The sequence below is a fragment of the Streptomyces sp. NPDC057682 genome (assembly GCF_042799575.1).
Classification (GTDB): Bacteria; Actinomycetota; Actinomycetes; order Streptomycetales; family Streptomycetaceae; genus Streptomyces.
This window is the reverse complement of the sequence record NZ_JBHVIN010000004.1, coordinates 198252-253278: the sequence shown is the minus strand read 5'-3', so window position 1 is coordinate 253278 and position 55027 is coordinate 198252. Positions and strand designations below refer to the sequence as shown.

Below are 55027 nucleotides of genomic sequence, written 5' to 3'. Positions count from 1 at the left end.
TCCGCATCGAGGAGTGGTCCGGCTGTGTCACCGACGCCGTCGAGCGCGGCGAGCTGCCCGCCGGCACCGACCCCCACGAGGTGATCCGCGCCGTCTCGGCCCCGCTCTACTACCGCCTGCTGGCCAGCGGCGACCCGCTCGACGAGGCCGCCGCCGACCGGGCCGCCGCCGCGGCCGCCGCCGCCGCCGAAGCCGGTGCGTACGTACGGTGAGGCACCCGGCGGGGCGCGGTCAGCCCGCGGCCAGGGCGCGCAGCCGGTGCGCCCAGGGGTGGCCGGCCCCCTCGGCCAGCGTGATCGTCTCGGTCAGCCAGGAGCGGCGGTCCTCGTCCAGCACGGCGAGCGCCTCCTCGAAGTCCCGCTCGTCCTTGGGGCGGGGCGACCGGGACTTGTAGAGGAGCTGGACCTCGGGCGCGAGATGGGGGATCCCGTCGGCGGTGACCCGGCCGATCCGGTCCAGCGGGAGCCGGATGCGCGGATCACGGCGGTACACCCAGTCGCCGTCCACCACGTCGTCCAGCATGAACTGCACCCGCCACGGCTCGTCCGGGCCCGGCCTGCACCAGATGTCGTGGACCCCCGGCGGCAGGATCTCGCCGGGGAGCCAGGGCCGCAGCGTGCCGGGCGGATCGGCGGCCCACCACTGCGCTCCGGGCAGGATCCGCTGCACGGCGAGCTGGTCCCGCCGCGGCAGCAGGACGTCGAGATCGGCGTGGGCCCGGAAGGCCCGGCCCACGGCCAGCTCGATCGCGTACCCGCCGGCGATCCACCACGGCCCGCCGAGCGGGGCGAGCAGCCGCACCGCCTCGTCGAGCGCCATCGGCTCCCAGGGGCCCCAGGGGGTTTCCGTACGCATGGTGCTTCCCGTCCGGATCGCACGGCCGTGACGGCGGATCCCGTGGTGGGCGCGCCGTCCGGATCGCACGGCCGTGACGGCGGATCCCGTGGTGGGCGCGCCGTCCGGATCGCACGGACGCGACGGCGGATCCCGTGGTCGGTGCGGTCAGTCGTTCGTCAGCAGATGGCGGTAGCTCGCCGGGTGCTCGCGCAGATACGCGGCCAGGCTCGTCGCCGGACGGCCGGTCAGACGCGGCACGGCGTCGGAGACCGTGGCCATCTCCCCCGCCGCGATGGCCTCGTACGAGGTCACCCAGCCGGCCACCTCCCAGTCCGGCGCCCCGTAGCCGGCGCGCGAGGCGTACGCCTCCTCCCGGGTCTCGGGCACATAGGTGACGGTCCGTCCGCCGGCCCGGCTCAGTTCCGCCGCGGCCTCGGCGAGGGTGAACGCCTCGGGGCCGGTCAGGTCGTACGTCATGGCGTCGTGCGTCGGGCCGGTCGGGTCGGTGTCGGAGAGCAGGACCGCGGTCGCCGCGTCGGCGATGTCCTCGTGGGCCACCGCGGCCACCCGGCCGTCGCCGCCGGGCCCGCGCAGGACGCCGTCGGCCCCGGTCATCGCCGGCAGGCCGGCGAGGTACCAGCTGTCGCGCAGGAAGGTGTGCCGGACCCCGGAGGTCCGGATGTGGGCCTCGGTCTCCCAGTGGTCCCGGGCGAAGGTGAAGGTGGCGTCCGGCGCGGCGCCGACGAAGGAGACGTACACGATCCGTTCGACGCCGGCCGCGACCGCCGCGTCCACCGCCGTCGTGTGCTCGCGCACCCGGTCCGGGCTCTCGTGCGCCGAGACGAGGAACAGCGTGCGGGCCCCGGCCAGCGCGCGCCGCATCGCCTCGCCGTCGCCGTAGGAGGCGGGCGGCGCGGCGACGGCGCCCGGTAGTTCGGGCAGCCGGGACGGATCGCGGCCCAGCAGCCGCACCGGCACCCCGGCCCGCGCCAGCCGGGCGGCGACCCGGCCGCCGAGCGCACCGCTCGCTCCGGTGACGGCGGTCAACGGGCCCTCGGTGACGGGCTCGGACGGGTGAACGTCGTTCATACGGGATCACCTTCCTCGTACGGCCAGGGGCGCACCTCCACGACCGCCCCGACGGGAACCGGTCCGTAGATGTGCGGGAACTCCTCGCCCCCGGGCCGCAGCGCTTCGTGGCGCACGGGGGCGGACAGGCGCGCGGGGTCGATGACGAGGACCACCAGGTCCTCGCCGGTGTCCCCCGCGCCGTACAGCATGCGGGCCACCCCGGCGAGCTGATGGGGCAGCGAGCAGTGGATGAAGCCCTCGTCGCGCAGGGTGCGGCCGCGGGTGGACATCTCGTACGTCCCGGTCCCGCGGGCCGCCTCCCACAACGGGCGTTCCGTCAGGTGCAGCAGTTCGGCCATGGGCCCAAGCTAGCCGCGCCGGCGCGTCCTGCGGGCGATCACCGTGGCCGCCGCTCCGGCGGCCAGCAGGGCGGCGGCGATTCCGCCGATCACCCATTCACCGCCTCGCGCTCCCGTGTCGGGCAGTTCGCCGCCGGGGTGGGGCTGCGCGGGACGTGTCGGGGTGGGCCGAGGGACGGGGGTCGTCTGCGACGGGGACGGGCCGGGGGTGTCGGTGGGCGTCGGCGTCGGGGTGGGGGTCGGGGTGTCCGTGGGGGTGGGTGTCGGGGTCGGCGTCGGCGAGTCGGTGGGGGTCGGCGAGGGGGAGGGCTCCTCGCCGCAGTCCGGCAGATCGCCGTCGAAGGGGTAGGAGTGGAACTCCTGTCCGCCGGATTCCCCCTCCGAGGTGTGGGTGAGCGATCCGGCGCTGTAGAAGCGGCCGTTGACCCCGCTGACGGCGACGGTCGCCATGCTGGACGGCTGACCGATGAGCACGCTGCCCTGGAACTGCCCGGTGCCCTTCAGACCGATCTCGGTGGCGTCCGGGAAGTTCCACATCAGGCGCTCGCGCAGTCCGGCCTGGGGCAGCGAGCCCATGTACGTACTGACGCTGCGCGCGCTCCCGTACACGTTGACCAGCACCGTCGCCCCATCCGGGACGTCGCGGAAGACGATGCCCGTCTGGCCGCCGGAGGCCGAGGTCACATCGGCGTCCACGGCGAAGACCTGGAGGGCGGAGGTCCCGTCGCCGGTGAAGTACGTGTCCGAACCGTCCCGCTCCACCGTGCCGTTGGCCGGGCGACGGTGGTCGGCGTCGTCGTCGTACGCGTAGCAGTGGCTGGCCTCGGCCAGTTCCCCGCGGAGCGCGGTGTACGGCGCGGCGGCGTCCGGGTCGTGGACCGCGTCGGGGATCACGGTCCCGGAGAGGTCCCCGGCATGGCGCACCACCCCGTGGTTCTCCCCCTCCTCGGCGAGGAGCCGCTTCCCGCTCCGGACGGTCAGATCGCCGCCCACGGTCAGATAGTCGGAGCCGTTGGGCGGCGGCACCCGCGAGCCCACCCCGGCCACGCCGACGTTGTAGATCTGCGAGGCCCCCTCCCGCTTCGTCATGTCGAAGCGGCCGAGGGCGACGATCTTCCCCTCGGCCTCCGCGGCGGCCTCGCGCACCAGATAGTCGCCGCCCACATAGATGTTGATGTTGCTGTCGTGGTGGGTGACGGGACCGCTGTTGGGGTCCTGCCAGGACGAAGGGCAGTCGTCGCCGAGACAGGGGCCGAGCCCGCCCGGCAGCGGATCGGCGGCCGCCGTGGGGGCGAGAGCGCCCACGACGGCGGTCGCCGCCGCCACCGTCACCGCCACGCGGTATGTTTTGCCGCTTCTACTCTTCTTTGTTCCCATACAGCGCAATATGCAGGTTTATACGGCATTCGCGTGGCATGCCACGCCGGATGGCCTGGGGTCCGGCGCGCTCAATCCGCCAGCAGCTTCGCCTCCACCGCCGGATCGAGGCCCACCGGCGGGCGGTCGGGGCGGTGCGGAGCCGTGCCGCCGATGCCGCACAGCCACGTCCAGGTGTCCGCGACGGTCTCCTCCACCGGCCGGCAGCGCAGCCCCGCCGCGTACGCCTTGCCGACGTCGCCCCGGTGGATCGCGTCGTACACCTCCCCCGGCGGCAGCCAGACCGGCAGGTCCGTCCAGGGGGCGACGCCCGCCGCGAGGATCCGTCCGGCATCGGTCCAGCGCAGTTCGGCGTCCGAACCGGTGGCCCGCACACAGGCGTCCAGCAACTCGCCCAGGGTCGCGTGCCCGGAGCGGCTGGTCAGGTTGTACGGACCGTGCAGCCCGGCCTCCGCGGCGTCCAGGAGCCAGCTCGCGAGGTCGCGGACGTCGATGTACTGCACGGCCACGTCCGGTGTGCCGGGGGCGAGCACCGGGCCGCCGCGGGCGATCCGCGTCAGCCACCACGGCAGCCGGCCGATGTTCTCCCAGGGACCCAGGATCAGTCCCGCGCGGGCCAGCAGCGCCCGGTCGCCGAAGGCGTCCAGCACCGCCAGTTCGCCGCCGCGCTTGGCCTCGGCGTAGCCGACGTCGTCGCCCGCGTCGGGCGAGGCGTCCGCGACCACCGGGCCGTCCTCGGGCAGGCCCGCCGGTGCCGGATCGGCGTACACCGAACGGCTGGAGACGTACGTGTACCGCGCGGCGCGGCCGGACAGCAGCCGGGCGGCGTCCCGCACGGCCCGGGGCGCGCCGCTCCAGGTGTCGACGACCAGGTCCCAGGCCGGGCCGGTGCCGCCGGATTCCGCCGCGGCGGCCAGCGCGGCCAGTCCGTCCGGTTCCGTGCGATCTCCCAGGAGCTCGGCGGCCCCGGGCGGGGCCGGATGGCGGCCCCGGTGGAACAGCGTGGTCTCCCAGCCGCGCGCGAGCGCCGCCTCGGTGACCGCCCTGCCGACGAATTCCGTACCGCCCAGGATCAGAAGCCTCATGCGTCCGACTCTGCCCGGCCGCGCACCGCACCGGAACGGTCCTCGCTCTGGGCTGAATCGGGGCCCGGTCCTGCGGAGTTCAGGAGTGCGGAGTTCAGGAGTAGTGGGCGAGCGGGCTGCGGTGGCGCAGCAGCCAGGCGTGGTAGTCGTCGGCGCGGCGGGCCGCCTCGCGGTAGGCGGCCTCCAGTTCGCCGTACACGGCCGTCGTGTCGGTGCCCGGCCGGGCGACCAGCAGCAGGCGGACGGCGAGCGGGTCGTCGCGCAGCGGCCGGATCGCCATGTCGTCGCGCGGGCCGGAGGTGGGCTGGCAGGGGGCGACCGCCTCGCCGAGGACGATGAGCGAGGCGGCGGTGAGGTAGTCGCCGTGCAGGACGGTCGGGGCGAGACCGGCGGCTCCGAACACCCGGCGCAGTCCGTCCCATTCGCCGTCCACGGTCGGGTCGACCATCCACCGGTCGCCGGCCAGGTCGGCGAGGTCGACGACGGGCAGCGCGGCGGCCGGGTGGTCTCGGGCCATCGAGACGAACTGCGGTTCGCGCTCCAGGAGCACCCGTTGTTCCAGCCCCTCGGGCACGGGCAGCGGGCAGCCCTCCACCTCGTGCACGAAGGCGACGTCGAGCCGGCCGGCGTCGACCGCTCCCAGCAGCGCGCGGGCGGAGACGTCGACGCGGAGCGAGATGTCGGTGCCGGGCAGCCGGGTGCGGAGCCGGCGCAGCCAGCCGCCGATGACACGGCTCGCGGTGCAGCCGATGCGCAGCCGGGGACCGCCGGCGCGGGCGGCGTCGGCCTCGGCCCTGGCGTCGGTGACCAGCGCGCTCATGCCGTCGACGAGGGGGCGGGCCCGGCCGATGACGGCGCGGCCCAGGAGGGTGGGGCGGCAGCCGGTGCGTTCGCGGCTGAACAGTTCGGCGCCGAGCGCCTTCTCGATGCGGCGCAGCTGGGTGGTGAGCGAGGGCTGGCTGACCCCGAGCGTGCGGGCCGCCCGGTGCAGGCTGCCGGTGTCGGCGATGGCGCACAGCGCCCTGAGGTGTCTCACCTCAAGCTCCATGCCGTCGAGGGTAGGGCGGCTCCGCCACCGGCACCAGAGGGTGCTACGCCATCGAACACCCCGATTTCAGCAGGTGTTTGGCGTGATGTCGACCGGCCGCGGGTCCGGCTGGGAAGTGCTGTGCCGGGCCCGCGGAGTCGGGCGATAGGGCGGCGTTATCGGTGGTTGGCATCATCCGCACGGGCCCCGGTTCCCCGACACTCGCTGCGTACCGCCCCCGTCCTTGTCCGCTGACCGGACGGGGTCCCCCCAACCGGTAACCGGCAGGAGACACCCCCCATGAGACACCCCAGGACCGTCATGTCGGCCGTGCTCGGACTCGGCCTCGGCCTCGCCGCCGCGCTGGGCGGCGGCCCCGCGATCGCCTCCGCCTCCCCCGCCCCGGCCCCCGTGTCGGCCGGCGCCCCGACCGCCGCGTACGCCTCCTCCTCGGCGGCGCGGGAGAACGAGGCCGGGAACAAGGCGTTCTTCGAGGCGGTGGCCAAGTCCGTGGCCGAGAAGCGGGCGGCCAACCCCGGCGTCCAGGCCGTCACCATCGTCTACAGCGCCGCCAACGCCCCGAGCTTCCGTTCCCAGATAGCCGCGAGCGCCCAGATCTGGAACAGCTCGGTCTCCAGCGTGCGTCTCCAGGAGGGCTCGAACGCGGACTTCGCGTACTACGAGGGCAGCGACCCGCGCGGTTCGTACGCGAGCACCGACGGCCACGGCAACGGCTACATCCTGCTGGACTACGCGCAGAACCAGCAGTACAACTCGACCCGCGTCACGGCCCACGAGACCGGGCACGTCCTCGGGCTTCCCGACCACTACTCGGGCCCGTGCAGCGAGCTGATGTCCGGTGGCGGCCCCGGCACCTCGTGCACCAACCCGTACCCGAACGCCTCCGAGCGGAACCAGGTCAACTACCTCTGGCAGTGGGGCTTCGCGGCCGCGCTCGCGGGGGCCCGCTCCTGACCGTCCGGATCGTTCCGCGCCGACGCCGACGGGCCACCTCGCAGGACGGGGTGGCCCTTCGGCGTTCGGCCGCGCGGTTCAGCCGGAGGCGAGTTCGGTGCGGACCAGGGTCAGCAGTTCGTCCTCCGTCAGGCCCAGTTCACGGGCCTCGGCGATCGCCTCGCGCAGCCGGTCCAGCAGGCGGGCGCGGTGCGGGGAGGCACCGTCCGCGACGACGGCTCCCCGGCCCCGGCGCAGTTCGATCAGGCCCTCCTCGCGCAGCCGCTGGTAGCCGCGCAGGGCCGTGTGGACGTTCACCCCGAGGGATTCGGCGAGGACGCGGGCGGCGGGCAGCCGCTCGCCGGAGGTCACCGTGCCGTCGGCGACGGCACGGCGCACACAGGCCGCGATCTGGTCGCCGAGCGGCACGGTGGAGGTGGGATCGACCCGGAAGAGCATGGTCAGTGTCCTGTCCGGCGGCGGTCGATGAGGGTGTTGAGGAGTGCGGCGCCGGTGGCGGAGTCGTCGACGGTGACCGCGAAGTCCCGGCCGTTCGCCAGCCGCGCCACGATGCCCTCGCCGGAGCGGATCATCACCCCGGTGCGCCCGGGACGGATCCGGTAGCCCCAGCCCCCGTATTCGAGGGGGCTGATGTCACGGCTGGCCGCCGTCTCGATGCGGTCGAGCGGCACCCTGACACGCGGCCACGGGAGCAGCCCGGAGACGGTGATGCCGCGCCGGTCGACGGTGACGTACGGGCGGGAGAACGTCGCCAGGAGCAGCCCCACGACCAGCAGGGGAAGGCCGGAGACCCAGCCCGTGGTGGCGATCAGGGCGACCCCGCCGACGGCCGTCGCGGCCGCCACCGCCGGCAGCCAACGGGACCCGGCACTGCGCCCCCATCCGGCGACCTCGCCGTCGGCCAGCGCGATGCGTTCGGCGTCGGCCGTGAGGTCCTCCGAGGGTTCCTCGGGTACGGGGAACAGCCTGGCCGGCAGCAGTCCGACGGCGAAGCCGGCCGCACCGACGCCCAGTGCGGCGGCCAGGTGCCACATCGGGAACGAGACGTCCAGGGCGGCCCCTTCGGCGTCGACCGCGGCGTCCACGTTGATGTACAGGACCGCGGCCATGAGGTAGCCCAGGAACGCGGCGGTGCCGTATCCGCCCGCGAGCGTCAGGGCGTACGAGCGGCCGCGCACCTTTCCGTTGGCGGACATCGCCGCCCACAGCGCGGCCATGCCGACGAACAGCACGGCGGTGACGACGAGGTACGAGCCGCGGTCCGCGTAGTCGTCCGCCCGGCCGTTGCCCACGAAGTGGCTGGCCACCCGGGCGGGCAGCCGGTCGCGCCACGCGGCGTACAGGATCAGGTCGACGGCGAGCGCCAGCAGGAACGGCAGCGCGGCGAGAGCGGCGCGGCCGATGGTCTTCCGGTTCATTAAAACCTCCCTTGTTCGCATGTTAGTAGAACAATGAAGGTGTGGCAAAGGACCGGTCCGACGCGGGCGGACCGGTCCGTTGCCTGGTTCAGGCCGTTTCGAGCGGGAACGCCCCGCGGTGGCCGGTGCCCGCTCCCGTGTCCGGGCGGGGTTCGAACTCCCGGCAGCTCCAGACCTCCTGGACGAAACCGCTGCGCCGGTCCCACAGACCGAGCACATCGCCCTCGCCGGCCACCTCGCGGTACGCGTCCTTCGCGCCCCGGAAGCAGGCGAGTCCGCCCGACAGGCCCCGGCCCGGTGCCGGGAAGTAGTCGGAGAAGGCACAGGCGATGCACGTCTGGAGCCGGATCCCCGGCGGCAGGGCGCGCTGGATCGTGGCGAGCGCGGAAGCGAAGTCGCTCTCGGCCCGGTGGGACCGGAAGGCGGCGCCGCCGTAGCGCAGCTCCAGCGAGAGATACGGCTCCGGCCTGCGCAGCGACAACAGGCAGCTCAGCGTCGCCTGGTGCACCTCCCCCTCCGAGGTCACCGGGAACGGCAGGTCCCACTCCAGGAGGCAGTCGTCGAGCGCCCCGTCCGCGAGGGTGAACACCCCGCTCTCCCCGGCCACGCCCACGACGGGGCGCAGGGCGTCGAAGCTGCCGCCCTCGAAGTCGACGCCCCTGATGCGCAGGCGCAGTTGCTGTCCGTCGGTGGTGAGGATGACGGCATCGGATCCCTGTCGGTCCCGGTACCACCCGGCCCACGACTCATCTGTCATGGGCACGGACTGTAGCCCGTGGCACGGACATGCCCCCGGCCGCCCTCCGCTTACTCGGATCACCCCTGTGACCTCGGCCGATCCCGCTGCCCCGCATCTTCGCCGCACCCTCCCGTCCGGTCTCCGCCACGCCGCCGACGCCCTCTCCCCTGTTCCCGCCGCGCGCGCCCGCCGCGTACGGTCCGCGCCCGCGCGTCGCTCCCCGGCCGGGGCGGCCGGTTCCGCGCGTTCCCTTCCCCGCGCCCCCCGGTTCCCCGCAGGGCGCGGTCCGATCCGGTTCCGCCTCCCTCCTCCCCCGGCTCTCCGCCGCCTTCCGTCCCGCTCCCGGCCGGTGCCCGAGCGGGTTCCGGGCGCTCCCGGCCGCGCCCCGGCGCGCGGTCAGTGCGTCCGGCGCGTGACGAACTCCGCGAGGGCCAGCAGATCGCCCGCGGCCGAGAGGTCCGGCACCGCCCGGGACAGGTGGTGCACCGCGCGGGCCATCCGGTCGGCGGCGCAGACCTGCGCCCAGTCCCGGCCGCCGGCCCGGTCCACGGCCTCGGACGCCCGGCGCACCTCGGACGCCGTGTTCATCGGGCCGCGGTAGAGCGCGGCCAGTTCGGCCCCCGCCGGGGTGCCCGAGGTCAGCGCGGCGACGACCGGCAGCGACTTCTTGTGCGCGGCGAGATCGGCCCCGACGGGCTTTCCCGTCCGCGCGGTGTCGCCCCAGATGCCGATCAGGTCGTCGATGAGCTGGAAAGCCAGTCCGGCCTCCCGGCCGAAGCCGTCCATCGCGCCGACGGCCCGCTCGTCCCCGCCCGCGCAGAGCGCGCCCAGCGCGCAGGCGCAGCCGAGCAGCGCCCCCGTCTTGGCCGTGGCCATGGTCAGGCACTCGTCGAGCGAGACCTCCTCCGGCCCTCGTTCCTCGAAGGCGCAGTCGGCCTGCTGGCCCGCGCACAGCTCGATGACGCAGGTGGAGAGACGGGCCGAGGCACGGCCGGACACCGGCCGCGGGTCCTCGGCGAGGAGGCGCTGGGCCAGGGCGAGCATCGCGTCGCCCGCGATGACGGCGTCGGGGATCCCGAACACCGTCCAGGCCGTGGCCCGGTGACGGCGCGTGCGGTCCTCGTCGATGACGTCGTCGTGGAGCAGGGTGAAGTTGTGGGCCAGTTCGACGGCGACGGCGGCGCGCACGGCGTCGTCCGGGTCGCCGCCCAGCGCGCGGGTCGCGGCCAGCACGAGCGCGGGTCTGATGGCCTTGCCCCCACCGCCCTCGGCGGGGCTGCCGTCGGCGTTCTCCCAGCCGAAGTGGTACATGGCGACGCGGCGGATCGAACCGGGCAGGGAGGCGATCGCGGCCCGCAGATGCGGATCGACGAGGGTCCGGGTGTACTCCAGGAGCGCCGCGGCCTCGTTGCCCTCGGTCGCGGCGTCGGTACGGGTCATGGTCAATCGGTCACCCCGGTCGTTGCCGTCCCGGCCCCGGCGGCCCGCCCGGTGGACTGGCCGGGGCGCCGGCCGCCGGGCCGGGACGTGGTGGTTGCGTTGGGTGCGCCGGCGGCGGCCGGCGGGGCCCGGACCGGGTCCGGGCCCCGCGGACTCACCGCCAGCGGCTGACCTCGACGTTCTCCAGGACACCGAGGGCGTCCGGGACGAGGACGGCCGCGGAGTAGTACGCCGTCACGAGGTACGAGATGATCGCCTGCTCGTCGATGCCCATGAAGCGGACCGAGAGGCTGGGCTCGATCTCGTCCGGGATGCCGGACTGCTGGAGGCCGATGACGCCCTGCTCCTGCTCGCCGGTCCTCATGCAGATGATCGACGTGGTGCGGGCGTCGGAGACCGGGATCTTGTTGCACGGGAAGATCGGGACGCCGCGCCAGGCCGGCACGTGGTGGCCGCCGACGTCGACGCTCTCGGGCACCAGACCGCGCTTGTTGCACTCGCGGCCGAAGGCGGCGATGGCGCGGGGGTGGGCGAGGAAGAGCTTGGATCCCCGGCGGCGCGAGAGCAGTTCGTCCATGTCGTCGGGGCTGGGCGCCCCGTCGTGCGGCTGGAGCCGCTGGCCGTAGTCGCAGTTGTTGAGCAGGCCGAACTCGCGGTTGTTGATGAGCTCGTGCTCCTGGCGCTCGCGCAGCGCCTCGACCGTGAGCCGCAACTGCTGCTCGGTCTGGTTCATCGGCTGGTTGTAGAGGTCGGCCACCCTGCTGTGGACCTTCAGGACGGTCTGGGCGACGCTCAGTTCGTACTCGCGCGGCGCCGCCTCGTAGTCCACGAAGGTGTGCGGGACGACGGCCTCGCCGACATGGCCCGCGGAGAGGTCGATCTCCGCCTCGCCGTACTTGTTGGTGCGCTGCTGCGGAACGGCGAGCAGCCCGTCGAGGTGGGCGCGCAGCGTCGGGGCGCGCTCGGCGAGGTTGAGCACATCGGCCCGGGACAGGGTCAGGACCGTGCAGTCGGTGACGGCGCGTGCCGTGTACTCCCAGGTGGCGTCGCCGGCGATGAGGGAGTGGTCCCCGAAGTACGCCCCGTCGGCGAGGACGCCCAGCTTCGTCTCGTCGCCGTAGGGTCCGGTGCCGGTCTTCTCGACCTTGCCGTGCGCCAGCAGGAAGACCTGGTCCGCGTCGTCCCCGGCGGTGGCCAGGACCTGGCCGGCCGGGATCTCGCGCTGCTCGCACCGCCGGGCCAGCTCGGCCAGCGCCTCCTCGTCCGACAAGTCCCTCAGGGCCGGAAGCTCCCCCAGCTCCGCGGGGATGACCGCGACCCGGCCCCCGGTCTGCACGAACGTGACCCGGCCGTCGCCGACCGAGTAACTCAGTCGGCGGTTCACCCGGTAGGTGCCGCCCTGCACCTGCACCCACGGCAGCATCTTCAGCAGCCACCGCGAGGTGATCTCCTGCATCTGCGGAGCGGACTTGGTGGTCGTCGCGAGGTTCCGCGCCGCTGCCGTCCCCAGACTCTGCTGCGGGGGCAGCTGCGCGTTCTGAACCTCTTCACCAACGGACATCTGTCGTCCTCTCGAATCATCGGCTGACCTGCGAGAAGAAGCCTTTCAGCATGAGGACTCGGGACGCCATTACACAAAAGAGTGTGACTAATCGGCCTTTGGGATGGGCACAACGGCGCGCGATGCCGCGATCCTCCATTAATTTGCATCCGCCATGCAAATTCACCTACCGTGACCGGCATGCGGCTGACGAGATTCACGGACGTGGCACTGCGCGTACTGATGCGTCTCGCCGTCGTCACGGACACCGACGAGCACCCGCCGACCACCCGCGACGTGGCGGCGACGATGCGGGTGCCGTACTCGCACGCGGCGAAGGTGGTGGCCCGCCTCCAGCACCTCGGCCTGGTCGAGGCGCGGCGCGGCCGGGGCGGCGGTCTCGCCCTCACCGGAGCGGGCCGCACCGCCTCCATCGGCGCGCTGGTGCGCGAGCTGGAGGGCCCGGAGGACGTCGTCGAGTGCGAGGGCACCACCCCGTGCCCGCTGCGCTCGGACTGCCGGCTGCGCCACGCGCTGCGCGCGGCCACGGAGGCCTTCCACGCCTCGCTCGACCCGCTCACCGTCGCCGAACTGGTCGCCTCCCCCACCGGCCCCCTGCTGCTCGGCATCAGCCGGCGGCCGCCGCCGGACGCCTGAACCACCCCCGCCGCAGGGGCCCCGCGACCGGGCTCCTACACTGCCCTTAAATACGCATCTCAGATGCCAATTCAAAGAACCGAGGAGGATCCGATGCTCTCCGAGCAGTCGACCGCCACCGTCCGTGCCACCCTGCCCGCCGTCGGCGCGGCCATCGGGGACATCGCCGATCTCTTCTACACGAAGCTCTTCGACGCCCACCCGGAGCTGCTGCGCGACCTGTTCAACCGCGGCAACCAGGCCTCCGGCGCGCAGCGCCAGGCGCTCGCCGGCTCCATAGCCGCGTTCGCGACGCAGCTGGTCGAGCGCCCCGGCACCCGCCCGGACGTGATGCTCGACCGCATCGCGCACAAGCACGCCTCCCTCGGCGTTACCCCGGCCCAGTACGAGGTCGTGCACACCCACCTGTTCGCGGCCATCGCCGAGGTGCTGGGCGAGGCGGTGACCCCCGAGGTCGCGGCGGCCTGGGACGAGGTCTACTGGCTGATGGCCAACGCGCTCATCGCCATCGAGGAGCGGCTCTACGCACAGCAGGGCGTCGTCGCCGGGGACGTCTGGCGCGAGTGGGAGGTCGTCGGTCGCACCGAGGAGACCCCGGACGTCGCGAGCTTCCGTCTCCGCCCCGCCGACGGCTCGCCCGCCCCCGCGTTCCGCCCCGGCCAGTACGTGTCCGTCCAGGTCGAACTGGCCGACGGCGCCCACCAGATACGCCAGTACAGCCTCTCCTCCGCCCCCGGCTCCCCGTACCGCGCCATCACCGTCAAGCGCGTGCTCGGCGACAACGCCCCCGACGGCGAGGTCTCGCGCCATCTGCACGCCCACGTCCGCGAGGGCGACCGGCTCCGCGTCTCCGCGCCGTACGGCGACCTCGTCCTGAAGTCCGACGACGCCCCCCTCCTGCTGGCCTCCGCGGGCATCGGCTGCACCCCGATCCTCGCCATGCTGGAGCACCTGGCGGGAACCGGCCACAGCGCCCCGGTCACCGTGGTGCACGGCGACCGCTCCCCCGCCGACCACGCGCTGCGCGCCGACCACGCCCTGTTCACCGAGAAGCTGCCGGACTCCGCCGCGCACTTCTGGTACGAGAACCCGGAGCCGGGTCACCCCGCCGACCGCACCGGTCTGGTCGACCTGTCCTCGGTGGCGGTCGCCTCCGGCACCCACGCCTACCTCTGCGGCCCGCTGCCCTTCATGCGCGCCGTACGCACCCAACTGCTCGCCAAGGGCGTCCCGGCCGCCGACATCCACTACGAGGTCTTCGGCCCGGACCTCTGGCTCGCCCAGGACTGAAACACCGCGCCGCGCACCCGGAATTGACCGGATCGGCTCGCACAGCGTCCGAACAGGGCCCCGGAACACTCGCCCGAGTGGTCCGGGGCCCCACGCGTCGGGTAGAAGCGCTGTACGGACATACTCCCCCACGTACGAAGGAGTCGGTCATGTCCACACCCATGTCCGCGAGCACCTTCCTCGCCGCCCTGAAGAACGAGGGGCTCACCGTGGTCCAGGTCGGCGACTGGCGTACGCACAACCGCAACCACAAGGGCGCCTGGGGACCCGTCAACGGTGTGATGATCCATCACACCGTGACCCGGGGCACCGCGTCCACCGTCCGGATCTGCCGCGACGGCTACCCGGCCCTGCCGGGACCGCTCTGCCACGGGGTGATCGCCAAGGACGGCCGGGTCCACCTCGTGGGCTACGGCCGGGCCAACCACGCCGGTCTCGGCGACGACGACGTACTGCGCGCGGTGATCGCCGAGAAGGGCCTGCCGCCCGACAACGAGGCCAACACCGACGGCAACCGGCACTTCTACGGCTTCGAGTGCGAGAACCTCGGCGACGGCGAGGACCCCTGGCCCGCCGTCCAGCTCGACGCCATCGCGCGGGCCTCGGCCGCCGTCTGCCGCCACCACCGCTGGACGTCCCGCTCGGTCATCGGCCACCGCGAGTGGCAGCCCGGGAAGGTCGATCCGCGCGGCTTCTCCATGACGTCGATGCGCACGCGTATCCAGGAACGCCTGAAGTAGCCGGCGGCCCGCCCCGGCCGCCGCCGGGAAGCGGCGACAATGGAGGCATGCCCGCCACGCCTCCCGGAGTGCCGGACCGGGGCCCGGACCTCTCCGGGCTGCGGCCGGCGCTCCCCTCGCCCCTCCGGCCCGTCGACGACGAGCGGTTCGCCCGCCGCGGCGTCACGCTCCTCCTCAAGCGCGACGACCTGATCCACCCGGACCTGCCGGGCAACAAGTGGCGCAAGCTCGCCCCGAACATCGCCGCCGCGGCCGGCCGGCCCCTGCTGACCTTCGGCGGGGCCTACTCCAACCATCTGCGGGCCACGGCCGCCGCGGGCCGGCTGCTGGGCTTCGGCACCGTCGGGATCGTCCGGGGCGACGAACTGGCCGGCCGCCCCCTGAACCCCTCGCTCGCCCGGTGCGCGGCCGACGGCATGCGGCTGCGCTTCGTGGACCGCGGGACCTACCGCACGAAGGACGAACCCGGCGTCCTGGCGGAGCTGCTGAGGGGCCACGAGGACTGCGTGGTCGTCCCGGAGGGCGGCAGCAACGCCCCGGCCGCGCGCGGCTGTACGGAGCTGGGGCGCGAACTGCGCGGGGCGGCGGACGTGGTGGCGGTCGCCTGCGGAACCGGCGGCACCCTGGCCGGCCTCGCCGCCGGACTGGCCCCCGGGCAGCAAGCCCTCGGCGTCCCGGTGCTGCGCGGCGGCTTCCTCGGCGACACCGTGCGCGCCCTCCAGCACGAGGCGTTCGGCGGGCCGGCCGGTGACTGGCGGCTGGAGGAGCGCTTCCACTTCGGCGGCTACGCCCGGACCACCCCCGCGCTGCACGCCTTCGCCGACGCGTTCGAGGACCGCCACGGACTGCCGGTCGAACGGCTCTATGTGGCCAAACTCCTGTACGCCCTCACCGCGCTCGCCGAGGAGGGCGCCTTCCCGGCCGGCACGACGGTCGCGGCCGTCGTCACCGGGCGCCCGGAGCCGGCCGGTGACGCCCCGGCTCAGCCGGACTCCTCCCGGTAGGCCGCCGCCTCCTCCAGGTCCAGCCGCCTCAGCAGGGTGCGCATCATCTCGTCGTCGATGCTCCGCTCGTCCCGCAGCCGGACGAAGACCTCGCGCTCGGCCTCGATCATCTCGCCGGCCAGCCGGCGGTAGGTGTCGTCGGCGGACTCCCCGGTGACCGGGTTGGCCGCGCCCAGCCGTTCCCACACGGCGTTGCGGCGGCGCTCCAGCACGGTGCGCAGCCGGTCCGTGAGGGGCTGGGGCAGGTGGTTGCGCCGGTCGGCGAGCAGTTCCTCCAGACGCGCCTCGGCCGCCGCGGACGCCTGGCTCTGGGCCTGCGCCTCGGCCAGCGTCTCGGCCCGCGCGTCACGGCCGGGAAGCTTCAGCAGGCGTACGAGCACCGGCAGGGTGAGGCCCTGGATCACCAGGGTGCCGATGACCGTGGTGAAGGTGAGGAACAGCACCAGGTTGCGGGCCGGGAAGTCGTCGCCGGCGCTCGTCACCATCGGGATGGAGAAGGCGATGGCCAGCGAGACGACCCCGCGCATCCCGGCCCAGCCGACGATGAGCGGCGAGGTCCAGTTGGTCTCGGGCTCCCTTCTCCTGATGCGCGCGGACAGCATGCGCGGCAGATAGGTGGCGGGGTAGACCCAGAGGAACCGGACCACGACGACCGCCAGGAACACCGCGACCGCGTACCAGAGGGCCTCGTCGACGGCGTACGCGCCGAGCCCCTTCAGGACGACGGGCAGTTGGAGGCCGATCAGGGTGAAGACGGCCGACTCCAGGACGAACGCGACCATCTTCCAGACGGCCGCCTCCTGGAGCCGGGTGGCGAAGTCGACCTGCCAGGAGCGGTGGCCCAGATAGAGGGCGACGACGACCACGGCGAGCACGCCCGAGGCGTGCACGCGCTCGGCCGCCGCGTAGGCGACGAAGGGGATCAGCAGCGACAGGGTGTTCTGGAGGAGCGGTTCGGTGAGGTGGGTGCGCAGCCAGTGCAGCGGCACCATGAGGAGCAGGCCGACCCCGACGCCGCCGACCGAGGCCAGCAGGAACTCCCCGACGCCCTCGCCCCAGCTCATCCCCTCGCCCACGGCGGCGGCCAGCGCCACCTTGTAGGCGGTGATCGCGGTGGCGTCGTTCACCAGGGACTCGCCCTGGAGGATCGTGGTGACGCGGGCCGGGAGACCGACCCTGCGGGCGATGGCCGCGGCGGTCACGGCGTCCGGCGGGGCGATCACCGCGCCGAGCACCAGGGCCGCGGTGAGCGGCAGATCGGGCACCAGCCGGTACGCCAGCCACCCCACCGCCACCGTCGCGAACAGCACATAGCCGACCGAGAGCAGCGCGACGGGGCGGACGTTGGCCCGCAGGTCCAGGTACGAGCTGTCCACCGCGGCGGTGTAGAGCAGCGGCGGCAGCAGCAGCGGAAGCACGATGTGCGCGTCCAGGGTGTAGTCGGGCACCCCCGGCACGTACGCCCCGATCAGCCCCAGGGCCACCAGCAGCAGGGGGGCGGGCACCGGGGTCCGGCGGGCCAGTCCCGCCACCGCGGCGCTCGCCGCGACCAGTGCCACCAGGGGCAGAGCATCCATCTCGGAGGTCCTCACATCCGTCGTAACCTGGCCATCATGAGTGAGTGCCCGCACGTCTCGAATCTGCCGCGCCCCGAACCCACGCCCCTCACGGTGACCTGTCCCGGGTGCGAGGAGACCGGCACCCACCCCGTACAGCTGCGACTCTGCCTGATATGCGGCCATGTCGGCTGCTGCGATTCCTCGCCCGGACAGCATGCGACGGGGCACTTCAAGGAGACCGGTCACGCGGTGATGCGAAGCTTCGAACCCGGCGAGAACTGGCGCTGGTGCTTCGAGGACGGTTCGATCGTGTGACGTCTGGGTACGTCAAACCGGCGCCTGTTGTTCGTCATTGACCACCACACACCCCTAGGCACCGTGTGTACGCATGGGCTTACCATGAGTGACGGTCATGGGACGGGGTTTCGACGACACGGCATCATGGATCGCGATAGCGTCGCCGGACCAAGAACCGAAGACGTACCACATGGCTCCGGGTCGCCCTTCCCGGATCCTCGAACGAGTTTGTGCCACCTTGGAGGTGAGGGTGTCCCAGATCGCAGGCGAGCCCGGGAATCAGGACTTCGTAGAGGTCCGGCTGCCCGCTGCGGGTGCCTACCTGTCGGTGCTCAGAACGGCCACGGCCGGTCTCGCAGCCCGTTTGGATTTCACGCTCGACGAGATCGAGGACCTTCGCATCGCGGTCGACGAGGCCTGCGCGATCCTGCTCCAGCAGGCCGTGCCCGGTTCCGTCCTCAGCTGTGTGTTCCGGCTCGTCGACGATTCGCTCGAGGTCACGGTGGCGGCACCGACCACCGACGGCCGGGCGCCGGAGCGCGACACCTTCGCCTGGACGGTGCTCTCCGCACTGGCCGGAAAGGTCGACTCCTCGGTCGGCGACGACAACACGGTCAGCATCAGCCTGTACAAACAGCGCGGCGCGGGACCCGGGCCGGCGTGAGCGACGGGAACGGGGACGGTCCGGTGCGGGACGAGACGATCCGACCGGGGGTGGCGCGCCCAGCGGGCATCCCCGAGCAGCAGGCCCTGCCTCATCCGGTGGACGGGGCGGACCTCGTCCGTGCGGTGGACGGGGTGCAGAGGCCCTCGGGCCGTACGGTCGCGGTGGAGCAGTCGCAGGCGGAGCGGGCAGGCCAGATGAGCGAGCACGGACACCACGACCCACACGACCGCAGCGGGGCGCGGGCGTTGTTCATCGAGCTGGGCAAGCTGCCCGACGGCTCGCCGGAGAAGGCCGAGCTGCGCAACCGGCTGGTGCGGATGCATCTGCCGCTGGTGGAGCACCTGGCCCGGCGCTTCCGCAACCGCGGGGAGCCGCTGGACGACCTCACCCAGGTCGCCACGATCGGTCTGATCAAGTCGGTGGACCGCTTCGACCCGGAGCGCGGCGTCGAGTTCTCGACGTACGCGACGCCGACGGTCGTCGGCGAGATCAAGCGGCACTTCCGCGACAAGGGCTGGGCGGTGCGGGTGCCGCGCCGTCTCCAGGAACTGCGGCTCTCGCTGACCTCGGCGACCGCGGAACTCTCCCAGCTGCACGGCCGCTCGCCCACGGTGCACGAACTGGCGGAGCGGCTGGGCATCTCCGAGGAAGAGGTCCTGGAGGGGCTGGAATCGGCCAATGCGTACAGCACGCTCTCGCTGGACGTGCCGGACACGGACGACGAGTCCCCCGCGGTCGCGGACACCCTGGGCTCGGAGGACGAGGCGCTGGAGGGCGTCGAGTACCGGGAGTCGCTGAAACCGCTGCTGGAGGACCTGCCGCCGCGCGAGAAGCGGATCCTGCTGCTGCGGTTCTTCGGCAACATGACCCAGTCGCAGATCGCGCAGGAGGTCGGCATCTCGCAGATGCACGTCTCCCGGCTGCTGGCCCGCACCCTGGCCCAGCTGCGCGAGCGGCTGCTCGTCGAGGAGTAGGCCTCCGCGCGGGCAGACGCGACGGGAGGACCGGCGCAAGGGTTCAGGCCCCGGTGTCCGTGCCGGGGTCCGTTCCCGGCCTGCGGATGCCGAGGGCCTGGATGGTCGCCGGCCTGGCCAGCTGGAAGAGCGCGGTGAGCGCGACGGCGGCGAGCACGATCCCGGCGGGGATCAGCGCGCCGTGCGAGCGGAGGAGGGTCCAGGCCACCGGCAGCGCGATGATCTGCGTGATCAGCGCCGGTCCCCGGCTCCAGCTGCGGCGGCGGAGCAGTCCCCGGGCGGCGGCCAGCGGGATCACACCGAGGGCGATCAGCGTCAGCCCGCCCATCTCCGCCTGCTGCGGACTGTCCGGGCGGCCGAGCAGTCCCATGACGAGCATGTAGACGCCGCCGACGACGAGGGCGGCGCCCTCCAGGACGTTGAGTCCGGCCACGAGCGCGATCCTGGCCGGTTTGGGGGGCTCGGCCATCGGCAGCGGCGAGGGCGCGTTCTCCTGAGTACTCACCCCTGCAGGTTGGCATCCCGGGGCCGCGAAAGCGAAGCCGGGGTCGCCGTGCCGCCGGCCCGGCTCCGCCGCGTGGGCCCACCGCGCCCGCACCCTCACACAGCGTGATGCCCTGCGGGCAGGACTTCAGACCCGTGCGCCGCGATAGGTAGTCTGGCGGTCATGCGCGCACTTCTCGTGGTCAACCCAGCTGCTACCACCACCAGTGCGCGGACCCGTGACGTGCTCATCCACGCGCTGGCCAGCGAGATGAAGCTGGAGGCCGTGACCACGGAGTACCGCGGGCACGCGCGGGACCTGGGACGGCAGGCCGCCGAGAGCGACGACATCGATCTCGTGGTGGCCCTCGGCGGCGACGGCACGGTCAACGAGGTCGTGAACGGGCTGCTGCACAACGGCCCCGACATCGACCACCTGCCGAAGCTGGCCGTGGTCCCCGGCGGCTCCACCAATGTCTTCGCCCGCGCCCTCGGGCTGCCGAACGACGCGGTGGAGGCGACCGGCGCGATCCTGGACGCGCTGGCGAACCGTACGGAGCGCACGGTGGGGCTCGGCCTGGCGGCCGGCACCCCGGGCTCCGAGGACGAATCCGTGCCCGCGCGCTGGTTCACCTTCTGCGCCGGTCTCGGATTCGACGCGGGTGTGGTCGGCCGGGTCGAACAGCACCGGGAACGCGGCAAGCGTTCGACGCACGCGCTCTATGTGCGCCAGGTCGTCCGGCAATTCCTGGAGGAACCGAACCGGCGCAAGGGAGCGATCACGCTGGAGGTGCCCGGACAGGATCCGGTCACCGATCTGGCGCTCTCCATAATCTGCAACACGGCGCCCTGGACGTACCTGGGGAACAAGCCGATGTACGCCTCCCCCCGCGCCTCCTTCGACACCGGGCTCGACGTCCTCGGCCTGCGGAAACTCTCCACCCCGGCGGTCACCCGCTACGCGACCCAGCTGCTGACGTCGAGCCCCGAGAAGGGCCCGCGCGGCAAGCACGCCGTTTCCCTGCACGACCTCACGGACTTCACCTTGCATTCCAAGGCGCCGCTGCCCTTCCAGATGGACGGCGACCACTTGGGACTGCGTACAAGTGTGACGTTCACAGGCGTTCGCCGTGCACTGCGTGTGATTGTGTGAGTGGAAGGGACCAAAGTCCTTTAACTCGAACGTTTGGACTGGGCTCCACCCTCTAGAAGTACGGCTGTGACCTAGCCGACACCGAGGAATCAAAAAAAACTTTCCAGAAGGGGTTGTATCCGTCGCCGAGGTTTGCGAATCTCTACATGGCGATCGGGACGGCCCGCAACACCAGCCTCCACTGAGAGCCAGAACCCCTCCTCACCGCACAGGTCCACAACCAGTTCATCTGGGCGTCGGCCCGACTCGTGCGGAGGGATTCGTGAAAGCGTTCACATTCACAAGCAACAGTTACGTAATACCAAGGAGAGGTAGCAGCCATGGACTGGCGTCACAACGCCGTTTGTCGTGAGGAAGACCCCGAGCTGTTCTTCCCCATCGGCAACACCGGTCCTGCGCTGCTGCAGATCGAGGAAGCCAAGGCCGTCTGCCGTCGCTGCCCCGTCATGGAGCAGTGCCTGCAGTGGGCGCTCGAGTCCGGCCAGGACTCCGGCGTCTGGGGTGGCCTCAGCGAGGACGAGCGCCGCGCAATGAAGCGCCGCGCCGCTCGTAACCGGGCGCGCAACGCCAGCGCCTGACCGACGCCACCGCTACGAACCTCAGCCAGGCGGCGCGTACAGCGCGTACGCACCATCCCGCCCCCCGAGTCGCAGCGCGCAGTACCCCCGAAGCGCATGCTTGACCAGAGAGCCCGGACCGTCACCCACGGTCCGGGCTCTCTGCCGTGCGCGCCGCCGCCCGAGGGCGGCGGCGGAGGCTACTTCTCGGCGCGGACCGGAATGTCGAGGACCACCTGCGTCCCGCGCTCCGGAGCGGGGACCATGCCGAAGGTGCCGCCGAGCTCCCCCTCCACCAGGGTCCGCACGATCTGGAGTCCGAGGTTGCCGGCCCGCTGCGGGTCGAAGCCCTCGGGCAGTCCGCAGCCGTCGTCCTGCACGGTGATCAGCAGCCGCGCCTCGGCGGACGGGCCGCCGCGGACCGCGGAGACCTCGACGGTGCCCGACTCGGCGACGCCGAAGGCATGTTCCAGGGCGTTCTGCATCACCTCGGTGAGGACCATCGCCAGCGGAGTGGCCACCTCGGCGTCGAGGATGCCGAACCGTCCGGTGCGGCGGCAGGTGACCTTGCCGGGCGAGATCTCCGCGACCATCGCGATGACCCGGTCGGCGATCTCGTCGAACTCCACCCGCTCGTCCAGATTCTGGGACAGCGTCTCATGGACGATGGCGATCGAACCGACGCGCCTGACCGCCTCGTTGAGCGCCTCCCGGCCCTGCGGGGAGTCCATCCGGCGGGCCTGGAGCCTCAACAGGGCGGCCACCGTCTGGAGGTTGTTCTTCACCCGGTGGTGGATCTCCCGGATGGTGGCGTCCTTGGTGATCAACTCGCGTTCGCGGCGGCGCAGTTCCGTGACGTCGCGGAGCAGGACCAGGGAGCCGATGCGGACGCCCTTGGGCTTGAGCGGGATGGCGCGGAGCTGGATGACCCCGCCGGCGCACTCGACCTCGAACTCACGGGGCGCGTAGCCGCTGGCCATTTTGACCAGGGCCTCGTCCACCGGGCCCCGGGAGGGGGCCAGTTCGGCGGTGATGCCGCCGAGGTGCTGGCCGACCAGGTCGGAGGCGAGGCCGAGCCGGTGGTAGGCGGAGAGGCCGTTGGGGCTGGCGTACTGCACCACGCCGTCGGCGTCGAGCCGGATCAGCCCGTCGCCGACCCGGGGCGAGGCGTCCATGTCGACCTGCTGGCCGGGGAAGGGAAAGGATCCGGCCGCGATCATCTGCGCCAGATCGGAGGCGGACTGGAGGTAGGTGAGCTCCAGCCGCGAGGGGGTGCGGACGGTGAGGAGGTTGGTGTTGCGGGCGATGACGCCGAGCACCCGGCCCTCCCTGCGTACGGGGATCGACTCGACCCGTACGGGCACCTCCTCGCGCCACTCCGGGTCGCCCTCGCGCACGATCCGGCCCTCGTCCAGCGCGGCGTCCAGCAGCGGCCTGCGCCCGCGCGGCACCAGATGGCCGACCATGTCGTCCTGGTAGGAGGTGGGGCCGGTGTTGGGCCGCATCTGGGCGACGGACACATAGCGGGTGCCGTCGCGGGTGGGGACCCAGAGAACGAGGTCGGCGAAGGACAGGTCGGAGAGCAGCTGCCATTCCGAGACCAGCAGGTGGAGCCATTCCAGGTCGGAATCGCTCAGGGCGGTGTGCTGGCGTACGAGGTCGTTCATGGAGGGCACGGGTGCGAGCGTACCCGCGCACGCGCACCGCGCCGAACCGGGCGGCCCGCCCGTCCGTGCATACAGAAGGGCCGGAAATTGTCGTACCCCACAGATGGACAGGGGTTAATGGTCTAGTCCACAATGCTCAAGACAAGGCTCCGCTCTCCCCGCACAGGAGGGCGGAACGAGGCCGCCGCGCTCTCTGCCCTGACCGCGCAGGCGCCTCCCCCCCCGGCCGGGGGCACCGCACACCGCCGGCCGAGCCGACCGCCCGCGAGGGCGGTCCTCTCCGGGCTGCGGTGCCGGTCGGGCTGAGGGTCCCGGCCAGGCGCCGCGGCCCGCGGGTTTTTCCGGGCCCGGTCAGCGGGTCTCGGTGACCTTGGCGAGCGCGCGCGGCGCGTCGGGGTCCTGGCCCCGGGCGATCGTCACCTCGTAGGCGAGCAGTTGCAGCGGCAGGATCTCCAGCACCGGCTGGACCTCCTCGGCGACCCCGGCCGTCGGCAGCACGAAGCCCGCGGAGGCCTCCTCCACCCGCGGCCCCGCCCCGACCACGAAGAGATCGGCGCCCCGCCCGCGCAGCCGGTCGAGCACGGGCCGCAGGGCCTCGCCGCCCCGGCCCTCGGGGACCACGGCGATCACCGGGGAGACGTTGTCGACCATGGCCAGCGGGCCGTGCAGGAGGTCCGCGCCGGAGTAGGACAGCGCGGGGATGTAGCTGGTCTCCATGAGCTTGAGGGCGGCCTCCTTGGCCGTCGGGTAGCCGTAGCCGCGCGAGGTGATGACCATGCGCCCGGCGAAGCGGTAGCGGGACGCCAGCGCCCGCACCTCGTCCCGGCGGGCCAGGACCGCCTCCGCGAGGTCCGGCAGGACCTCGGCGGCCGCCCCGTCGCGGCCCCTGAGGCCCTCCGTGAAGAGGTAGAGGGAGAGCAGCGAGGCGGTGTACGTCTTGGTGGCCGGGAGGGCCTTCTCCGGGCCCGCCTGGATGTCGATGTGGTACTCGGAGACCGCGGCCAGCGGCGAGTCCGGGCTGTTGGTCACGGCGAGGGTGACGGCGCCCGACTCCCGGGCCGCGCGGGTGGAGGCCACCAGGTCGGGCGAGCCGCCGGACTGACTGACGGTGACGACCAGGACGTCCCTGAGGTCGGGCTTCGCGCCGTACGCGGTGGTGGTGGACATCGAGGCCAGTCCGCAGGGCAGCCCGAGGTTGATCTCCAGCAGGTACTTCGCGTACAGCGCGGCGTTGTCGGAGCTGCCGCGTGCGGTGAGCAGGACGAAGCGGGGGGCGCGGGCGGCGATCTCGGCGGCCACCGCGCGGATGGCGGGGGCCCCTCGGCCGAGGAGGCGGCGGAGCATCGCGGGCTGCTCGGCCATCTCTCCGGCCATGATCCGGCCGGGACGCTCGTTCTCGTCCGCCGGGTACGTGGCGGTCATGTCCGGTACCTCCCGCGCGGTGTCGCGATGCATGGGTCCAGGGCCTGTCCGACCATTCCCGTCGTCCGCCCGGGGGGCGGGAACGGTCGGACAGGCCCTAGTCGACCACGGGGGCCGGGGGGCCACCAGCGGACCGTGGCGGCGGCTCGCCCGAACGGCCTTCCGCCGTTCGCCCGACGGGCCCCCCGCAGCCGTGTCCGGGCGCGCGAGTTCTGCTAGATTATGCCTTTGATTGGTCTATACCACACGACGTCACTCTAGATCGGCAGGCCCCGCGTGGAAGTTGTCATCGTCCCGGACGCCAAGGCAGGCGGCGAACTGATCGCAGAGGCCATCGGCGCCCTGCTCGGCCGTAAGCCCGACGCACTTCTCGGCGTTGCCACCGGCTCGACCCCGCTGCCCATCTACCAGGCGCTGGCCGCCAAGGTCCGCTCCGGCGCCGTGGACGCCTCGCGCGCCCGGATCTGCCAGCTCGACGAGTACGTCGGGCTGCCGGCGGGCCACCCGGAGTCCTACCGCTCCGTGGTGCTGCGCGAGGTCGTCGAGCCGCTCGGCCTCTCCGAGTCCTCCTTCATGGGCCCCGACGGCAGCGCCGAGGACGTCCAGGCCGCCTGCGAGGCGTACGACAAGGCGCTCGCCGAGGCGGGCGGGGTCGACCTCCAGCTGCTCGGCATCGGCACCGACGGCCACATCGGCTTCAACGAGCCGTGCTCCTCGCTGGCCTCCCGCACCCGGATCAAGACGCTGACCGAGCAGACCCGGGTCGACAACGCGCGCTTCTTCGACGACGACATCGAGCAGGTGCCGCACCACGTCATCACCCAGGGCATCGGCACGATCCTGGAGGCCCGGCACCCGATCCTGCTCGCCACGGGCGAGGGCAAGGCGGACGCGGTGGCCCAGACGGTGGAGGGTCCGGTCGCCTCGATCGTGCCCGCCTCGGCGCTCCAGCTGCACCCGCACGCGACGGTCGTCGTCGACGAGGCGGCGGCCTCCAAGCTGAAGCTGGCCGACTACTTCCGCGCCACCTACGCGGCGAAGCCGGCCTGGCAGGGCATCTGAACCGGCGTACGCGAAAGGGCCGGGACACCGAACGGTGTCCCGGCCCTTTCGTCTGGGTGGCCCCGGGGCGTCAGGCGCCCGCGTGGCCGGCCACGATGATCTCGGCCGCCGCCGTGCCGCAGACCCGCGCGGCGCCGTGCGTGGCGATGTGCAGGGCGCCCCGGGGCTCGGCCTGGGGCACGCCCATCTCGACCACGACCGTGTCGGGACGGCTCGCCAGCAGCGCGTCGAGCGCCCCGGCCATCCACGCGTGGCGGTGCGCGTCGCGCACCACCGCGACGATGCGCCGCTCCCCCGCAGCCGCGAGCACCGCGGCCGCCGGGTCCTCGGCCCCGCCGTCGTACGTGTCGGTCCCGGTGCCCGGCACCAGCCGGGCCAGCTCGGCGGCGACGCCCCAGGGGGTCTCGTCGCCGACCGCGATGTTGGCGACCGGGGTGAACGCGGCCACGTAGGCCGGGCCGGTCAGCGGTTCGGCGGAGCCGGTGACCTTCACCGCGCGGCGCGCGGCGATCAGGCCGATGTCGGACGGGACACCGTGTCCGGTGCCGGGCGCGGTCCCCTCCTGCACTGCCGCGCCCGGCTCCGAGACAGCCCCCCGGGCCCGCTGCGTCCAGGACGCGAGGGCCCTCACCCGGGCAGCGGCGTCGGCCAGCCGCTCCTCGGGCAGATCACCGGTGCGGACGGCCGCGACGAGGGCGTCGCGCAGCCGCAGGACCGTTTCGTCATCGTCGAGGCCGCCGCCGACGCACAGGGCGTCGGCACCCGCCGCGATCGCGAGGACGGAGCCCCGCTCGATCCCGTACGTCGAGGCGATGGCCTGCATCTCCACGGCGTCGGTGACGATCAGGCCCTCGTAGCCCAGCTCCCGGCGCAGCAGACCGGTGAGGATCTGCGGGCTGAGGGTGGCGGGGCGGTCCGGGTCGAGCGCCGGAAGCAGGATGTGCGCGCTCATCACGGACTTGGAGCCGGCCGCGATGGCCGCCCGGAACGGGACCAGTTCGCGGGCGTGCAGGGTCTCCAGGTCCACGTCGATGCGGGGCAGCGCGTGGTGGGAGTCGACCGCGGTGTCGCCGTGCCCCGGGAAGTGCTTGGTGCAGGCGGCGACGCCGGCGGCCTGGAGGCCCTCGACGTAGGCGGCGGTGTGCCGGGCGACCAGGTGGGGGTCGGCGCCGAAGGAGCGGACGCCGATGACCGGGTTGCCGGGGTTGGAGTTGACGTCCGCGGAGGGCGCCCAGTTCAGGTTGACGCCGCAGGCGGCGAGCCGGCGGCCCAGCTCCCGGGCGACGTCGCGGGTCAGGTCGGTGTCGTCGACGTGGCCGAGCGCCAGGTTGCCCGGGAAGGAGGAGCCGTGGCGCACCTCCAGCCGCGTGACGTCACCGCCCTCCTCGTCGATCGCGACGAGGACGTCGTCGCGCTCGGCCCGGAGCTGGGCGGTGAGCGCGGCGAGCTGCTCGGGCGATTCGATGTTGCGGCCGAAGAGGCCGACGGAGGAGAGGCCTTCGGCGACCCGGCGCAGCAGCCACTCGGGCGCCGTGGTGCCGGTGAAGCCCGGCTGGAGCACCGCGAGGGCGTCGCGCGTGACGGTGTCCGTGCTGGAAACGAGGGTGGTCATGGGAGGCGTTATCCCTTCACGGCGCCGGAGGTGAGGCCGGTTGCCATGTGCTTCTGCACCAGCAGGAAGAAGGCCACGACCGGAATGGCGATCAGTGTGGATGCGGCCATGAGCGCGCCGTAGTCGATGCCTCGAGAGGTCGTGAAGTTCATCAGCCACACGTTGAGGGTGTACTTCTCGTTGTCCTGGAGGACGACGTAGGCGAGCAGGTACTCGTTCCACGCCGTGATCAGCGAGAAGATCGAGGCGGCGGCGAGGCCGGGGGCCAGCAGCGGGAAGGTGACCCGCCAGAAGGCGCCCATCCGGCTGCAGCCGTCGACCATGGCCGACTCCTCCAGCTCCTGCGGGATGTTGATCACGAAGCCGCGGATCATCCAGGTGGCGAACGGCAGGGTCGAGACGAGGTAGATGACGATGACGCCCCAGTACTCGTTCAGCCCGCCGAGGTCGTTCAGCTGGATGTAGATGGGGATCAGCATCGCCGTCGGAGGCAGCAGCTGGACGACGAGCAGCACGATCATGAAGAACTTGCGGCCGCGGAACTGGAACCGGCCGATGGCGAACGCGGCGATGGTCGCGAGCAGCATGCCGCCCAGGACGGCGACGCCGCAGACGATCAGGCTGGACTCGATGGCCGTGCCGAAGTTCGGCTGCTTGATGGCGCGGGAGAAGTTGTCGAAGGTGATCGACGTCGGCCAGAGCGTCTGGTCGTAGCTGCGGATCTCCGCGTTGGGGCGCAGCGCGCTGATGACCAGCCAGTAGACCGGGAAGGCCATGAGCACGAAGGCCACGAGGCCGGCGATGTTGTAGCCGATCCGGCTCTTCTTGCGGTCCGGGCGGAGGACCTGGGGGGTGGAGGTGCTCACTCGACCTCTCCGATCTTGAGCAGCTGGCGCAGGTAGTACACGGCGACGCCGGACAGCAGCAGGACCGTGATGAGCGAGATGGCAGCGCCCTGGCTGAACGAGTTGGACTCGAAGGCCTTCTCGAACGAGTAGATGCCGAGGACGGAGTACTCCGGCTCCGGCTTGTTGCCGCGCATCAGGAAGATCTGGGCGAAGACGTTGAAGTCCCACAGCACGGAGAGGGTGGCGACCATCTGGAAGACGGGCTTGATGACCGGCCAGGTGACGTAGCGGAAGACCCCGGTGGTGCCGGCACCGTCCAGGGCCGCGGCCTCCTCCAGCTCCTTGGGGACCTGGGTGAGCGCGGCGTAGAGCGTCACGGTGACGAAGGGGATGGCTCCCCAGACGACGACCGCGCCGATGATGACGAAGCCCTGCTTCGGGTCGAGGAACCAGTTGTGGCCCTGCGCGTCGATCCCGAGGTACTTGTCGAGCACCATGTTGAGGACGCCGTAGTCGGAGTCCGCGAACCACCGGAAGATGGAGGTGGCGACCAGCAGCGGCATCGACCAGGCGGCGACCAGCGCGGCGGTCAGCAGCAGCCGGACCCAGGTGGACATCCGCTGCATGATCATGGCCAGGCCGAGTCCGCCGGCCATGGTGGCGAACACGCAGACGGCCATGAAGATGATCGTCCGCCAGACGACGTCCCAGAACTCACCGTCGCCGAGGATGTTGGTGAACTGGTCGAAGCCGACCCAGGGAGCGTCCGCGCCGGACCACAGCTCGCGCCGGCCCACGTCCTGGAAGGACATGATGACCGTCTTGATGAAGGGCCAGACGAAAACTGCGGCAATGGCGATGAACGCCGGTGCTATGAGGAGGTACGGCAGCAGAGCGCCGGCCTTCCGCGGTTTACGGTTCACGTTTCTCGCGAGCTGAGGATCCGCACCCTCAGGGGCCCGCGGGACGGACACCGGCGGGTCGGCTGCTTTCATATCGGCGGCACTCATTGTGCTTGCCTTCCGTTTCGGACCGGGTACCGGAGGACGGGGGTGGCAGCCCCTTTCGGGCCCACCACCCCCGTGGACGATCAGACGAGTCGGTGCCTCACACGCTCACCGGCTCGGACTCCGTGAGCTCGGGGCTCAGGACTCCTTGTTGATCATCGAGTCGATCTCCGCGTCGGCGGCCTTGGTGGCCTCCTCGACCGACTTGCCCTTGATGATGTCGAGCAGCATGATCTCGAGCGTTTCCTTCTTCTCGATCGCGGTCCAGCCGGGGGCGATCGGGGTGAACCAGGCGTCCGGCACGGCGTTGGCGATGGCCGCGGTCTCCGGCTTGGCCTTCAGGGGCTCAAGCTGCTTGGTGTTGTTCGGAAGGATGTTCTTCGAGGCGAGAACCTCCTCCGACTTCTCGGAGGTGAACATCGAGATCCACTCCTCGCCGAGATCCTGGATCTTCGACTTGGAGATGGTGGCGAGGTCGGAACCACCGATGAAGGAGGGGAGCGCCTTGCCGTTCGGGCCGGGCATACCCGCCGTGAGGATCTTGTCCTTCAGCTTCGGGTTGCCGTTCGCCTTGGAGTCGACGACGCTGCCGGCCTCCCAGCCGTTGCCGTAGAGAAGAGCGGTCTTCTCGTTGGCCATGACGTTGGCGTGGTCCGCCTCGTCCTTGGTCTTGTCGCCGTGGTTGTACTTCTTGACGAGCTCGACGAAGTCGGTGATGCCCTTCTGGGCCTCCGGCGTCGACAGAGTGGACTTCCACTCCTTCTTGCCCTCGTCGTACTTGGCGATGGACCCGCCCTCGGCGGCGACGTAGGACATCGCGGCGTACCAGTAGCGGCCCGGCAGGTACAGCGGCGAGAACGCCTTGTCCTTGCCGTACTTCTCGCCGATCTTGTCGAGCGCGGCGGTCAGCTCGTCCTGGGTGGCGGGGAGGGTGTCCTTGCCGGTGCCGGCCTTGAACATGTCCTTGTTGTAGATCGCGACGCGGGCGCCGGCGTAGTAAGGAACGCAGTACTGCTTGCCCTCGAAGGAGCAGGTGTCCTTGAGACCCTTGATCCAGGTGTCCGAGTTCTCGTACTTCTTCGGGTCGATCTCGCCGAGGGCCCCGTTGAGGATGTAGGTCATCGTCTCGGTGTTACCGAGCTCGACCACGTCCGGGTACTTGTCGCCGGCCAGAGCGGCGTCAAGCTTCTTGGCCTTGTCCGCCCAGGTCTGGTACTGGACGTTGACCTTGACGTTGGGGTACTTCGCCTTGAACTGGCTGTTGACGTCCTTGACCAGTTCGGGCCACGTGCTCTGCGCGTCCGACATCAGCCAGACAGTGAGCGTTTCCTTGCGGTCCTTCGGGTCCTTCGACGACGCCTTGTCGTCGTCCGACCCACACGCCGCGATGGAAACCAACATGCCCGCGACGCCGATCGCCGCGATGAGCTTGCGCTTCACGCCACCCTCCTCAGGGATGCTGCAACCCCCTGCCACCACGCAAGACAACGCCGACGAGTACTGCTGGGGCTGGGACCTGGTCTTTAATGGTTTAGACCAGTACCGGGAGCTTGGCCTAGACCTTTAGGGGTGTCAAGGGTGTATAAGAAGTGCACTCGCGTCCGTTATAGGACCGACACCTGAGGGAGGGCGACGAGCCGTGACCGGACCGTGCCACCATGTGAGCCGCGACAGACGGAGGAGCCGGTGACGGCAGCAACGCAGCAGTCGGGAAGGCGGGCCATGGGTGCCGACGGGGGCAGTGCGGAGAACGAGACGGGCGCGGGTGCGGGCACGCGCACCGCACGCGTCCCGAAGTACTACCGGCTGAAGCGACATCTCCTGGACATGACGGACACCATGCCGCCGGGCACACCCGTGCCCCCGGAGCGGACCCTGGCCGCCGAGTTCGACACCTCGCGCACCACCGTGCGCCAGGCGCTCCAGGAGCTGGTCGTGGAGGGCCGACTGGAGCGCATCCAGGGGAAGGGGACCTTCGTCGCCAAGCCGAAGGTCTCACAGGCCCTGCAGCTGACCTCGTACACCGAGGACATGCGCGCCCAGGGGCTGGAACCCACGTCCCAGCTCCTGGACATCGGCTATGTGACGGCCGACGACACCCTGGCCGGGCTGCTCGACATCAACGCGGGCGGGCGGGTGCTGCGGATCGAGCGGCTCCGCCTGGCCAGCGGCGAGCCGATGGCCATCGAGACCACCCATCTCTCGGCCAAGCGCTTCCCGGCGCTGCGGCGTTCGCTCGTGAAGTACACCTCTCTCTACACGGCCCTGGCCGAGGTGTACGACGTGCGGCTGGCCGAGGCCGAGGAGACCATCGAGACCTCGCTGGCCACCCCGCGCGAGGCCGGTCTGCTCGGTACGGACGTGGGCCTGCCGATGCTGATGCTGTCCCGTCACTCGCTGGACGGGCAGGGCGAGCCCGTCGAGTGGGTGCGGTCGGTCTACCGGGGCGACCGGTACAAGTTCGTGGCGCGTCTGAAGCGGCCGCTGGACTGACCGGCTCGGCCGCTTCCGGCCACCGGACCGAAGCCCCCGTGGGAGCCCTTCCACGGGGGCTTTCCGCTGCCCGGAAACGGCCCCCACCCCCTCATTGGTCTGAACCAACTCCCCGACAGATAAGCCCATTTCGGCCAGGCGTACGCCTCACGAGGACCGTTGCCGGACCGCAATGCGGACGGGGGGTGACGGTGGCCGGGACACTGCCCTAGATTTCCTGCGCATTACAGGTGCTCAGCGAGGGGACGGAGTCGCCGCCATGTCAGCAGATCCTGACGAGAAACCACCCACCATCACCCCGGTCCGGGTGGTCATCGCCCTGTGCCTCGTCGCGCCGTTCGTGGCGATGCTGTGGGTCGGTTCGTACGCGAAGATCGACCCGACCTTCATCGGGATCCCGTTCTTCTACTGGTACCAGATGCTCTGGGTGCTCATCTCCACGGCGCTCACCATGATCGCGTACAAGCTGTGGCAGCGCGACCAGCGCGCCCGCAAGGGGGGTGAGTCGGCATGAAGGACGGCGTGAACGGCGTCGCGCTCGGCGTCTTCATCTTCTTCTTCGTGGCCGTGACCGTCATGGGCTTCATGGCGGCCCGCTGGCGCAAGGCGGAGAACGAGGCCAGCCTCGACGAATGGGGCCTGGGCGGACGGTCGTTCGGCACCTGGGTCACCTGGTTCCTGCTCGGCGGCGACCTCTACACCGCGTACACCTTCGTCGCCGTCCCGGCGGCGATCTACGCGGCGGGCGCGGCCGGCTTCTTCGCGGTGCCCTACACCATCCTGGTCTACCCGCTGATCTTCACCTTCCTGCCCCGGCTCTGGTCGGTGTCGCACAAGCACGGCTACGTCACCACCTCGGACTTCGTCCGCGGCCGCTTCGGTTCCAAGGGGCTCTCGCTGGCGGTCGCCGTCACCGGCATCCTGGCGACCATGCCGTACATCGCGCTCCAACTCGTCGGCATCCAGGCGGTGCTGGACGTGATGGGCGTCGGCGGCGGCGAGAACACCAACTGGTTCGTCAAGGACCTGCCGCTGCTGCTCGCCTTCGCGGTGCTCGCCGCGTACACCTACTCCTCCGGGCTGCGCGCGCCCGCACTGATCGCCTTCGTCAAGGACGGGCTGATCTACCTGGTCATCGCCGTGGCGATCATCTACATCCCGATCAAGCTCGGCGGCTTCGACGACATCTTCTCCGCCGCCGCGGACAAGTTCGCCGGGCCGCCCGGCGGCAAGCCGACCGGGGCGCTGGCCCCGGGCGAGGCCGGGCACTGGGGATACGCCACGCTGGCACTCGGCTCCGCGCTGGCGCTGTTCATGTACCCGCACTCGATCACGGCGACGCTCTCCAGCCGCAGCCGTGACGTGATCCGCCGCAACACCACGATCCTGCCGCTGTACTCGCTGATGCTGGGCCTGCTCGCCCTGCTCGGGTTCATGGCGATCGCCGCCGGGGTCAAGGTGGACAACGGCCAGCTGGCGATCCCGCAGCTGTTCGAGAACATGTTCCCGGACTGGTTCGCGGGCGTGGCCTTCGCCGCCATCGGCATCGGCGCGCTGGTGCCCGCCGCGATCATGTCCATCGCGGCGGCCAACCTGTTCACCCGCAACATCTACAAGGACTTCCTGAAGCCCGACGCGACGCCCGAGCAGGAGACCAAGGTCTCCAAGCTGGTGTCGCTGCTGGTGAAGGTCGGCGCCCTCGCCTTCGTCCTCACCATGGACAAGACGGTCGCGATCAACTTCCAGCTGCTGGGCGGGATCTGGATCCTCCAGACCATGCCGGCCCTGGTCGGCGGGCTCTTCACCCGCTGGTTCCACCGCTGGGCGCTGCTGGCCGGCTGGGCGGTCGGCATGATCTACGGCACCGCCGCCGCGTACGGGGTGGCGAGCCCGACGCAGAAGCACTTCGGCGGCTCCTCCAAGGAGATCCCGGGCCTCGGCGAGATCGGCTACATCGGTCTCACCGCCTTCGTGCTCAACGTCGTCGTCGTGGTGGTCCTCACGTTCGTGCTGAACGCCCTGAAGGCCCCCGCCGGCGTCGACGAGACCTCCCCGGAGGACTACACCGCGGACGCGGGCGACCCGGGGGTGACCGAGGTGCTCCCGCCGGCCACCGCCGGTGCGCCGGGCGGCCACTGACACCAGGTCACGGGCCGTCGCACCCCCGTGGGCCGGGGGCGCGGCGGCCCGTTCGCGCGCGGCGCGGAAACCCGGTTGCGGACCGGGCCGGGGTGTGGGGCACACTCCGCTCATGGACATGACGATCCGGCCGATCGAGCCCTCGGAGCACGCCCTTCTCGGCGAGATCACCGCCGAGGCCTATCTCGGTGACGATCTGCTGGACTTCGGCACCGGCGATCCGTATCTGCTGAAGCTGCGCGACGTGGCCCGGCGGGCCGCCGAGGCCGAGGTGCTGGTGGCCGCGGACGCCGGAGGGCGGGTGCTGGGCGGGGTCACGTACGCGCCGCCCGGCAACCCCTGGGCGGACATCGCGCGGCCGGACGAGGCGGAGTTCCGGATGCTGGCGGTCGCCCGGCAGGCGCGCGGGGCCGGTGCGGGCGAGGCACTCGTACGGGCCTGCGTCGCCCGCGCACGGGCCACCGAAGGCGTCACGGGACTGGTCCTGTCGACCCAGTCGACCATGCGCGGCGCGCACCGGATCTACGAACGCCTCGGCTTCGTACGCACCCCCGAGCGGGACTGGGCTCCGATCGACGATCTGAAGCTGCTGACCTACCGGCTGGAGCTGCGCTCCTCCGTCTGAGTTCGCGTACGACACAACATGTGGGGGCTGCCTCATCCGGCGGCCCCCACATGTATGCTCATGCTCGCTGTCGCCGCAGGGGAATCCGGTGCGAATCCGGAACTGTCCCGCAACGGTGTGTTCGGTGTGCTTTCGCGCACCTCCAGTCCGAGGACCTGCCGACAGCGCGCCCGGCTCGACCGAACCGGGCGCCCAGACGTCCGGGCCTCGTGGATGGGCCGGTGGACGCCGCACGGAGTGCCGCCCTGTCCGGGCCCCGCTCCGCCCGGCTGCCCCCGCGCACCCGACGGCCCCGAGCCGAGCGAGGGAGAGCACCAGGTGACCATCGCGCCAGCCGATCCGGTCTCAGCGGCCGAGTCAACGGAAACCACGGACGACGGACCGGGGGCCGCGCTGCTGCGGACCCTGACCGCGCTCACCGCGGATCTGCCCGACACCGACCCCGGACGGGTCGCCGCCGCCGCGCTGCGCGGCCGCAGCGCCCGCGCGGACGAGGCCGAACTGCGGTCGCTGGCCACCGAGGCCGCCGCGGGGCTCATCTCCGAGGACCCCGCCTACTCCCGGCTCGCCGCCCGTCTGCTGACCCTGGCCATCGCCCGGGAGGCGGCCGGGCAGGGCGCCACCTCGTTCTCCGCCTCGGTCGCCGTGGGCCACCGCGAGGGACTGATCGCGGACCGCACCGCCGCGTTCGTGGCCCGGCACGCCGACGCCCTGGACGCGCTGGTGGAGGGGGCGCTCGCCGAGGGCGCCGACGACCGCTTCGGCTACTTCGGGCTGCGCACCCTGCACAGCCGCTATCTGCTGCGCCACCCGCACACCCGCCAGGTCGTCGAGACGCCCCAGCACTTCATGCTGCGGGTCGCCGCCGGACTGGCCGAGGACGAATCGGCGCGCGCGCTGTACGAGGTCGCCGCGCTGTACGGGCTGATGAGCCGGCTGGACTATCTGCCCTCCTCCCCCACGCTCTTCAACTCCGGCACCCGCCACCCGCAGATGTCGTCCTGCTATCTGCTGGACTCGCCGCTCGACGAGCTGGACTCGATCTACGACCGCTACCACCAGGTGGCGCGGCTCTCCAAGCACGCGGGCGGCATCGGTCTGCCGTACTCCCGCATCCGCGCCCGGGGTTCGCTGATCCGCGGCACCAACGGGCACTCCAACGGCATCGTGCCGTTCCTGAAGACGCTCGACGCCTCCGTGGCGGCGGTGAACCAGGGCGGCCGGCGCAAGGGCGCGGCCGCGGTCTACCTGGAGACCTGGCACGCGGACATCGAGGAGTTCCTGGAGCTGCGCGACAACACCGGCGAGGACCAGCGGCGCACGCACAACCTCAATCTGGCGCACTGGATCCCGGACGAGTTCATGCGCCGGGTGGAGGCGGACGGCGCCTGGTCGCTGTTCTCGCCTTCGGACGTGCCGGAACTGGTGGACCTGTGGGGCGAGGAGTTCGACGCGGCCTACCGGGACGCTGAGGCCCGCGGCCTGGCGCGCAGGACCCTGCCGGCCCGTGAGCTGTACGGCAGGATGATGCGGACGCTGGCCCAGACCGGTCAGGGCTGGATGACGTTCAAGGACGCCTCCAACCGGACCGCGAACCAGACGGCGGAGCCGGGCCGCGTGGTGCACTCCTCGAACCTGTGCACCGAGATCCTGGAGGTCACCGACGACGGCGAGACGGCCGTCTGCAACCTGGGCTCGGTCAACCTGGGCGCGTTCGTCGAGGGCGGCACGATCGACTGGGAGCGGCTGGACGCCACCGTCCGCACAGCCGTGACCTTCCTGGACCGGGTCGTCGACATCAACTTCTACCCGACCGAGCAGGCCGCCCGGTCCAACGCCCGCTGGCGCCCGGTGGGGCTGGGCGCGATGGGGCTCCAGGACGTCTTCTTCAAGCTGCGGCTGCCCTTCGACTCCGCGGAGGCCCGTGCGCTGTCCACCCGGATCTCGGAGCGGATCATGCTCGCCGCGTACGAGGCGTCGTGCGATCTCGCGGAGCGCTCCGGCCCTCTCCCCGCCTGGTCCGAGACGCGTGCCGCCCGCGGTGTGCTGCACCCGGACCACTACGTCACGGAGCCGGCCTGGCCGGAGCGCTGGGAGGCGCTGCGCGCCCGGTTGGCGAGGACCGGGATGCGCAACGCGCTGCTGCTGGCCGTCGCGCCGACCGCGACGATCGCCTCGATCGCCGGGGTGTACGAGTGCATCGAGCCGCAGGTCTCCAACCTGTTCAAGCGCGAGACGCTCAGCGGTGAGTTCCTCCAGGTCAACGGCTATCTGGTGGAGGAGCTGAAGGCGCTCGGCGTCTGGGACGCGCGGACCCGTGAGGCGCTGCGCGAGGCGAGCGGCTCGGTGCAGGGTTTCGCCTGGATCCCCGAGGAGGTGCGGGCGCTGTACCGCACGGCGTGGGAGATCCCGCAGCGCGGCCTGATCGACATGGCGGCCGCCCGTACGCCGTACCTCGACCAGAGCCAGTCGCTCAACCTGTTCCTGGAGACGCCGACGATCGGCAAGCTCTCCTCGATGTACGCGTACGCCTGGAAGCAGGGGCTGAAGACGACGTACTACCTGCGGTCCCGTCCGGCGACCCGGATCGCGCGTGCGGCCTCCGGCGCCGCCGTCCCCGCGCAGGCGCCGGCGCCGGACGCGGACGCAATCGCCTGCTCCCTCGAAAACCCCGAATCCTGCGAGGCCTGCCAGTGAGCACCGACGACCACAAGAACCTGCTGGACCCGGGCTTCGAGCTGACCCTGCGGCCGATGCGCTACCCGGACTTCTACGAGCGCTACCGGGACGCGATCAAGAACACCTGGACGGTCGAGGAGGTCGACCTCCACTCGGACGTGGCCGATCTGGCCCGGCTCTCACCGGGTGAGCAGCACATGATCGGCCGGCTGGTCGCGTTCTTCGCGACGGGGGACTCGATCGTCTCCAACAATCTGGTGCTGACGCTGTACAAGCACATCAACTCCCCCGAGGCGCGGCTGTATCTGTCGCGGCAGCTCTTCGAGGAGGCCGTGCACGTCCAGTTCTATCTGACGCTGCTCGACACCTATCTGCCCGATCCGGACGACCGGGCGGCGGCGTTCGCGGCGGTGGAGAACATTCCGTCGATCCGGGAGAAGGCGCAGTTCTGCTTCCGGTGGATGGATTCGGTCGAGAAGATCGACCGGCTGGAGACGCGGGCCGACCGCCGCCGCTTCCTGCTGAACCTGATCTGCTTCGCGGCGTGCATCGAGGGGCTGTTCTTCTACGGTGCGTTCGCCTACGTGTACTGGTTCCGTTCGCGCGGGCTGCTGCACGGTCTCGCCACGGGCACCAACTGGGTGTTCCGCGACGAGACCATGCACATGAACTTCGCGTTCGAGGTGGTGGACACGGTCCGCAAGGAGGAGCCCGAGCTCTTCGACGAGGAGCTGGAGCGGCAGGTCACCGCCATGCTGCGGGAGGCCGTCGAGGCGGAGCTGCAGTTCGGCCGTGATCTGTGCGGGGACGGGCTGCCGGGGATGAACACCGATTCGATGCGCCAGTACCTGGAGTGCGTCGCCGACCAGCGGCTGACCAGGCTGGGCTTCCCGGCGGTGTACGGCTCGGAGAACCCGTTCTCCTTCATGGAGCTCCAGGGCGTCCAGGAGCTGACCAACTTCTTCGAGCGCCGCCCCTCGGCGTACCAGGTGGCGGTGGAGGGCACGGTCGGGTTCGACGACGACTTCTAGGGCCTTCAGACGCGCGCCCAGCTTCTGACGTACGGACGCCGTGCGGCCGCCACCGGCCGTGCGGCGTCCGCCGTTCCGGGGGGTTCGGTGGCGCGGCTTCGTTCCGCCTCGCGCAGGGCGTGGTCGATGCGCCGCTCGCGGGCGATGCCGAGGAGGGCGGGGGCCAGAACGAGGACGATAACGGCGGATATGCCCAGGATGTTCGTGATTGCGTTCATGTCTCTACTGTCGTCGCTCGCGCGCCGGAGCGTCAGTGGCAGGACTGTCATGGAGCATCGAATTACTGCCACACTGGGGTCATGCTGAACAATGTCGCCGCCCTGATGCTCGACGACGTCCACCCCTTCGAACTCGGCGTGCTGTGCGAGATCTTCGGACTCGACCGCAGCGACGACGGACTGCCGGTGCACGATTTCGCGGTGGTCTCCGCCGAGGGCCCCGAACTGCGCACCCACGCGGGGTTCACCATCCACACCCCGTACGGCCTCGACCGGCTGGAGGAGGCCGATCTGATCGCGGTCCCGGCCGGCAGCCGCTTCGGCGACCGGGACTTCCCCGAGGAGGTCCTGGACGCGCTGCGGCGGGCCGTGGACCGGGGCGCGCGGGTGCTGAGCGTCTGCTCGGGGGCGTTCCTGCTGGGCGCCGCCGGGCTGCTCGACGACCGGCGCTGCACCACGCACTGGAAGCACGCGGACGTCCTGGCCCAGCGCTTCCCGCGCGCCCGGGTGGAGCCGGACGTGCTGTACGTGGACGACGGGCCGGTCATCACGTCGGCCGGCACGGCCGCCGGCATCGACGCCTGTCTGCATCTGGTCCGGCAGGCGTACGGCCCGGCCGCGGCCAACACGATCGCGCGCCGCATGGTGGTGCCGCCGCACCGGGACGGCGGCCAGGCGCAGTACATCCAGCGCCCGCTGCCCCGCGACCGCTGCGACACGGTCGGCGAGACGCTGGCGTGGATGGAGCGCCATCTCGAACAGGAGATGACCGTGGAGCAGTTGGCCGCCCAGACCCATATGTCGCCGCGCACCTTCGCCCGGCGCTTCCAGCAGGAGACCGGCACCACGCCCTACCGCTGGCTGCTGCGCCAGCGGGTCCTGCTGGCCCAGCATCTGCTGGAGACCTCCGACGAGACGATGGACACGATCGCCGGGCGGACGGGCTTCGGGAACGCGGCGGCCCTGCGCCACCAGTTCGTCCGCGCGCTCGGGACGACCCCGCAGGCGTACCGCAGGACCTTCCGCGGGCCGGACGGGCTCACCGAGGCGGCCTGAGGCCGGCCGCACGGGAGGGGCCCGCCGGATGTCCGGCGGGCCCCTCCGTTGCGTCAGATGCCGCAGTTGGGCGCCGACCAGTGGTGCGTCGGGCCCTGGTTCACGTGGACGTGGTCGTTGTGGTCGGGGTAGCCGGGGCCGAGGATGCCCCGGAAGCCGTGGTAGCGGGCCTGCTTGGCGAGGGTGCAGAACGCGATCCCGCCGAGGTCGGCCGCGTCACCGTACAGATGGCGGCTGTTGGAGGCACCGCCCACCGCGCTGTTGCACGAGGTGGAGCGGAATCCGCTGTTGATGTTGATGGGGCGGTCACCGAGGGCGTGGCGCAGCGCCTCCAGCTTCCACATGGTGCTGAGCGCGTTGGCCTTGGCCGTCCCGGCCGCGACGGCCCCTCCCGACCAGGTGCTGTTGCACCGGTTGAGCTCGGCGTACGTGAAGTGGGCCGGGGTGCAGTCGTTGTCCTGGAGGGCGTAGATCTTGGACTGCGTGGCGGGGCCGGCGATGCCGTCGGCGGCCAGTCCGTAGGCGGCCTGGAAGCGCTTGACGGCGGCCGTGGTGGCGGGCCCGTAGGAGCCGTCGATGGCGAGCACGGAGTTGTAGCCGGGGTATCCGGCCACCCGGATCTGGAGCTGGACGACGTCGTTGCCCGTGGCGCCCGGCCGCAGGGTCCGGGTCCAGGTGTAGCAGCCGTCGGCCTGGGCCGAGGAGGCGGTGAGCACCACCCCGCCCAAGGCTGATGCCATGATCATGACAAGGCCGAGCAGGAGGCGTGCGGAACGTCTGAGCATGGGGGGCTCCCTCTGACGGAGACTCTGTGGGGGGAAAGCCTGTCGGAGGAGTCAACGCGCGTCAACTACGCGCGTAGGAACGGAAGTTGACCGTCGAGTGAGAGGCCGCAGGCCCCGTCCCGGGATTCCGGGACGGGGCCTGCGGACACGATCGGCCGTTCACCGTGGTCACGGACGTTCACCACGGTCCCAGCCGTTCACACGGTCTCAGTCGTTCGGGACGGTCTCGTAGCGCGGCGTGTTCTCCGCCATCTGCCGCAGCGCGTCCTTGCGGTCGCGCTTGGAGAGCCGGTCGATGTACAGGTACCCGTACAGGTGGTCCGTCTCGTGCTGGAGGCAGCGGGCGAAGTAGCCGTTGCCCCGCACCCGCACCGGCCTGCCCTCGGCGTCCTGCCCGCGCACCACGGCGTAGTCCGGGCGCGCCAGCGAGGCGTACGCGGTCGGGACCGAGAGGCAGCCCTCGTTGGAGTCGTCCAGCACGCGCTGCTCGGGCGCCAGCTCCTCCAGCACCGGATTGCAGATGGCCCCCGTGTGCCGCACACCGTCGTCGTCGGGGCAGTCGTAGACGAAGACCTTCAGGTCGACGCCGATCTGGTTGGCGGCCAGGCCCACGCCCTCCGCCGTCCGCTGGCTCGCGAACATGTCGTCGATGAGCCGGGCCAGCTCCTCGTCGAACACGGTCACGTCCTTGCACTCCTTGTGCAGGACCGGGTTGCCCACCACCGTGATCGGGCGGGAGGTACCGCGCTCGCGGTGGGCCGTCTCCCGCGCCTCGCAGTCCTCGGTGTCGATGAGGAAGCCCTCCTCGTCGACACCGGTGGTCCGCTCGTCCGTCTCCTGCTGCGCCATCTCCGCCATACGCCTTTCTCACCCGGCACCGGCACCGGAACCCGGTGCCGGTACAGCCTACGGGCACCCGTCAGCAGACTTCTTCGAGATCCCGCCACTCACGGCTGTCCGGGCTGTCGGCCACCCAGCCGTCCAGCAGCCCGCGCACCAGCCCGGCCGGGGCGGCCAGACCGCATTCGCGCTCCGGCACCCACAGCTCGCCGGAGGTGCGGTGGCCGAGCGGGCCGGGATGGCCCGGTTCGCTGTGGTCGTGCGGGTCCAGGTGCTCGCCGTCGCCCTCGTCGCTCTCCATCCGGCTCTCCGAGCAGGCCCGGCAGAGCAGCCGGACGGAGGAGGACCAGTCCTCGGCGGCGAATCCGGCGTCGGACGCCAGCTGCTCCAGCGCGTCCCGGTCCGCCTCGGTCGCCGCCTCCAGCAGCACCACCCAGGTCGGCACGGGCGAGGGGGCCCACAGCTCGATCTCGTCGAAGACCGGGTACGAGGGCCCGGCCGCGGTGATCCGCTCGCCGTGCGGCACCCCGTCGTGCAGGACGACCTCGCCCCAGCGGCGCCCGGAGGACGGCAGCGGGATCGACAGCACCTCGATCCGCGCCGGGTCCAGCCGGCGGCCCCAGACCACCTCGGCCTCGCCCTCCGGCGACAGCCGCACGGCGGCGCTGCCCAGCTCCATCCCGACCGGCTCGTTCGCCGCGGCGGGCGACTGCTGCCCGCCGCCGGGCACCCGCAGCCCGTACGCCTGCCAGGCGCGACGGGCCAGCGGCCAGTCCTGGAGGGCGGTGGCGGCGATGCCCACGTTCCACCAGTCCGGCGCCCCGGACTCCTTGTCGAGCAGCGCGACGGCCCGCAGGCCCGCGGCACGGGCCTGCTCCCAGTCGTGCCGGAACTTGTGCAGCAGCGCCAGGTTGAACCACGACTCGGAGAGCCAGGGCTCCAGGTCCGCCGCGCGTGTCAGCAGCGCGCCCGCGTCCTCGTACCGGCCGTCGCCGATCAGCGTGAACGCGCGGTCCGTGGCCTGCCGCCAAGAGGCGGAGGGCCGATGCCGTACCTTCCCGAAGATCCTCACGATTCCCGCCTGTCCCGACTGGACACCCTCGTTTTCCGCTCTCTTCGCATCCAACCATGCCCGGCAGGGCACCCGCTCATTACCCATGGGTTACCCAGGTGGGACAGGGGTCAGACCGCCCCTGGCGAGAACCCGGGCGAGCGATTCCACGACCTGCGGCTGGTAGTCCCGGCCCGTCCCGAGCCTGAGCTGCTCCAGCGCTCCGAGCGGCCCGCTGGGACCTTCCCCGCACAGGTCGTCGTATGCGTTCACCGCCCGGACGATCCTGGCGGACAGCGGCTGCTCGCGGTAGGGGTCGGCCTGCGACTCCACGACGACGGCCACCCGCGGATCCACCCCGGTCTGGCGCACCACCGCCCCGCCGAGCAGGGCGATCCGCCGCTGCTCGGCGGCGGGCAGCGGCGCGGTCGCCCCGTACGGCACCGGGTCGACGAGCGAGAGCTGCCCGATGTCGTGCATCAGGGCCGCGTACTCCAGGACGGTCAGCTCGCTGCCGGAGAGACCCATCTCACGCCCCACGGCCGTGCAGAGCCGGGCCACCCGGCGGGCGTGGCCGTGCGGGGTGTATCCGGCGATCTCGGTGGCGCGGGCCAGCGAGGCGATCGTCTGCCGGTAGGTGGTGCGCACCGCCGTGAAGCGCCGGAACGACACCTGGGTGAGCAGCAGGGGGACGCACAGTACGGGCAGTGCCCACAGTCCGGCCGCGGCCACCCCGAGCGCCATCACCGCGCCCGTGGCGCAGACCGCCGAGCCGATGCCGAGCAGCCCGCGCAGCTCCTCGCGGAGCAGCGGGCCGTACGGTGCGGGGGTGGCGCCCGCGGCACGCAGCCCGCGCGGCACCGAGCGGGAGCGCGCCAGCAGGGCGCCGAGCACCGCGTCGCACAGGGCGGTGAGCCCGAGCAGCACGAGCAGGAACGCCGCGTAGTACGGCCCGTCGCCGAACCAGGACGCGGAGCGGCCGGAGTTGTACAGCGGCTGGAAGCAGACGGCGGCGAAGGCGACGGTGAGGACCCGGCGGGCCGGCCGGTCGGAGCCCGGCCCGCTGCCGCGCGCGATGTGCGGGACCGAGGCGACGAGCTGGGCGGCGACGAGCACGGCGACCACCTGGAGCACGCCGTGGCCGGTGGGCTCCCCGCCGCTGCGGCCGAGCAGCGCGTACGCGAGGGCCCCGGCGGCCCCCAGCGGCGCGGGCTCCCGCTCCCCCGGCAGGGCGCCCCGGCGGGCCAGCTCGCCGACCGTGATGAGCAGTCCGAAGGCGAGGGCGTGGCCGGGCTGGTGGACACCGTGCCAGAGGGTGTGCGCGAGCGCGGTGACGCAGAGCGCCAGGGCCGCGCCCCGGACCCCCAGGGCGGCGTTCACCGCTCGGCCCGCCGGGACGGGGCGGGTCGGCCGTGCCGCGGGGGCCGGTCCGCCGGGAGGTCCGGGCGGGCGGCGTGCCGGGGGCCGGGGAGTTCGTCCCCGGTGACCGCGTCCGGGGCCCAGCCGTGCCGTTCCAGGCCGCGCGCGAGCGCCCGGACCATGCGCGGGTCGAACTGGGTGCCGGCGCACCGTTTGAGTTCGTCGAGGGCGGCCGGGACCGGGCGGCCCGGCCGGTAGGACCGGGTCGAGGTCATGGCGTCGAAGGCGTCGGCGACGGCGACGACGCGGGCGAACTCGGGGATCCGGCGGCCGGACAGTCCGTAGGGGTAGCCGCTGCCGTCGAGCCGTTCGTGGTGGTGGAGGATCGCGGCCCGCGCCTCGCCGAGGAAGCCGATGCCCCGGACGATCTCGTGGCCGTACTCCGGGTGCAGTTCGATCACCCGGCGCTCCTGGGGGGTGAGCGGGCCGTCCTTGCGCAGGACCCGGGTGGGCACACCGAGCTTGCCGATGTCGTGCAGGATCCCGGCGAAGCGCAGCATCTCGACGCGTTCGCGGGCCATGCCCAGCTCCCGGGCGATCAGGACGGAGGCGCGGCCGACGCGTTCGCCGTGGCCCCGGGTGTAGGCGTCCTTGATGTCGACGGCCTGCGCCAGGGCGCGGATCGTGGCCCGGTGCGCGGCCTCCTCCCGGTGGTACTGGGCGAAGACCCAGCAGGAGAGGTACATGGGGAGCAGGACGAAGAGCGCGGCCAGCGGCCCGTACGAGCTGTTCCAGAGGATCGCCATCATCAGCCCGGCCAGTCCGTGGACCAGGTGCGGGCCCAGCGCGCGCGGCAGCAGCCCGCTCCAGGCGCGGGCCGGCGGCAGATGTTCGGCGACGACGAGGATCGAGCCGTCCAGGGCGGTCAGGACGAGGCTGAAGACGGCCGCCGCGGCGCAGGCGGGGAGCAGGGCACCGGGCAGGGTGCCCTGCTCCCCGCCGAGCAGGGCGTGGACGGCGGAGGCCGCCCAGACGGAGACGGCGAGCCGCGCCGCCCGCCAGACGCGGCGGGCGGCGGCCGGCGGCTTCTCGACCCGTCCGGCCAGGGAACCGGGCACCGCGACGAGCGCGGCGGCGGCCGGCGGCAGGAGGAAGGCGGCGACGAGCAGCAGCGGGAAGAACGATCCGGCGGTGATCGGCGCGGAGCCCCCGGGGAGGGGGCGGCGGCCGGGCAGCTCGCACAGGAGACAGAGCCCGGCGAGCAGTCCGACGGTGGTCCAGGCGGTGCCCGCGCCGGGAAGCAGCGCGGGCAGGACACACCCGGTGGCGAGGAGCGCGACGGTCAGGACGTGCGCCCACACCGCGCGCCGTGTGGCTCTCACCCGATCCGCCCGCCCCCCAGGTCGCCATTGGAGGCGCCAGGCTAACGAGCGGGGCTCCGCGGCCGAGCGGAGTCGTCGGCGATTAGCACGTTCGGGTGATGCTCAGTCCTTGGTGGCGGTCGGCAGTTCGGTGTCGGCCACCGCGACGTCCTGGTCGGGTACCGCCTGCCCGGACCGGATCAGCTCGATCCGGCCCATCACCTTCGAGCGCAGATCGGCCGGGACGTCGTCCTGGCCGCAGCAGCGCTTGACGAGCTTCTTCACGGCCTGCTCCAGGCCGTACTTCTCCAGGCAGGGCGAGCACTCGCCGAAGTGCACCTCGAACTTGGTGCAGTCACTGTCCGGCATCTCCCGGTCCAGGAACTCGTAGAGGTGGTCGAGGACCTCTGCGCACTCCGTCTCGTGCGGCTCTCCGCAGCTCATGAGCCCGAGCCTTTCCGATCGTCCGACTCACCGGCACCGGCGGGGACGAGCCCGCGGTCACGGGCGTAGTCCTCCAGCATGCCGCGCAGTTGACGGCGGCCCCGGTGCAGTCGGGACATCACCGTACCGATGGGGGTTCCCATGATGTCCGCGATCTCCTTGTAGGCAAAGCCCTCGACATCGGCGAGATAGACCGCGATGCGGAACTCCTCGGGGATCGCCTGCAGTGCGGCCTTCACGTCGGAGTCGGGAAGGTGGTCGAGCGCCTGGGACTCGGCGGAGCGCAGACCGGTCGACATGTGCGACTCGGCGCGCGCCAGCTGCCAGTCCTCGATCTCCTCGGCGGCGCTGCGCTGGGGTTCGCGCTGCTTCTTGCGGTACGAGTTGATGAAGGTGTTGGTGAGGATGCGGTACATCCACGCCTTGAGGTTGGTGCCCTCACGGAACTGGTGGAAGGAACCGTAGGCCTTCGCGTACGTCTCCTGGACCAGGTCCTCGGCGTCCGCGGGGTTGCGCGTCATGCGCAGCGCGGCCGAGTACATCTGGTCGAGGAAGCCCAGCGCGTCGCGCTCGAAGCGCGCGTTTCGCTCGGCGGTCGTCTCCTGCGGGCGGCCGTCGTCGGTCCCTGTGTCGGTCCCTGTGACCGGACCCACCTCCTCCAACGCTGTGGCGGCCGCGAGACCGGGGCCGCTCGCATCGGAGAATAGTCGACCTTGGTCCGCGGCGGCGGGTCGATTCGATCCGCCCCGGGCCCGCTCGGACGTGGTCTTGGCCGCATGCAGCACCGTCCACTCCAGGTCAGCGGCGTTCGAGCGGCGCGGGCAGATGGTCGAACCCATGCGACGGACTCCCTCTCCACATACGACGTTGGTGTACCGACGTCCGGAACAACAGCGGTCGTCCACCCGGCATTCCCGGGCGTGGATCACTCGATTCCGGCCAGCCAGTCCGTCACCGCGGTGGTGAGCACCTCCATGGCCTGAGCCTCGGTCAGACCGGACTTCCTCGGTACGGCGAAGCCGTGGTCGCCGTGCGGGACCTCGGCCGTCCGGTAGTCGCCCGGAGGGAACTCGGCGGGGCGGCCGAACGGGTCGTTGCCGCCCTGGACGACGAGCGTCGGCAGACCGGTGCCGAGGAGTTCGTCGGCGCGGCTCCTCTCGGGGCGGCCCGGCGGGTGCAGCGGAAAGCTCAGGGCGAGGACCGCGCGGGCGCCGAGGGAGGCCGCGGTGCGGCAGGCCACCCGGGCGCCGGCGCTGCGGCCGCCCGCGACGACGGGGAGCCCGGGGGCGCTCAGTGCCGGCCAGAGCCCGCGCCAGGCGGTGTCCAGGGTCTTCGGGGCGGGCGCGAGCTTCTTCCCGGCGACCCGCCAGGGCTGCTCCACCAGGGCGACGCCCACCCCGTGCGCGGGGAGGGCGGCGGCCAGGGCCTGAAGATCGCGGGCCTCGATGCCGCCGCCGGCGCCGTGGCCGAGCGCGAGCAGGAGGCGGGGGCGTTCGGCGGGCACCCAGGTGATCCGGGCGGTGCCCGCCCCGGTGTCGACCGTCTCGGTGCGGGGCTGTGTCTCGGGGGCTGTCACGCGCCCATCCAACCAAGCCGGAGCGGGCGGGCCGGGGTCCGGCGCGTCGTTCAGAAGAGGGTGCCCACCTCCGGGGCGGCCAGCTCCTCCAGGAGTTCGGGGCCGTTGTTGCGGACGTTGCTGACGGCGGTGGCCACCGGATAGGCGCGCATCAGGCCGCCGGGCGGGGGCGTGAGCAGTCCGCGCAGTTCGTCCACGTCGGTGCGGGCGGGGTCCAGCCAGGCGTCCCAGCGGTCGGGGGTGAGCATCAGCGGCATCCGGGGGTGGATGTCGGCGAGGGCGGACGGGCCGTCGGCGGGGGCGACGGCGAGCGGGGTGGTCTCGGCCTCGGTGGTGATGACGGAGCAGGTGACCCACCAGGCCCGGGGGTGGTCGTCGGGCAGGGTCCGGTCGCGCCAGAACTCGTAGATTCCGGCCATGGCGAAGACCGAACCGTCGGCGGGGGTCACGAAGTAGGGCTGCTTGCGGGGGCGCTTGCGGCGGCCGGTCTCCTCCAGCTGCCGCTCCTCGGCGCCGGTCACCCACTCGTAATAGCCGTCGGCGGGCAGGATGCAGCGCCGGGCGGAGAAGGGGCGGCGGAAGGACGGCTTCTCGTGGAGCGTCTCGGAGCGCGCGTTGATCATCCGGGCGGCACCGTCCGGGTTCTTGGCCCAGGAGGGGACGAGTCCCCACTTCAGGGCGCGCAGCTGGCGAACCGGACGGCGGTCCTCGGCGTCTTTCAGAGGACGCTCCAGTACGGCGTAGACCTCCTTGGTCGGCGCCACGTTGTAATCGGGTTCCAGCTCCTCGGCCGGTTCCCACTTCTCCACCTGGAAGAGTCCGGTCAGGTCCTCGGGCCGCCGACTCGCTGCATACCGTCCGCACATAAGTGCCAGACTGCCACGACCGCCGCACCGCCCGGACGCCAACAGCGCAAGGAGCCGCCCGCACCATGGACAGCACCGACCTCGGTCACCTGTGGGACCGCGTCTTCGGCACCCAGCCCGCCCCGGAGCAGTGGCTGGTGGTGGTCACGGCCACGGCGGCGATGATCGCCGTCGTGCCGAACCTCATATGGCGGCTCACGCGCAACGCGATCACCATCGCCCACGAGGGCGGCCACGGGCTGGTCGCCCTGCTCACCGGGCGGCAGCTGTCGGGCATCCGGCTGCACTCGGACACCAGCGGACTGACGGTGAGCCGGGGGAAGGCCACCGGCATCGGGATGGTGCTGACGGCCGCGGCCGGCTACACCGCGCCCTCGCTCCTCGGGCTGGGCGGGGCCTGGCTGCTGGTGAACGGGCGGATCACGCTGCTGCTCTGGCTGGCCACGGCGCTGCTGGCGGTGATGCTGGTCATGATCCGCAATGTGTACGGGGCGCTGACGGTGATCCTCACCGGTTCGCTGTTCCTGCTGATGTCGTGGCTGGCCTCGGCGGCCTGGCAGTCGCTGTTCGCGTACAGCGTGGTGTGGTTCCTGCTGATGGGCGGGGTGCGGCCGCCCTTCGAGCTCCAGTCCAAGCGGCGGCGCGGCGGGGCCCCGGACTCGGACGCGGACCAGCTCTCCCGGCTGACGGACGTCCCGGCGGCGCTGTGGCTCTTCCTGTTCCACGCGGTGTCGCTCTGCTCGCTGATCGGTGGCGGGCGCTGGCTGCTGGGACTGTGACCGGAGCCGGTCCGCACACTGCGGGCACCCTCTACCACGTCAGGGTTACGCCCGGATTTCATCGCATTTGATCGAAATCGGGGTTCGTTGGGAACCACTAAAGTGAGGCCATGACCGAAAGTTCCGTGCACCCTGCCCTGTGGCCCGCCCCTCACGCGAGCGGCCCCGTCGACGCCACCGTCACCGTGCCCGGATCGAAGTCGGTCACCAACCGCGCGCTGCTCCTGGCCGCGCTCGCCGCCGAGCCGGGCTGGCTGCGCCGCCCGCTGCGCTCGCGCGACACCCTGCTGATGGCCGACGCGCTGCGCGCGATGGGCGTCGGCATCGAGGAGACGGTGTCCTCCAGCTCCTCCGGAGGCGGTTCCGGCGAGGCCTGGCGGGTCATCCCGGCCGGGCTGCGCGGCGCGGTCACCGTCGACGTCGGCAACGCCGGCACGGTGATGCGCTTCCTGCCGCCGGTGGCGACGCTGGCGAACGGCCCCGTCCGCTTCGACGGCGACCCGCGCTCCCACGAGCGCCCGCTGACCGGGGTCATCGACGCCCTGCGGGTGCTCGGCGCCCGGATCGACGACGACGGCCGCGGCCGGCTGCCGATGACGGTGCACGGCGGCGGGGCACTGGACGGCGGGCCGGTGGCGATCGACGCCTCCTCGTCCTCCCAGTTCGTCTCGGCCCTGCTGCTGTCGGCGCCGCGCTTCAACCAGGGCGTGGAGGTCCGCCACACCGGCGAGCGGCTGCCCTCGATGCCGCACATCCGGATGACCGTCGACATGCTGCGGGCCGTCGGCGCCCAGGTCGACGAGCCGGAGACGGGCGGCGAGCCGAACGTCTGGCGGGTCTCCCCCTCGGCGCTGCTGGGCCGCGATCTGACCATCGAGCCGGACCTGTCCAACGCCCAGCCGTTCCTGGCCGCGGCGCTGGTCACCGGCGGCCGGGTCACCGTTCCCGACTGGCCGCTGCGCACCACGCAGCCCGGTGACGCGCTGCGCGAGATCTTCACCGCGATGGGCGGCTCCTGCGAGCTGACCGAGCACGGACTGACCTTCACCGGATCGGGCCGGATCCACGGCATCGACGTCGACCTCGGCGAGGTCGGCGAGCTGACCCCGGGCATCGCCGCCGTCGCCGCCCTGGCCGACTCCCCCTCCACCCTGAGCGGCGTGGCCCATCTGCGGCTGCACGAGACGGACCGGCTGGCCGCCCTCACCAAGGAGATCAACGAGCTGGGCGGTGACGTCACCGAGACCGCGGACGGCCTCCGTATCCGGCCGCGACCGCTGCACGGCGGTACCTTCCATACGTACGACGACCACCGGATGGCCACCGCGGGGTCGGTCATCGGCCTTGCCGTCCCCGGAGTGGAGATCGAGAACGTGGCGACGACCGCGAAGACCCTGCCCGACTTCCCGCGGATGTGGACCGGAATGCTCGGGGCCTGAGACATGCGCCGCTACGGCAAGAACCCCGACGAGGACGACGTCCGCGTCCGCCCCAACCGCAAGGGCAACCGGCCGCGGACCAACATCCGGCCCAAGCACGAGGATGCCGAGGACGGCATGGTCCTGACCGTGGACCGCGGGCGGCTCACCTGCCTGGTCGACGGCCGCACGGTCATGGCGATGAAGGCCCGCGAGCTCGGCCGCAAGGCGGCGGTCGTCGGTGACACCGTCTCCCTGGTCGGCGACCTCTCCGGCGACAAGGACACCCTGGCGCGGATCGTCCGGATCGGTGAGCGCCGCTCGGTGCTGCGCCGGACCGCGGACGACGACGACCCCTTCGAGCGCGTGGTCGTGGCCAATGCCGACCAGCTGGCCATCGTCACGGCGCTGGCCGATCCGGAACCCCGCCCGCGCATGATCGACCGCTGTCTGGTGGCGGCGTACGACGGCGGGCTCTCGCCGCTGCTCGTGCTGACCAAGTCCGATCTGGCCTCCCCGGAGAAGCTCCTGGAGGCGTACACCCCGCTGGGCGTGCCGTTCATCGTGACCAGCCGCGAGGAACTGGAGAACGGGGACGCCGCGGACCGGGTCCGCGAGCAGCTGAACGACCGGGTCACCGCCTTCGTCGGCCACTCCGGTGTCGGCAAGACCACCCTGGTCAACGCGCTCGTGCCGAAGGACAGGCGGCGTACCACCGGGGTCGTCAACGCGGTCACCGGCCGGGGCCGGCACACCACCACGTCGGCGCTCGCCCTGCCGCTGCCGGACTACCGGGGCTGGGTGATCGACACCCCCGGGGTCCGGTCCTTCGGGCTGAACCACATCGACCCCTCGCGGGTCATCAACGCCTTCCCCGACCTCCAGCCCGGCGCCGAGGAGTGCCCGCGCGGCTGCACCCACGACAGCCGGCAACCGGAATGCGCACTGGACGCCTGGGTGGCGGCCGGGCACGCGGATCCGGCGCGGTTGGACTCGCTCCGGCGGCTGCTGGACACCCGGGAGCGGCGCGAGGGCGACTGAGCGGCTGCCCGGCGGGCGACGCGCGGTGACCGGGCGGGCGACGTTTGCGATCACCCGCGACCGGTAAGTGCATAATCACGCCCATGGCCCTGGGCGGCCACCGACGTGGGAGGGCACTGACGATGGCGTGGCTGCTGGTCGTGGTCGCGGGACTTCTGGAGACCGGCTTCGCCGTCTGCCTCAAGCTCTCGCACGGCTTCACCCGGCTCTGGCCGACCATCGCCTTCGCCGTGTTCGCCCTGGGGAGCTTCGGCCTGCTTACCCTCTCGCTGAAGAAGCTCGACGTGGGGCCGGCGTACGCGGTGTGGACCGGGATCGGCGCGGCGGGGACCGCGATCTACGGCATGATCTTCCTGAACGACGTGGTCTCCACGCTCAAACTGGTGTCGATCTCGCTGGTCATCCTCGGGGTCATCGGGCTCCAGCTCTCCGGCTCGTCCCACTGATCCGTCCGCCGCGCCCCGCTCAGGCGGCCACGTCCGGCAGCCGGTCCACCACGTCCCGCACCAGCGGCATCCCGTCCCCCGGCAGCCCCGGGGGCGGAGGCACCAGGGCGTAGGAGAGCGCGAGACGCAGGGCGAGTTCGCAGGTCACGGCGGTGGCGACCGGATCGCCTGCGGGATGTCCGGCGGTGAGTACGGCGACGGCCCGGTCACGGACCCGACCGAGGAGTTCGCCGGGGGTCGGAGGACCTGCGCCGGTGCGGGGGCGGGCCCGGGGCGGCGAGTGCCGGGACAGGGCGGCGGGTCGCGGCAGGCGCGCGTCCCAGTGGCCGGTGAGCAGGGCCGCGACCAGGGCGTCGGCCCGGGTGGCGCGGACCGTCCAGGCGGCGAGGGCGGCCAGCCGGTCGCCGGGGGAGCCGGGGGACGCCAGGGCGCGTTCGGCGCCGGTGAGATAGCGGGCGGCGGCGCCCGCGACGAGGGCGGCGGCCAGTCCGTCCTTGCCGCCGAACTCGTTGTGGAGGGTCTGCCGGGAGACCCCGGCGGCGGCGGACACGTCGACCATGCGCACGGCGGGCCAGGGCCGGGCGGACAGCGCCGCGTGCGCGGCGTCCAGCAGTGCCTCCCGCGCCGTCGGCATCGTCGCCTCCCGGACCGCCATGCACCCGAAGCCCCAGGGATCCCGGTTTCAGATTTGAGCGGGTCTCCGGTGCTGTCAAGGGTCCTCGCGGCCCTCCGGGGCCCTGTGGCTCGCCCCGGCGGCGGTGGATACTGTGACCGCATGCCCGATTACCACGATGATCTGCGCCTCGCCCATGTGCTGGCGGACGCCGCCGACGCCGCGACGATGGACCGGTTCAAGGCGCTGGACCTCAAGGTCGAGACCAAGCCGGACATGACGCCGGTGAGCGAGGCCGACAAGGCCGCCGAGGAGCTGATCCGCGGCCATCTCCAGCGGGCACGGCCGCGGGACGCGATCCTCGGCGAGGAGTACGGGATCGAGGGGACGGGCCCGCGCCGCTGGGTGATCGACCCGATCGACGGCACCAAGAACTATGTGCGCGGCGTTCCCGTCTGGGCGACGCTCATCTCGCTGATGGAGGCCGGGGAGCACGGCTTCCGGCCGGTGGTCGGCGTGGTGTCGGCCCCGGCGCTGAACCGGCGCTGGTGGGCGGCGAAGGGCGCGGGCGCGTTCACCGGCCGCAGTCTGACCTCGGCGAGCCGGATCCGGGTCTCCCGGGTGGAGCGGATCGCGGACGCCTCGTTCGCGTACTCCTCGCTGACCGGCTGGGAGGAGCAGGGCCGGCTCGACGGCTTCCTGGATCTGACGCGGGCCTGCTGGCGCACGCGCGGCTACGGCGACTTCTGGCCGTACATGATGGTCGCCGAGGGGTCGGTCGACATCTGCGCGGAGCCCGAGCTGTCGCTGTGGGACATGGCGGCCAACGCGATCATCGTGGAGGAGGCGGGCGGCCGGTTCACCGGTCTCGACGGCGTGGACGGCCCGCACGGCGGGAACGCGGCGGCCTCGAACGGGACGCTCCACCGCGAGCTGCTGGGTTATCTGAACCAGCGCTACTGAGGCTATCCAGGGGCTGACCTGCACGTTTCCTGCCATCTCAGCCCCGCTGGGCCGTCTGTGGGCCGTCATCGGTGTCCGGGCCGCTCTCGAAGGCCCGGTTCACCGCCTCCCGCGTCCGCTTCTCGCTGCTGGGCATCAGGTGCGTGTACGTCCGCAGCGTGAAGCCCGGATCGTGGTGCCCCAAGTACTCTGACAGCGCCTTGATGCTCTCCCCCGCGTCGAGCAGAACGGACGCGTAGAAGTGCCTCAGCGCGTGCATCCCATTCTCCCGGCCGCGCGGGACGCCTGCCTTGTCGAGAGCCGGATGCCACGCCTTCTCGTTGAAGGTGGTGCGGTTCACCGCGTTCCCCTCGGCGTTGCGGAAGAGGATCGATGCAGCGAACGGCGAACCGTCGACCGCCCGCCACGGCAACGTCACCGCCACAGGCGGGAACATCGCGATGTGCGCCTCGATCGCGCGAGCGACGGTCTCAGGCAGGGGGACCGTGCGCGTCTTGCCGCCTTTAGGCAGAGCGAACACCTGCCGTCCGGCAATGAGCTTGACCTGCCGAACGACGTGAACGACACCCTCGGCAAAGTCCACGTCGTCAGCGGCCAAACCGAGCACCTCCCCCTGACGCATGCCACAGCCGCCGGCCAAATCCACCATGGCCCGGTACCTCTCCGGGAGCTCCGAACGCACCCCCATCACGCGCTCAGACCCCCACGGCACGAGTCGGCGGGGTTCAGGCTTCGGGGCCTTCACGGACGACGACCGGCAGGGGTTGTGCGGGATCAGACGATCGTCCACAGCAGCCGCCAGCATCGCGTTGAGGTTCGCGAAGATGACCCGCTGATAAGCGGGCGCCAGCCCTACGTCTTCGAGCTTCCTCAGCCACTCACGGATATGGATCGGCCGCAGCGAGTCGAGCGATCGACTGCCCAAGTGGGGCAGGACATGCAGACGGATCCGAGTCTCGGTGCTCACGAATGTGCTCGGGTCCATCGTGAGCGAGGCCAACCAACGTTCGGCGTGCTGCCTCACCGTGAGCCGACCAGCCTGCGGGTCGATGTACTGCCCCCGTGCCATGTCCGCCTCGATCCCGGAGAGCCACATCTCAGCGGCTCGCTTCTGCCTGTCCGGGAAGCTCTTCGACTTCTCGGTTCCGTCGGGGCCGATGTAGCGGGCGCGGTAGCGGAGGCCGGTGCCGTGGCGGTCGGTCTTGACCCTGACGGTTTTGCCAGCCGGGCCGGGTTGGGTCTTGTACCAGCGGTCTTGGATGTGTCCGGCCATCAGGCGGCTTCCTTGTCCATGAGGGTAGCGACCCAGGCGCGGACGTCTTCAGGGTCGTAGCGCAGATGCCGGCCGACGCGGAAGCCACGGGGTCCGGTGTCCTTGCGGCGCCACTGGTAGACGGTCTCGACGGGGACGCCCAGGAGGTCGGCCAGGTCGAGCGGGGTCAGGTAGCGGTCAGGGAGCGGTCGCCTCATGCCCATGCCTCCACGTCGTCTTGGTGGTCCAGGGCTTCGAGTTCGTTGCGTGCTTCGCGGGCGGTGGTGCGGCCGGTCTGTAGGTCGCGGGCGATGGTGGCGGCGAGCCAGGATTCGCCGGGGGTGTGGCCGTGTCCGGCGTAGGTCCAGTGGGCGAGGGTGAGTGTGGAGCCCTCCGGGGCGTCGTCGGGGTCGGGCAGTCCGCGTTCGCGGCGTTCCTGGCGGGCGCGGTAGTCGGCGCGGATCTGGCGCAGGGCGCCGAGGGTGGTGGAGTAGGCGCGGGACTTGGTGGAGAAGTGGCCCCGGAAGCCGAGCATGTGGGCCCAGCGCCACAGCATCCGGTCGGGGTAGGCGTCGTCCAGGGCGTAGCAGGCTTCAATCAGACGGCGGGCGTGGTCCGGCAGGTCGGTGAGCCGGTCCAGCTCGCCCAGCTCTCCGATGCGGCGGTCGACCGTGCCAGTGGTCTCGGCGGCTTTGGTGGCGTACTTCGCCACGTACGCGGCTACCGCCTCTTCGGACAGGTCCTCGTTCGCGCTGCCCGCGCCGATGGGCCGTACGTCCACCTGCGTGCCCCACGCGAGGGTCCGGGCGGGGTGGGTGCCGGAGGCGGGGAGCGGGAGCGTGGCGCGGGCGGCTGCCGCCTGGATCGCGTCCGTGAGCAGGGTGGTGCTGGCCCAGCCGGGGGGCGGGGTGTCGGGGCCGTCGGGGCCGTCGAGTCGGACGATGGCGTGAAAGTGGACCGCGCCGCGCTTCTGGAACTCCGCGACCTTCCCGAAGGAGACCCGGCACACCTCAGCCGCCGCTTTCTGGGAGAGGCCGGCGCGGGCGGCGATCTCGCGGCGAAGGTAGATGGTGAAGCGGCGCCAGAGGTCTCCGGCGTGGTTGTTCCACAGCACCGCGCCCGCGT

Annotated in this window: 57 protein-coding genes and 1 riboswitch (2 of these 58 only partly in view); of the genes, 24 read left to right on the top strand and 33 right to left on the bottom strand. The window is 71.9% G+C overall.

Annotated elements, in window-relative coordinates; genetic code table 11:
• On the top strand, positions 1-212 hold the 3' end of the coding sequence (locus ACFVDM_RS08705) for a TetR/AcrR family transcriptional regulator (protein ID WP_383634880.1). Its footprint begins 424 nt before the window's first position; 212 of the gene's 636 nt are visible here — the last part of the coding sequence; its start codon lies off the left edge, out of view; it ends in the stop codon at positions 210-212.
• A gap of 19 nt (positions 213-231) precedes the next feature.
• Here the strand turns inward: ACFVDM_RS08705 and ACFVDM_RS08700 are convergent, their stop codons facing one another.
• The 6 genes from ACFVDM_RS08700 to ACFVDM_RS08675 form a co-directional block, all read right to left on the bottom strand.
• Positions 232-855, bottom strand: a complete 624-nt coding sequence (locus ACFVDM_RS08700) for a nucleotidyltransferase domain-containing protein (RefSeq protein ID WP_383634878.1) — start codon at positions 853-855, stop codon at positions 232-234.
• Between the two features lie 147 nt (positions 856-1002).
• Entirely contained in the window at positions 1003-1926 is a 924-nt protein-coding gene (locus tag ACFVDM_RS08695; RefSeq protein ID WP_383634876.1) for an SDR family oxidoreductase, read from the bottom strand.
• A complete protein-coding gene (locus ACFVDM_RS08690; protein ID WP_383634874.1) occupies positions 1923-2267 on the bottom strand; it encodes a DUF952 domain-containing protein in 345 nt (114 codons plus the stop codon). Before ACFVDM_RS08690 ends, ACFVDM_RS08695 begins: the two co-directional genes overlap by 4 nt.
• A 9-nt stretch (positions 2268-2276) precedes the next feature.
• Positions 2277-3605 carry a choice-of-anchor A family protein gene (locus ACFVDM_RS08685; RefSeq protein ID WP_383634872.1) on the bottom strand — a complete coding sequence of 443 codons (1329 nt, stop codon included), beginning with the start codon at positions 3603-3605 and terminating at the stop codon, positions 2277-2279.
• 110 nt (positions 3606-3715) lie between these two features.
• A complete protein-coding gene (locus ACFVDM_RS08680) occupies positions 3716-4729 on the bottom strand; it encodes an NAD-dependent epimerase/dehydratase family protein (RefSeq protein ID WP_383634870.1) in 1014 nt (337 codons plus the stop codon).
• 94 nt (positions 4730-4823) lie between these two features.
• On the bottom strand, positions 4824-5777 hold the full coding sequence (locus ACFVDM_RS08675) for a LysR family transcriptional regulator (protein ID WP_383634868.1): 954 nt from the start codon (positions 5775-5777) through the stop codon (positions 4824-4826).
• A gap of 279 nt (positions 5778-6056) precedes the next feature.
• Between ACFVDM_RS08675 and snpA the strand changes: the two genes are divergently transcribed.
• Positions 6057-6731: a snapalysin gene (gene snpA, locus ACFVDM_RS08670; protein WP_383634866.1), complete on the top strand. Its 675-nt coding sequence runs from the start codon at positions 6057-6059 to the stop codon at positions 6729-6731.
• Between the two features lie 78 nt (positions 6732-6809).
• Here snpA and ACFVDM_RS08665 read toward each other — a convergent pair whose 3' ends face one another.
• The 5 genes from ACFVDM_RS08665 to ACFVDM_RS08645 all read right to left on the bottom strand — a co-directional run bounded on the left by ACFVDM_RS08665 (position 6810) and on the right by ACFVDM_RS08645 (position 11889).
• Positions 6810-7169: a GntR family transcriptional regulator gene (locus ACFVDM_RS08665; RefSeq protein WP_383634864.1), complete on the bottom strand. Its 360-nt coding sequence runs from the start codon at positions 7167-7169 to the stop codon at positions 6810-6812.
• A gap of 2 nt (positions 7170-7171) precedes the next feature.
• Positions 7172-8149, bottom strand: a complete 978-nt coding sequence (locus tag ACFVDM_RS08660) for a DUF1648 domain-containing protein (RefSeq protein ID WP_383634862.1) — start codon at positions 8147-8149, stop codon at positions 7172-7174.
• Positions 8150-8237: 88 nt separating this feature from the next.
• Positions 8238-8906: a DUF6304 family protein gene (locus tag ACFVDM_RS08655; protein ID WP_383634860.1), complete on the bottom strand. Its 669-nt coding sequence runs from the start codon at positions 8904-8906 to the stop codon at positions 8238-8240.
• Positions 8907-9284: 378 nt separating this feature from the next.
• Positions 9285-10328 carry a family 2 encapsulin nanocompartment cargo protein polyprenyl transferase gene (locus ACFVDM_RS08650; protein WP_383634858.1) on the bottom strand — a complete coding sequence of 348 codons (1044 nt, stop codon included), beginning with the start codon at positions 10326-10328 and terminating at the stop codon, positions 9285-9287.
• 154 nt (positions 10329-10482) lie between these two features.
• The gene (locus ACFVDM_RS08645) at positions 10483-11889 is read right to left on the bottom strand and encodes a family 2B encapsulin nanocompartment shell protein (protein WP_383634856.1); all 1407 of its coding nucleotides are present in this window, start codon (positions 11887-11889) and stop codon (positions 10483-10485) included.
• Positions 11890-12069: 180 nt separating this feature from the next.
• Between ACFVDM_RS08645 and ACFVDM_RS08640 the strand changes: the two genes are divergently transcribed.
• The 4 genes from ACFVDM_RS08640 to ACFVDM_RS08625 all read left to right on the top strand — a co-directional run bounded on the left by ACFVDM_RS08640 (position 12070) and on the right by ACFVDM_RS08625 (position 15559).
• On the top strand, positions 12070-12525 hold the full coding sequence (locus tag ACFVDM_RS08640) for an RrF2 family transcriptional regulator (protein ID WP_383634854.1): 456 nt from the start codon (positions 12070-12072) through the stop codon (positions 12523-12525).
• Positions 12526-12618: 93 nt separating this feature from the next.
• A complete protein-coding gene (locus ACFVDM_RS08635) occupies positions 12619-13815 on the top strand; it encodes a globin domain-containing protein (RefSeq protein ID WP_383635440.1) in 1197 nt (398 codons plus the stop codon).
• Positions 13816-13964: 149 nt separating this feature from the next.
• Positions 13965-14555, top strand: a complete 591-nt coding sequence (locus ACFVDM_RS08630) for an N-acetylmuramoyl-L-alanine amidase (RefSeq protein WP_383634852.1) — start codon at positions 13965-13967, stop codon at positions 14553-14555.
• Between the two features lie 47 nt (positions 14556-14602).
• A complete protein-coding gene (locus tag ACFVDM_RS08625) occupies positions 14603-15559 on the top strand; it encodes a 1-aminocyclopropane-1-carboxylate deaminase/D-cysteine desulfhydrase (RefSeq protein WP_383634851.1) in 957 nt (318 codons plus the stop codon).
• On the opposite strand, the gene ACFVDM_RS08620 is transcribed toward ACFVDM_RS08625, so the two are convergent.
• Positions 15538-17136 carry a Na+/H+ antiporter gene (locus ACFVDM_RS08620; protein ID WP_383634849.1) on the bottom strand — a complete coding sequence of 533 codons (1599 nt, stop codon included), beginning with the start codon at positions 17134-17136 and terminating at the stop codon, positions 15538-15540. The genes ACFVDM_RS08625 and ACFVDM_RS08620 overlap by 22 nt on opposite strands.
• Before the next feature lie 36 nt (positions 17137-17172).
• Between ACFVDM_RS08620 and ACFVDM_RS08615 the strand changes: the two genes are divergently transcribed.
• The 3 genes from ACFVDM_RS08615 to ACFVDM_RS08605 all read left to right on the top strand — a co-directional run bounded on the left by ACFVDM_RS08615 (position 17173) and on the right by ACFVDM_RS08605 (position 19056).
• The gene (locus ACFVDM_RS08615; protein WP_383634847.1) at positions 17173-17433 is read left to right on the top strand and encodes a UBP-type zinc finger domain-containing protein; all 261 of its coding nucleotides are present in this window, start codon (positions 17173-17175) and stop codon (positions 17431-17433) included.
• 232 nt (positions 17434-17665) lie between these two features.
• Positions 17666-18079: an anti-sigma regulatory factor gene (locus ACFVDM_RS08610; protein ID WP_383634845.1), complete on the top strand. Its 414-nt coding sequence runs from the start codon at positions 17666-17668 to the stop codon at positions 18077-18079.
• Positions 18076-19056 (top strand): RNA polymerase sigma factor SigF, encoded by a 981-nt coding sequence (locus ACFVDM_RS08605; protein WP_383634843.1) that lies wholly within the window; start codon positions 18076-18078, stop codon positions 19054-19056. Before ACFVDM_RS08610 ends, ACFVDM_RS08605 begins: the two co-directional genes overlap by 4 nt.
• Positions 19057-19099: 43 nt before the next feature.
• Here the strand turns inward: ACFVDM_RS08605 and ACFVDM_RS08600 are convergent, their stop codons facing one another.
• Complete coding sequence (locus ACFVDM_RS08600) at positions 19100-19489, bottom strand: hypothetical protein (protein WP_383635437.1); 390 nt, start codon at positions 19487-19489, stop codon at positions 19100-19102.
• Between the two features lie 234 nt (positions 19490-19723).
• Between ACFVDM_RS08600 and ACFVDM_RS08595 the strand changes: the two genes are divergently transcribed.
• Positions 19724-20692, top strand: a complete 969-nt coding sequence (locus ACFVDM_RS08595) for a diacylglycerol/lipid kinase family protein (protein ID WP_383634841.1) — start codon at positions 19724-19726, stop codon at positions 20690-20692.
• Between the two features lie 320 nt (positions 20693-21012).
• Positions 21013-21270 (top strand): WhiB family transcriptional regulator, encoded by a 258-nt coding sequence (locus ACFVDM_RS08590; RefSeq protein WP_003953983.1) that lies wholly within the window; start codon positions 21013-21015, stop codon positions 21268-21270.
• A gap of 179 nt (positions 21271-21449) precedes the next feature.
• On the opposite strand, the gene ACFVDM_RS08585 is transcribed toward ACFVDM_RS08590, so the two are convergent.
• The gene (locus tag ACFVDM_RS08585) at positions 21450-22916 is read right to left on the bottom strand and encodes a sensor histidine kinase (RefSeq protein WP_383635434.1); all 1467 of its coding nucleotides are present in this window, start codon (positions 22914-22916) and stop codon (positions 21450-21452) included.
• A 351-nt stretch (positions 22917-23267) separates the two neighbouring features.
• Positions 23268-24338 (bottom strand): SIS domain-containing protein, encoded by a 1071-nt coding sequence (locus tag ACFVDM_RS08580; RefSeq protein ID WP_383634839.1) that lies wholly within the window; start codon positions 24336-24338, stop codon positions 23268-23270.
• A 276-nt stretch (positions 24339-24614) separates the two neighbouring features.
• Here ACFVDM_RS08580 and nagB point away from each other — a divergent pair, with 276 nt between their 5' ends.
• Positions 24615-25400 carry a glucosamine-6-phosphate deaminase gene (gene nagB / locus ACFVDM_RS08575; RefSeq protein WP_383634837.1) on the top strand — a complete coding sequence of 262 codons (786 nt, stop codon included), beginning with the start codon at positions 24615-24617 and terminating at the stop codon, positions 25398-25400.
• 70 nt (positions 25401-25470) lie between these two features.
• Here the strand turns inward: nagB and ACFVDM_RS08570 are convergent, their stop codons facing one another.
• The 4 genes from ACFVDM_RS08570 to ACFVDM_RS08555 all read right to left on the bottom strand — a co-directional run bounded on the left by ACFVDM_RS08570 (position 25471) and on the right by ACFVDM_RS08555 (position 30307).
• Positions 25471-27012, bottom strand: coding sequence for a glycoside hydrolase family 3 protein (locus ACFVDM_RS08570; RefSeq protein WP_383634835.1), 1542 nt, complete (start codon positions 27010-27012; stop codon positions 25471-25473).
• Positions 27013-27020: 8 nt separating this feature from the next.
• Positions 27021-27878 carry a carbohydrate ABC transporter permease gene (locus tag ACFVDM_RS08565; RefSeq protein WP_383634833.1) on the bottom strand — a complete coding sequence of 286 codons (858 nt, stop codon included), beginning with the start codon at positions 27876-27878 and terminating at the stop codon, positions 27021-27023.
• Complete coding sequence (locus tag ACFVDM_RS08560) at positions 27875-28870, bottom strand: carbohydrate ABC transporter permease (protein ID WP_383634831.1); 996 nt, start codon at positions 28868-28870, stop codon at positions 27875-27877. Before ACFVDM_RS08560 ends, ACFVDM_RS08565 begins: the two co-directional genes overlap by 4 nt.
• A 135-nt stretch (positions 28871-29005) precedes the next feature.
• Positions 29006-30307 (bottom strand): sugar ABC transporter substrate-binding protein, encoded by a 1302-nt coding sequence (locus ACFVDM_RS08555; RefSeq protein WP_383634829.1) that lies wholly within the window; start codon positions 30305-30307, stop codon positions 29006-29008.
• 282 nt (positions 30308-30589) lie between these two features.
• Here ACFVDM_RS08555 and ACFVDM_RS08550 point away from each other — a divergent pair, with 282 nt between their 5' ends.
• The 6 genes from ACFVDM_RS08550 (at position 30590) to ACFVDM_RS08525 (ending at position 37834) form a co-directional block, all read left to right on the top strand.
• Positions 30590-31360 carry a GntR family transcriptional regulator gene (locus ACFVDM_RS08550; RefSeq protein WP_383635431.1) on the top strand — a complete coding sequence of 257 codons (771 nt, stop codon included), beginning with the start codon at positions 30590-30592 and terminating at the stop codon, positions 31358-31360.
• A gap of 259 nt (positions 31361-31619) precedes the next feature.
• The gene (locus ACFVDM_RS08545) at positions 31620-31874 is read left to right on the top strand and encodes a DUF3311 domain-containing protein (RefSeq protein ID WP_383634827.1); all 255 of its coding nucleotides are present in this window, start codon (positions 31620-31622) and stop codon (positions 31872-31874) included.
• Positions 31871-33499, top strand: a complete 1629-nt coding sequence (mctP, locus tag ACFVDM_RS08540) for a monocarboxylate uptake permease MctP (protein WP_383634825.1) — start codon at positions 31871-31873, stop codon at positions 33497-33499. Before ACFVDM_RS08545 ends, mctP begins: the two co-directional genes overlap by 4 nt.
• Before the next feature lie 112 nt (positions 33500-33611).
• A complete protein-coding gene (locus ACFVDM_RS08535; protein ID WP_383634823.1) occupies positions 33612-34124 on the top strand; it encodes a GNAT family N-acetyltransferase in 513 nt (170 codons plus the stop codon).
• A gap of 47 nt (positions 34125-34171) precedes the next feature.
• A riboswitch (cobalamin riboswitch) is annotated at positions 34172-34302 on the top strand.
• Positions 34303-34442: 140 nt separating this feature from the next.
• Complete coding sequence (locus tag ACFVDM_RS08530; protein ID WP_383634821.1) at positions 34443-36821, top strand: ribonucleoside-diphosphate reductase subunit alpha; 2379 nt, start codon at positions 34443-34445, stop codon at positions 36819-36821.
• 56 nt (positions 36822-36877) lie between these two features.
• Positions 36878-37834, top strand: coding sequence for a ribonucleotide-diphosphate reductase subunit beta (locus ACFVDM_RS08525; protein ID WP_383635428.1), 957 nt, complete (start codon positions 36878-36880; stop codon positions 37832-37834).
• Between the two features lie 5 nt (positions 37835-37839).
• Here the strand turns inward: ACFVDM_RS08525 and ACFVDM_RS08520 are convergent, their stop codons facing one another.
• Complete coding sequence (locus ACFVDM_RS08520) at positions 37840-38052, bottom strand: hypothetical protein (RefSeq protein WP_383634819.1); 213 nt, start codon at positions 38050-38052, stop codon at positions 37840-37842.
• An 81-nt stretch (positions 38053-38133) separates the two neighbouring features.
• Between ACFVDM_RS08520 and ACFVDM_RS08515 the strand changes: the two genes are divergently transcribed.
• Positions 38134-39108, top strand: a complete 975-nt coding sequence (locus ACFVDM_RS08515; RefSeq protein ID WP_383634817.1) for a helix-turn-helix domain-containing protein — start codon at positions 38134-38136, stop codon at positions 39106-39108.
• Between the two features lie 53 nt (positions 39109-39161).
• On the opposite strand, the gene ACFVDM_RS08510 is transcribed toward ACFVDM_RS08515, so the two are convergent.
• The 9 genes from ACFVDM_RS08510 to ACFVDM_RS08470 form a co-directional block, all read right to left on the bottom strand.
• Positions 39162-39893 carry a D-Ala-D-Ala carboxypeptidase family metallohydrolase gene (locus ACFVDM_RS08510; RefSeq protein WP_383634815.1) on the bottom strand — a complete coding sequence of 244 codons (732 nt, stop codon included), beginning with the start codon at positions 39891-39893 and terminating at the stop codon, positions 39162-39164.
• A gap of 207 nt (positions 39894-40100) precedes the next feature.
• Positions 40101-40742, bottom strand: a complete 642-nt coding sequence (gene def / locus ACFVDM_RS08505; protein WP_383635426.1) for a peptide deformylase — start codon at positions 40740-40742, stop codon at positions 40101-40103.
• A 70-nt stretch (positions 40743-40812) separates the two neighbouring features.
• The gene (locus ACFVDM_RS08500) at positions 40813-41805 is read right to left on the bottom strand and encodes a tetratricopeptide repeat protein (RefSeq protein ID WP_383634813.1); all 993 of its coding nucleotides are present in this window, start codon (positions 41803-41805) and stop codon (positions 40813-40815) included.
• Positions 41806-41895: 90 nt separating this feature from the next.
• Positions 41896-43164, bottom strand: a complete 1269-nt coding sequence (locus tag ACFVDM_RS08495) for an HD-GYP domain-containing protein (RefSeq protein ID WP_383634811.1) — start codon at positions 43162-43164, stop codon at positions 41896-41898.
• Positions 43161-44525: an HD-GYP domain-containing protein gene (locus ACFVDM_RS08490; protein WP_383634809.1), complete on the bottom strand. Its 1365-nt coding sequence runs from the start codon at positions 44523-44525 to the stop codon at positions 43161-43163. Before ACFVDM_RS08490 ends, ACFVDM_RS08495 begins: the two co-directional genes overlap by 4 nt.
• A 102-nt stretch (positions 44526-44627) precedes the next feature.
• On the bottom strand, positions 44628-44948 hold the full coding sequence (gene rsrA, locus ACFVDM_RS08485) for a mycothiol system anti-sigma-R factor (RefSeq protein WP_383634807.1): 321 nt from the start codon (positions 44946-44948) through the stop codon (positions 44628-44630).
• Complete coding sequence (locus ACFVDM_RS08480) at positions 44945-45601, bottom strand: sigma-70 family RNA polymerase sigma factor (protein WP_383635423.1); 657 nt, start codon at positions 45599-45601, stop codon at positions 44945-44947. The genes rsrA and ACFVDM_RS08480 overlap by 4 nt, the downstream gene beginning before the upstream one ends.
• 272 nt (positions 45602-45873) lie before the next feature.
• Positions 45874-46524, bottom strand: coding sequence for an alpha/beta family hydrolase (locus ACFVDM_RS08475; RefSeq protein WP_383634805.1), 651 nt, complete (start codon positions 46522-46524; stop codon positions 45874-45876).
• Between the two features lie 50 nt (positions 46525-46574).
• Positions 46575-47390 (bottom strand): SOS response-associated peptidase, encoded by an 816-nt coding sequence (locus ACFVDM_RS08470; RefSeq protein WP_383634803.1) that lies wholly within the window; start codon positions 47388-47390, stop codon positions 46575-46577.
• A gap of 65 nt (positions 47391-47455) precedes the next feature.
• On the opposite strand from ACFVDM_RS08470, the gene ACFVDM_RS08465 reads away from it, so the two are divergent.
• The 4 genes from ACFVDM_RS08465 (at position 47456) to ACFVDM_RS08450 (ending at position 51074) form a co-directional block, all read left to right on the top strand.
• Positions 47456-48169, top strand: a complete 714-nt coding sequence (locus tag ACFVDM_RS08465) for a M50 family metallopeptidase (RefSeq protein WP_383634801.1) — start codon at positions 47456-47458, stop codon at positions 48167-48169.
• Between the two features lie 110 nt (positions 48170-48279).
• A complete protein-coding gene (gene aroA, locus ACFVDM_RS08460; protein ID WP_383634799.1) occupies positions 48280-49608 on the top strand; it encodes a 3-phosphoshikimate 1-carboxyvinyltransferase in 1329 nt (442 codons plus the stop codon).
• Positions 49609-49611: 3 nt separating this feature from the next.
• A complete protein-coding gene (rsgA, locus tag ACFVDM_RS08455; protein WP_383634797.1) occupies positions 49612-50628 on the top strand; it encodes a ribosome small subunit-dependent GTPase A in 1017 nt (338 codons plus the stop codon).
• A gap of 122 nt (positions 50629-50750) precedes the next feature.
• Positions 50751-51074: a DMT family transporter gene (locus ACFVDM_RS08450; protein WP_383635420.1), complete on the top strand. Its 324-nt coding sequence runs from the start codon at positions 50751-50753 to the stop codon at positions 51072-51074.
• 19 nt (positions 51075-51093) lie between these two features.
• Here ACFVDM_RS08450 and ACFVDM_RS08445 read toward each other — a convergent pair whose 3' ends face one another.
• Positions 51094-51708, bottom strand: coding sequence for a TetR family transcriptional regulator (locus ACFVDM_RS08445; RefSeq protein ID WP_383634795.1), 615 nt, complete (start codon positions 51706-51708; stop codon positions 51094-51096).
• 141 nt (positions 51709-51849) lie between these two features.
• Between ACFVDM_RS08445 and hisN the strand changes: the two genes are divergently transcribed.
• Positions 51850-52650 (top strand): histidinol-phosphatase, encoded by an 801-nt coding sequence (gene hisN, locus ACFVDM_RS08440; RefSeq protein ID WP_383634793.1) that lies wholly within the window; start codon positions 51850-51852, stop codon positions 52648-52650.
• A 37-nt stretch (positions 52651-52687) separates the two neighbouring features.
• Here the strand turns inward: hisN and ACFVDM_RS08435 are convergent, their stop codons facing one another.
• The 3 genes in view from ACFVDM_RS08435 to repSA are tightly spaced (each overlapping or abutting the next) and all read right to left on the bottom strand, a layout consistent with a single transcriptional unit that may run on beyond the window.
• Positions 52688-53923 carry a tyrosine-type recombinase/integrase gene (locus ACFVDM_RS08435; protein WP_383634791.1) on the bottom strand — a complete coding sequence of 412 codons (1236 nt, stop codon included), beginning with the start codon at positions 53921-53923 and terminating at the stop codon, positions 52688-52690.
• Positions 53923-54120 carry an AlpA family transcriptional regulator gene (locus ACFVDM_RS08430; protein WP_007457675.1) on the bottom strand — a complete coding sequence of 66 codons (198 nt, stop codon included), beginning with the start codon at positions 54118-54120 and terminating at the stop codon, positions 53923-53925. Before ACFVDM_RS08430 ends, ACFVDM_RS08435 begins: the two co-directional genes overlap by 1 nt.
• Positions 54117-55027, bottom strand: partial view of a replication initiator protein RepSA gene (gene repSA, locus ACFVDM_RS08425; RefSeq protein WP_383634789.1) — the 3' portion only. The gene runs 532 nt beyond the window's last position; the window shows 911 of its 1443 coding nt (coding positions 533-1443); its start codon lies off the right edge, out of view; its stop codon occupies positions 54117-54119. Before repSA ends, ACFVDM_RS08430 begins: the two co-directional genes overlap by 4 nt.

Bases quoted from the DNA above. Each gene is read 5' to 3' on its own strand.
- ACFVDM_RS08550 (WP_383635431.1), top strand. From the start codon at position 30,590: ATGGGTGCCGACGGGGGCAGTGCGGAGAACGAGACGGGCGCGGGTGCG.
- ACFVDM_RS08640 (WP_383634854.1), top strand. From the start codon at position 12,070: ATGCGGCTGACGAGATTCACGGACGTGGCACTGCGCGTACTGATGCGT.
- ACFVDM_RS08445 (WP_383634795.1), bottom strand. From the start codon at position 51,708: ATGCCGACGGCGCGGGAGGCACTGCTGGACGCCGCGCACGCGGCGCTG.
- ACFVDM_RS08625 (WP_383634851.1), top strand. From the start codon at position 14,603: ATGCCCGCCACGCCTCCCGGAGTGCCGGACCGGGGCCCGGACCTCTCC.
- ACFVDM_RS08650 (WP_383634858.1), bottom strand. From the start codon at position 10,328: ATGACCCGTACCGACGCCGCGACCGAGGGCAACGAGGCCGCGGCGCTC.
- def (WP_383635426.1), bottom strand. From the start codon at position 40,742: ATGGCGCAGCAGGAGACGGACGAGCGGACCACCGGTGTCGACGAGGAG.
- ACFVDM_RS08690 (WP_383634874.1), bottom strand. From the start codon at position 2,267: ATGGCCGAACTGCTGCACCTGACGGAACGCCCGTTGTGGGAGGCGGCC.
- ACFVDM_RS08580 (WP_383634839.1), bottom strand. From the start codon at position 24,338: ATGACCGCCACGTACCCGGCGGACGAGAACGAGCGTCCCGGCCGGATC.
- hisN (WP_383634793.1), top strand. From the start codon at position 51,850: ATGCCCGATTACCACGATGATCTGCGCCTCGCCCATGTGCTGGCGGAC.
- ACFVDM_RS08535 (WP_383634823.1), top strand. From the start codon at position 33,612: ATGGACATGACGATCCGGCCGATCGAGCCCTCGGAGCACGCCCTTCTC.
- ACFVDM_RS08700 (WP_383634878.1), bottom strand. From the start codon at position 855: ATGCGTACGGAAACCCCCTGGGGCCCCTGGGAGCCGATGGCGCTCGAC.
- ACFVDM_RS08545 (WP_383634827.1), top strand. From the start codon at position 31,620: ATGTCAGCAGATCCTGACGAGAAACCACCCACCATCACCCCGGTCCGG.
- ACFVDM_RS08525 (WP_383635428.1), top strand. From the start codon at position 36,878: ATGCGCTACCCGGACTTCTACGAGCGCTACCGGGACGCGATCAAGAAC.
- mctP (WP_383634825.1), top strand. From the start codon at position 31,871: ATGAAGGACGGCGTGAACGGCGTCGCGCTCGGCGTCTTCATCTTCTTC.
- rsgA (WP_383634797.1), top strand. From the start codon at position 49,612: ATGCGCCGCTACGGCAAGAACCCCGACGAGGACGACGTCCGCGTCCGC.
- ACFVDM_RS08635 (WP_383635440.1), top strand. From the start codon at position 12,619: ATGCTCTCCGAGCAGTCGACCGCCACCGTCCGTGCCACCCTGCCCGCC.
- ACFVDM_RS08510 (WP_383634815.1), bottom strand. From the start codon at position 39,893: ATGCTCAGACGTTCCGCACGCCTCCTGCTCGGCCTTGTCATGATCATG.
- ACFVDM_RS08645 (WP_383634856.1), bottom strand. From the start codon at position 11,889: ATGTCCGTTGGTGAAGAGGTTCAGAACGCGCAGCTGCCCCCGCAGCAG.
- ACFVDM_RS08560 (WP_383634831.1), bottom strand. From the start codon at position 28,870: ATGAGTGCCGCCGATATGAAAGCAGCCGACCCGCCGGTGTCCGTCCCG.
- ACFVDM_RS08515 (WP_383634817.1), top strand. From the start codon at position 38,134: ATGCTGAACAATGTCGCCGCCCTGATGCTCGACGACGTCCACCCCTTC.
- ACFVDM_RS08695 (WP_383634876.1), bottom strand. From the start codon at position 1,926: ATGAACGACGTTCACCCGTCCGAGCCCGTCACCGAGGGCCCGTTGACC.
- ACFVDM_RS08590 (WP_003953983.1), top strand. From the start codon at position 21,013: ATGGACTGGCGTCACAACGCCGTTTGTCGTGAGGAAGACCCCGAGCTG.
- ACFVDM_RS08630 (WP_383634852.1), top strand. From the start codon at position 13,965: ATGTCCACACCCATGTCCGCGAGCACCTTCCTCGCCGCCCTGAAGAAC.
- aroA (WP_383634799.1), top strand. From the start codon at position 48,280: ATGACCGAAAGTTCCGTGCACCCTGCCCTGTGGCCCGCCCCTCACGCG.
- ACFVDM_RS08655 (WP_383634860.1), bottom strand. From the start codon at position 8,906: ATGACAGATGAGTCGTGGGCCGGGTGGTACCGGGACCGACAGGGATCC.
- ACFVDM_RS08470 (WP_383634803.1), bottom strand. From the start codon at position 47,390: ATGTGCGGACGGTATGCAGCGAGTCGGCGGCCCGAGGACCTGACCGGA.
- ACFVDM_RS08520 (WP_383634819.1), bottom strand. From the start codon at position 38,052: ATGAACGCAATCACGAACATCCTGGGCATATCCGCCGTTATCGTCCTC.
- ACFVDM_RS08570 (WP_383634835.1), bottom strand. From the start codon at position 27,012: ATGACCACCCTCGTTTCCAGCACGGACACCGTCACGCGCGACGCCCTC.
- ACFVDM_RS08620 (WP_383634849.1), bottom strand. From the start codon at position 17,136: ATGGATGCTCTGCCCCTGGTGGCACTGGTCGCGGCGAGCGCCGCGGTG.
- rsrA (WP_383634807.1), bottom strand. From the start codon at position 44,948: ATGAGCTGCGGAGAGCCGCACGAGACGGAGTGCGCAGAGGTCCTCGAC.
- ACFVDM_RS08430 (WP_007457675.1), bottom strand. From the start codon at position 54,120: ATGAGGCGACCGCTCCCTGACCGCTACCTGACCCCGCTCGACCTGGCC.
- ACFVDM_RS08595 (WP_383634841.1), top strand. From the start codon at position 19,724: ATGCGCGCACTTCTCGTGGTCAACCCAGCTGCTACCACCACCAGTGCG.
- ACFVDM_RS08465 (WP_383634801.1), top strand. From the start codon at position 47,456: ATGGACAGCACCGACCTCGGTCACCTGTGGGACCGCGTCTTCGGCACC.
- ACFVDM_RS08615 (WP_383634847.1), top strand. From the start codon at position 17,173: ATGAGTGAGTGCCCGCACGTCTCGAATCTGCCGCGCCCCGAACCCACG.
- snpA (WP_383634866.1), top strand. From the start codon at position 6,057: ATGAGACACCCCAGGACCGTCATGTCGGCCGTGCTCGGACTCGGCCTC.
- ACFVDM_RS08435 (WP_383634791.1), bottom strand. From the start codon at position 53,923: ATGGCCGGACACATCCAAGACCGCTGGTACAAGACCCAACCCGGCCCG.
- ACFVDM_RS08450 (WP_383635420.1), top strand. From the start codon at position 50,751: ATGGCGTGGCTGCTGGTCGTGGTCGCGGGACTTCTGGAGACCGGCTTC.
- ACFVDM_RS08585 (WP_383635434.1), bottom strand. From the start codon at position 22,916: ATGAACGACCTCGTACGCCAGCACACCGCCCTGAGCGATTCCGACCTG.
- ACFVDM_RS08660 (WP_383634862.1), bottom strand. From the start codon at position 8,149: ATGAACCGGAAGACCATCGGCCGCGCCGCTCTCGCCGCGCTGCCGTTC.
- ACFVDM_RS08675 (WP_383634868.1), bottom strand. From the start codon at position 5,777: ATGGAGCTTGAGGTGAGACACCTCAGGGCGCTGTGCGCCATCGCCGAC.
- ACFVDM_RS08680 (WP_383634870.1), bottom strand. From the start codon at position 4,729: ATGAGGCTTCTGATCCTGGGCGGTACGGAATTCGTCGGCAGGGCGGTC.
- ACFVDM_RS08665 (WP_383634864.1), bottom strand. From the start codon at position 7,169: ATGCTCTTCCGGGTCGATCCCACCTCCACCGTGCCGCTCGGCGACCAG.